Genomic DNA, 57,671 nt, shown 5'->3' with positions numbered 1-57,671 from the left:
GAATCGGCCTGGAAGAGCTTCTCCACCTTCCCGTTGGGGGTGTCCGGGGCCAGGGCGGGCACCTCGACCATGAGCCGGGCCGCCGTGGAGCGCCCGTCCCGGATCCAGCCGGAGCCGTCGGGGTCCCGGCGCCGGAACAGGCCCGGGGCCGCGGCGGCCTGGGGCAGGGGCGCGGGGCGGCCCAGGAGGTAGCCCTGGCCGAAGTGCAGGCCCAGGTCCCGCACCACGGCGAGGTCCGCCTCCAGCTCGATGCCCTCGCCCACGACCTTGGCGCCCGTCTTGGAGGCGATGTCGCACAGGGACTTCAGGAACTGGAGCTTGACCGGGTCCCGGCTCACGCCCTGGATGAAGTGCATGTCGACCTTCACGAACTCCGGGCGCAGCTCCGACCACAGGCGCAGGCTGGAGAAGCCCTCCCCCAGGTCGTCCAGGGCGATGGCGAAGCCCAGCTTCCGGAACAGGGCGATGGCCTTCACCAGGATGCCGAGGTCGTGGATGGGCAGGGCCTCGGTGAGCTCGATGACGATCCGGCCCGGGGGCACCCCCAGCTCCTCCAGCCCCTGGATGGGCAGGAGGGAGCTCTGGGCCGCCGTGGCCAGGCTGCCGGGGCTCATGTTCAGGAACAGCTTCTGGGCGGCCCCGCTGGCCGCATAGGCCCGCACCAGGGTCCTGCAGCAGGCGCACTCCAGGTCGTAGAGCTGGTTCGTGAGGCCGGCCACCTTGAACAGGCTGGCCGGAGCGTGGAGGAGCGTGTCCGAGGGACCCCGGATCAGCCCCTCGAAGGCCAGCACCGCCCCGGTCTCCAGGTCCACGATGGGCTGGAAGTGGGGCTTGAGGCGGTCTTCCGCGAGGATGGCCCTGAGCTGGTCGCCCAGACCGATCATCCCGTCCGCGGTGCCGGCCGGATGGTTGCGGGCGCCCGCATGGAGGGCCAGTCGGGCCCTGCTGGTGGCCAGGGAGAGGGAGGCGAGGGGGACCATGCCTCCAGTTTCACGCCCCGCCGTCCCGGGCGTGGGGCGGCGGTGGAACTTGGGTGTTAATACGGCGGGCATGGGGCTACCGGACCCGGGAGATCTTCAGGAGGGCGTCCGACAGGGTGACGCCGGAGGCCTGGACGTTCTTGAGGCTGACGAGGATGACGGGCCTGCCCTTCTCGAGGACGATGGCGATCCCCGCCCCATCCTTGAGCATGGCGGCGTCGCCGGCCACCACCAGCTTGCCGTCGGCCAGGTAGTCCTTGAGCTGCTCGCCGTTGGCCGCCCAGGCCACCGGGGCCTTGGCGTCCGGAGACACGCCCCCCTTCTTGAGCTGCATGGACAGGTCCATGTCGCGGCAGGCGATGCGCCCGGGCGCACCGGCGCTGGCCGTGACGACCTTGAGGAACGGCATGAGCTCGGCGGGGGCCACCTGGGGCGGTGCGGCCAGGGCCACGGTGACGAAGAGCAGGGCGGCGGGAAAAAGGGTCATGGCTCCATCCTTGGAACCAGTGTTCCCGACCCGTGTCTCCGCTTTAGATTGGAACCGTTAATTCCCTGTGATTTCTACCTTACGAACAGGGGGTGGATCAGCCGCAGGGTCCCGTAGGCGATGCCGAAGCTGCAGGGGATCGTCAGCACCCAGGCCACGAAGATGTTCCCGGCCACGCCCCAGCGCACCACATTGGCGTTCATGGTGGCCCCGACGCCCATGATGGCCCCGGTGATGGAGTGGGTGGTGGAGACGGGGATCCCGAAGTGGGCGGTGGTGAACAGCACCATGGCCGCGGCGGTCTCGGCGGCGAACCCGTGGATGGGCCGCAGCTTGACGATGCGGCTGCCCATGGTCTTGATGATGCGAAGGCCGCCGCTGGCGGTGCCCGCGGCCATCATGCCCGCGCACCCCAGCTTGACCCACATGGGCACGGCCACCTGGTGCCCGGGGAGGACGGTCATCTTCCCGTAGATGATGAGGGCGAGGCAGATGACGCCCATGGCCTTCTGGGCGTCGTTCTGGCCATGGGTGAAGGCCATGGCGCTGGCCGAGACCAGCTGCAGCTTCCGGAAGGCGTTGTTGATCTTCCTGCCCGAGGTGTGCCTGCAGATCCATTGGATGAGCAGGATCAGGATGGCCCCCATGAGGAAGCCCAGCATCGGGGACACGAAGATGAAGAGGGTGATCTCCTCCAGCTTGGTCATGTGGAGCGCCCGGAAGCCCGCGTGGGCCACCACGGCCCCGGCCAGGCCGCCCATGAGGGTGTGGCTGGTGCTGGAGGGGATGCCGAAGTACCAGGTGCCGAGGTCCCACAGGATCGCGGCCGTGAGGGCCGCGATGAGCACTTCGGGCACCACGAACTGGGAGTCCGCGATCCCCTTGGCGATGGTGGTGGCCACGTGGGTGCCCAGCAGGGCCCCGCCGAAATTGAGGCAGGCCGCCATGACGATGGCGTTGCGGGCGGACATGACCCCCGTGGAGACCACGGTGGCGATGGCGTTGGCGGTGTCGTGGAAGCCGTTGATGTAGTCGATGGCCCAGGCCATCACGACGATGAGGATGAGCGTCGGGATCATGGCGCGCTCAGGCGTTGCGCATGACGGTTGAGCTCACGACCTTCGAGACGAGCTCGATGCGGTCGGTGGCGTCCTCCAGGAGGCTGAGGATCTCCTTCCACTTGATGAGCTCGATGGGATCCTTGGGGTTCTCGAAGATCTCGGCCAGGGCGGCGTGGTAGACGGCGTCGGCCTGGTTCTCCAGCTCGTTGCAGTACTGGATGCGCTTGTTGATGTCTTTGCCGTTGGACATGTTCCGGAGGTGGCCGATGAGGGGCTTGATCTCCTCGGCGCCGGCGACGATGAGCCGCCCCAGCTCGACGGCCGTGGGCATCACGGCGGTGATCTTGTAGAGCACCAGCCGCTCGCAGACCCCGTCCAGGCAGTCCACGACGTCGTCGAGGCAGTGGGCCAGATGGAGGATGTCCTCGCGTTCGATGGGGGTCATGAAGGTTCGGTTCAGGCGGTCCACGATCTCGTGGGTGATCTCGTCGCCCACGTGCTCGAGGTCCTTCATCTTGCGGCGCATCCCGGCCCACTCGCCGGGGGTCTGGCGGGACTTGAACTCGGCCTCGAAATGCTTGGCGGAATCCACGAGGTTGGAGGCGGAGGCTTCGAGCAGGTCGAAAAACACCATTTCGTGGGGTTTCAACCAGCTGATGAGTGAGTTCAAGGACATCGGGACTCCTGAAAGACCAATGTCTCCATTGTGCCTTGGGAAGCCCCGGTACCCTAGCCGGAATGGCCGGCAGTGGGGCGCATTGCCGGTTTTTCCACACGGCAGGCCAGATTCCTGATCTGTTTCCCCCAGCGCCTCAGCGAAACCTCCGCGCCTCTGCGTTTGATTTCCTTCTGTGCGATTCCGGACGATCGGGGCCCACCCAAGCAGTCAGTGATTCATGGAGAAGAACTAAACGCTGGGGCGCAGAGGGTTCACAGAGGCGCTGGGGAAAAATGCGGCAGGAGATCAGGCGTCCACGCTTCCCAGCCGGTAGCCCACGCCGACCACCGTCTCGATGAGGCCCGCAGCCTCCCCCAGCTTCGACCGCACCCGCCGCACGTGCGCGTCGATCGTCCGGCTCTCACCCAAGTATTCCAAACTCCATACTTGCTGCAAAATCTTTTCCCGGCTCAGGACCCGCCGCGGGTTCTGGAGGAAATACGCCAGCAGCTCGAACTCCCGGCGGGTCAGTTCCATGGCCTCCCCGTTCACCCGGGCGATGTGCATGTCCAGGTCCACGCTGATCGGGCCGAAGGTCATCTGCTGGACCTTGCTGGGGGCGTCGATGAAGGCGGCCCGGCGGAGGATGGCCCGGATGCGGGCGACCAGCTCCCGGCTGGAGAAGGGCTTGGAGATGTAGTCGTCGGCCCCCAGCTCCAGGCCGAGCACCCGGTCGATCTCCTCGTTGCGGGCGGTGACCAGCACCACCGGCAGGGCGCGGTAGCTGGCGTCGGCGCGGATGGCCCGCAGGACGTCCAGGCCGTCCACGTCGGGCAGGGTCAGGTCCAGCAGGGCCACGTCCAGGCGGGAGGCCTGGCCGGAGGAGGACTGGGCGATGAACCGGAGGGCCTCGCGGCCGGTGCCGAAGGCGCTCAGGGAGAAGCCCTCCCGCTTGAGATGCTGTTCCAGCCCCAGCCGGATGTCGGCATCGTCTTCGAGGAGGAGGAGGTGGGGCATCGGGACTCCGGTCAGCCTTCGGGGGGGGTCTGCAGGTAGGGGTGCTTCACGCTGACGCCGCCGATGATGAAGAGGACCTCCTCGGCGATGTTGGTGGCCTGGTCGGCGATGCGCTCCCAGTTCTTGATGACGATGATGAGGTGGCTGGCCCGCTCGATGGTCAGGGGATCGGCCAGCATGAGGCGCAGCAGCTCCCGGTTGATCTGCACGTAGAGCGCGTCCACGGAATCGTCCGAGGCGATGACGGCCCTGGCCAGCTCCGCGTCGCCGTTCACGAAGGCGTCCACGGCCCGGCGGACCATGGAGAGGGTCTCCTCCCCGAGCCGGCGCAACGAGTCGCCCAGGTCCAGGGGGAGCAGGGGGTTCAGGATGAGGGCCCGCCTGGCGATGTTGGTGCAGTGGTCGCCGATGCGCTCCAGCTCCGGCACGATCTTGAGCGTGGAGGCGATGAGCCGCAGGTCCGAGGCGAAGGGCGCCCTCAGGGCCAGCAGGTCGATGCAGGCCTGGTCCAGGCGCAGCTCCAGCTCGTCGACGCCCTTGTCCAGGTCGTTGACCCGGCGGGCGTCGCCGTCGTTGCGCTCCATGAGGGAATTATGAGTGAGGAGGATCATCTCCTCCACCTGCCCGGCCATGGCCAGGAGGCTGAACTTGAGATCCCTGAGCTCGTTGTCGAAGTGGCGCGCCATTAACCGAATCTCCCGCTGATGTAATCCTCGGTCATCCGCACCCTCGGATTGGTGAACAGCATTTCCGTAAGCCCGGTCTCGATGAGCTTACCCATCCAGAAGAACGCCGTAAAGTCGCTTACGCGGGCGGCCTGCTGCATGTTGTGGGTCACGATGACGATGGTGTAGTCCCGCTTGAGCTCGAAGATCAGTTCCTCGATGCGGCTGGTGGCCAGGGGATCGAGCGCCGAGCAGGGTTCGTCCATGAGGAGCACCTCGGGCTGGACGGCCATGGCCCGGGCGATGCACAGGCGCTGCTGCTGGCCGCCGGAAAGCCCCAGGCCGCTCTCCTTGAGCCGGTCCTTCACTTCGTCCCAGAGCCCGGAGGCGATGAGGCTGCGCTCCACCGCCTCGTCCAGGACGGTCCGGTCCTTGACCCCCTGGATGCGCAGCCCGTAGGCCACGTTTTCGTAGATGCTCTTGGGGAAGGGGTTGGACTTCTGGAACACCATGCCCATGCGCTTTCGCAGGCTGATGACGTCCACGCCCGGGGCGTAGATGTCGTCCTCGCCCACCTTGACGCTGCCCTGGATGCGCACGTTGCCGATGAGGTCGTTCATGCGGTTGATGCACCGCAGGAGGGTGCTCTTGCCGCAGCCCGAAGGCCCGATGAGGCTCATGACCGAGTGCTCGCGCACCTCCAGGTCGATGTTGAACAGGGCCTGCTTGGGGCCGTAGAAGAGGCTCACGTCCTCGATGTGAAGCAGGGCCTTGGCGTCCAGGACCGCTGAGTCCGTGAGGGGGACGTCGGTCTTGCGGGCCGTGACCGGGGGAGCCGGCGGCTGGGTTTCCGGGCGGGCGGGCACGGGCTCCGGCACGGCTGGGTGGGAATCGAATTCCGTCATGGCTTCTCCGGCGGGCATCAGAAGGCTCCTCCGCCCATTCTCGCCCGCAGTCGGCTGCGCAGGCGAAGGGCGAACAGGTTGAGTACCACCACCACCAGGAGCAGCAGCAGTGCGGTCATGAACACCATGGGCTTGGCGGCCTCGCTGTTGGGGCTCTGGAAGCCCACATCGTAGATGTGGAAGCCCAGGTGCATGAACTTGCGGTCCAGGTGCAGGAAGGGGAAGGTGCCGTCCAGGGGCATGGAGGGGGCCAGCTTCACCACGCCCGTGAGCATGAGCGGCGCCACTTCGCCTGCGCCCCGCGCCATGGCCAGGATGAGGCCCGTGAGGATCCCCGGCATGGCCCCCGGGATGACCACGTTCCAGAGGGTCTGCCAGCGCGTCGCCCCCAGGGCGAGGCTCGCCTCCCGCTGGCTGCGGGGGACGGCCGCCAGGGCCTCCTCCGTGGCCACGATCACCACCGGCACCGTCAGGAGGGCCAGGGTGAGGGCGGCCCAGAGGATGCCGCCGGTGCCGAAGGTGGGGGTGGGCAGCTTCTCGGCGAAGAAGAGCCGGTCGATGCCGCCGCCCACGAAGTAGACGAAGAACCCCAGCCCGAACACGCCGAAGACGATGGAGGGCACGCCGGCCAGGTTGTTCACGGCGATGCGCAGGGTCCGCAGGATCCAGCCCTGCGATGCGTACTCCCGCATGTAGAGGGCCGCCATCACGCCCAGGGGGACCACGAGGATGGACATGAGGAGCACCATCATCACGGTGCCGAAGATGGCCGGGAAGATGCCCCCCTCGGTGTTGGACTCCCGGGGATCGTCGGCCACGAACTCCCAGAGGCGGGACAGGTAGGCGCCGGTCTTGCCCAGCACGCCCAGGGCGTTGGACGGCACGACCCGCACCACGGAGGCCAGGGGGAGGGTCTTGGTCTGGCCGTCCACGGCCTCCAGGGTCACGGTGACGGCGGCGGCCTGGGCGCGCAGGAGGTCGAGGCGGGCCTCGGCGGCGTCGTACTGGGCCTGGAGGGCCTGCATGCGGGCCTCCAGGCCCGGCTTGCGCTTCATCTCCAGGCGCAGGTCCTCCATCCGGCGGTTGAGGCCGCCGATCTCGGACTTGTCCAGGCTCCGGATGTGCCGGCTCAGGGCCAGGGCCGCGGGCCGGAGGCGGTCGAGGTTCTGCATGGGGTCGCCGGGAAGGGCCTGCCCGTCCTTCTCGAGGCTCCTGACCCGGCCGTAGAAGGGGCCGTATTCCAGCCGCTCCACCACCACGGCGTCGGCGGGGGCCGTCAAGGGGCCCAGCTCGGCGCGGGGCACCCAGCGGTAGTCCTGGCCGAACAGGTCCCGGTTGCCCACGTGGAACTGGACCTTGTCGGGCTCCTGGCCGGTGATCTCGCCCAGGATCGGGCCCTGGGCGGTCGCCGCCGCCACGATGGGCCCGGGCCAGAAGAACCCCAGGCCCTTGGCCCCGATGTAGCCCACCAGCCCGAAGATCATCAGCAGGGAGAAGGCCAGGGTGGCCCCGGAGAACCAGATCAGGGCGCTGCCCCGGCGCCACCATTCGCGAAGGTTCGTCATCAGAAGGACTCGTAGCGCTTGCGCAGATGCTGGCGGACCAGCTCGGCGGCGGTGTTGAGGAGGAAGGTCAGGCAGAACAGGAGGGCGGCGGTGAAGAAGAGGAGCCGGTAGAGGCTGCCGTGCACCGGGGCCTCGGGCGTCTCCACCGCGATGTTGGCCGCCAGGGTGCGCATGCCGTTGAAGGGGCTCCACTCCATCACCGGGGTGTTGCCCGTGGCCATGAGCACGATCATGGTCTCGCCGATGGCCCGGCCCAGGCCCACCATGACCGCGGAGAAGATCCCGGGGCTGGCGGTGGGCAGGACCACGCGCCACGCGGTCTGCCAGGGGCTGGCGCCGCAGGCGAGGCTTGCCGAGGTGAGGGACTTGGGCACGGCGCTGAGCGCGTCCTCGCTGATGGTGAAGATGATGGGGATCACGGCGAACCCCATGGCGAAGCCCACCACGAGGCTGTTGCGCACGTCGTAGGTGACGCCGTGGGCCGCCAGCAGCCAGTTGCGGTAGTCGCCCCCCATGAAGATCCGCTCGAAGCGCGGCCCCAGCCAGGTGGCCAGGGCGAGGCCCGTCAGCAGGAGGGGGATGACCCAGAGCACTTCCCACCCCGTGCCCCAGCCCAGGCGGATGCGCCGGGGCAGGCGGCTCCAGGCCGGGAAGACGGCCAGGGCCAGCAGCAGCGTGACCCCCGGCAGGATCAGGACCATGACCGCCGAGCGCTCGAAGAGGGGCGCCAGCACCAGCCCGGCCAGGAAGCCCAGCACCACGGAGGGCAGGGCGGCCATGATCTCGATGAGGGGCTTGATGGTGTCCCTGAGCCTGGGCGAGGCGAACTGGCTGGTGTAGAGGGCCCCCAGGATGGCCAGGGGCAGGGCGAAGATCATGGCGTAGAGCGTGCCCTTGAGGGTGCCGAAGAGCAGCGGCATCAGGCTGAGCTTGGGTTCGGAGTCGTCGGACCCGCCGCTGCTCTGCCAGACGTACTCGGCCTTCGGGTAGCTCTCGTAGTGCACCTTGCCCCAGAGGGTGCGCATGCTGATCTCCGGGTGCGGGGCATCCAGGGTCCAGGAGCGCAGGCCCCCGGACGCGTCCGCGGCGAGGATCAGGTCGCCCCGGGCCGTGAGGGCGCCGGACCGGATTTCGCCGCCCCGGGCCTCGAAGAGCCTGTTCTCCGTGGTGAGGTGGTCCACGGCCACCATGCCCGCGGACCACGCCAGGAACCGCTTGTCCCGCTGCCCCGCCATGAACCCCTTCACGGCCCCCGCCATGGGCTTGAACCGGTGGAATTCCTGAAGGGTGGTGGAACCGTCCCGGTTGAGCACCTGGAACGCGGCCAGGGAGCCCTTCTCCCCGCCCACCAGCAGGGCGGCCCGCCCCAGGTCGAAGCCCAGGGCCGTGACCGGCTCCCCGAGGGAGCCCGAGGCCGCCAGGGCCGTCTCGTCCCCGACGCTGAAAGCGAGAACCCCGCCCTGCGGGGTTCCGGCGAAGAGCATGGCGCCGTCGGCGCTCCACTTCGCGCAGGTCGCCGGGCCCTCCAGGGGCACCGGCTTCCAGGCGGCCGGCGCGGCCGCGTCCCCGGAAACCTCGGCCCACACGAGCCGGCCCTGGCCGTCACGGGCCGCGATGCGCCAGGTGGCCGCAGGCGCGATTCCCGAGGCCGGCATCTCGCGGGTGTGCAGCAGGGCCGTGATGCCGCGGGCGGGCTGGAGCCCCTTCCACTCCACGGCCGGGCTCCAGCTGGCGGGGTCCCTGTCCTCGGCGGGCTTGACCCAGCCGAGCGCGCCGAAGGCGATGCGGCCGTCGGAACCCAGGGCGGCCAGGGCCCCCTGGGCGTTGATGGGGGTGTGGGAAAGCCAGGGCAGGGCGGGGCCCCCGGAGGGGACCGGCACTTCCCGTCCCTTGGCGAAGGCGCGGATCCCGGCGGCGGGATCCGCGGTCAGGATCCCCTCGCCGCTTTCGTCCGCGAACAGGGACGCGGACGCGGGCAGGCGCCCCGGGGCATGTTCCTGGACCCGGGGCGCGCGGAAGATGGGGTAGGCCTCCTTGCCGATGAAGACGAGGATGCCCAGCACGGCGGCGATGATGGTCATCCCCCCCAGGGTGATGACCCAGTCCATGACCCGGTCCAGGCGCTTGGCCCTGTTCAGGATGGAGGAAGCGCTGCGCATGCTGGGCTGTTCCCTTCGGCTACTTGAGGTTCTTGAGCTGCTCGTCGACCATCTTCTTGGGGAGGGGGTAGTAGCCGTCCTTGATGACCACGCCCTGGCCTTCCTTGCTGAGAATGAAGGTGATGAACTGCTTGACCAGCGGATCCAGGCCCTTCCTGGGATCCATGTTCACATAGATGTAGAGGGCGCGGGCCAGGGGGTAGTTGCCGTTGAGCGCGTTCTCGTAGGTGGCCTCGAAGGCCTTGCCGCCGTTCTTGGCGGGGTTGGAAAGGGGCACGGCGCGCACCTCGGAGGTCTTGTAGCCGATGCCCGAGTAGCCGATGGCGAACTTGTCGGTGCCCACGCTCTGCACCACGGAGCTGGAGCCGGGCTGCTCCTTGACGGTGTCCTTGTAGTCGCCGTTGCCCAGCACGTGCTCCTTGAAGAAGCCGTAGGTGCCCGAGGCGCTGTTGCGGCCGTAGATGGAGATGGGCTTGGAGGCCCACTCGCCCTTCAGTCCGAGCTTGGACCAGGCGGAGATGTCCTCCACGCCGGACTTGCGGGTCTTGGAGAAGATGCCGTCCAGCTCCTTGACGGACAGGGACTTGATCTTGTTGTCCTTGTGGACGAAGACCCCGAGGGTGTCCAGGGCCACGGAGATGCGGGTGGGCTTGTAGCCGAACTTCTTTTCGAACTGGTCGATCTCGCCGGCCTTCATCTCCCGGCTCATGGGGCCGATCTGGGAGGTGCCGGAGATGAGGGCCGGAGGGGCGGTGCCCGAGCCCTTGCCTTCCACCTGGATCTTCACGCCGGGGTAGCTGCCCTTGAAGGCCTCGACCCAGTAGGTCATGCAGTTGTTCAGGCTGTCGCTGCCGACCGAGTTGAGGGTGCCGGTCACGCCCGCGACCTTCTTGTAGGCCTGCAGCTTGGGGTCCACCTTCACGACCGCCTGGGCGGAAAGGGTCCCCCCCATCGCGAGGACGACGGCCAGACTCAGGATGTTCTTCATGGGATGCTCCTTGGGCAACGTCATTCAGCATCCTCCACGGGTTCAACCATGTTGAGACACGCATGTTACTTCCGTGTAACCGGCCACAATTTTTAACTTCGGCCTCCAAAGCGAATATTTTGGGGAATTTACCTGATGTCCTCTTGCCCTTGGGCCCCGGCGATGGGACAATGCCCCTAGCCAAAGCGGGCCGGAGCCAGCGCGTCACTTTGGTAAATCCCTATCCGGGACGGTCTTAAGGAATCGAGACCCCCCAATCCCATCCCAATCGAACCATTCTCAGAACCCCATCCACAACCCAATCGTGAAGACCTCCTGCCCCTGAACGGCCGAGGGTCTATTCCAAGGAGATCGTTTTGCCCAGAAAAACAATGCTTATCAATGCCACGGACTCGGAGGAGATCCGTGTGGCCACCCTCGTGGACGGCGTGCTGTCGGACTTCGACATCGAGTTCGTCCACAACGAGAAGATCAAGGGAAACATCTACAAGGCCAAGGTCGTGCGCGTGGACCAGAGCCTCCAGGCCGCCTTCATCCACTACGGCGGCCAGAAGAACGGCTTCCTGCCCATCGGCGAGCTGCCCAAGGACCTGGTGAGCCCCGACGGCCGCCGGGGCCGCATCCAGGACCTGCTGAACCGGGACCAGGAGATCATGGTCCAGGCCGTGCGCGAGGAACTGGGCTCCAAGGGCGCCATGATGACCGCCCAGATCTCCCTGCCGGGCCGCTACCTGGTCCTCACCCCGGGCAACCCCACCAACGGCATCAGCCGCAAGATCGAGAGCCGGGAGGAGCGCGAGCACTTCAAGAAGCTCATCGACGAGCTGGAGATCCCCCGCAGCTTCGGCGTCATCGTGCGCACCGCCAGCCTCGGGGTCACCAAGGAGGACTTCCAGCGCGACCTGGACTACCTCCTGGACACCTACAAGGAGGTCCAGAACCGCTACAAGCACCGCCAGGGCGCGGGGCTCGTGTGGCAGGAGGACGACGTCGTCACCCGCACCCTGCGCGACGCGTTCACCAAGGACATCGAGGAAGTGCACATCGACGACCTGGAGACCTTCCACGCCGCCCAGGGCTTCTTCAAGCGCACCATGCCCCAGCACCTGGGGGTCCTGAAGCACTACATCGGCAAGAAGCCCCTGTTCAGCAAGTTCTCCACGGAAGAGCAGATCGACCGCGTCTATGGGCGCAAGGTGCCCCTGCCTTCCGGCGGCGCGCTGGCCATCGACCAGACCGAGGCCCTCGTGGCCATCGACGTGAACTCCGGCAAGACCACCGGCGACAACGTCGAGGACATGGCCTTCAAGACCAACATGGAGGCCGCCGAGGAGGCCGCCCGCCAGCTCCGCCTGCGCGACCTCGCCGGCCTGGTGGTGATCGACTTCATCGACATGAAGCGCGAGGGCAACAACCGGGCCGTCATGGAACGCCTGGTCGAATGCCTGGAAGAGGACAAGGCCCGCATGGAAGTGGGCAAGATCAACCGCTTCGGCGTGCTGGTCATGACCCGCCAGCGCCTGCGCCCCTCCCTGCAGCACGTCACCCACGAGGCCTGCCCCACCTGCCAGGGCACCGGCAAGGTCAAGAGCATCGAGGCCCTGGTCCTGTCGGTGGTGCGCCGCATCAAGGCGATCCTCAGCCGGGACGCCATCGCCGAGATCCGCGTCAAGCTCATGCCCTCCATCGCGCTGGCCGTGCTGAACCAGAAGCGCAAGGACCTCTCCGCGCTGGAGGACATGCACGACTCCAAGATCATCATCGTGGCCGACCCCGAGATCCCCTTCGGGGAGATGGCCGCGGAGATCGAGCGCGCCGAAGAGGAGCCCGCCGAGAAGGTGGCCGCCCGCAACGAGCGCCCCCGCGACCTGGACGAGGAGACCGTCGTCCTGGGCGGCGACAGCCCCATTTCCTTCGACAAGGCGCTGGGTGGCGACGACGCCCCCAAGAAGCCCGCCCGCGCCCCCCGCAACGAGCCCCGCCGCGAGCCCGAGGCCGCGCCCGCCCCGGTGGCCGCCGCCACCCACGCGGAGATCAAGTACGACCGCCGCGACGCGCAGCGGGCCGCCCTGGAGGAGCGCGAGCGCCTGCGCGCCCTCTTCGAGGCCGCCAAGCCCCTGGACGAGGAGGATGGTGCCCCCGCCGCCGAACCCGTGGAGGAGGAGAAGGCCCCCGCCGGCCGCCGCCGCTCCCGCGGAGGCCGCAAGCCCGCCGCCGCCGCGCCCGAGGCCGCCGTGGAAGCCCCGCAGACCGCCGTGGCCGTCGAGGAGCCCGTGGCCGTGCCCGAACCCGAGCCCGCCCCCCTGCTCCTGACCGCCGACCTGCTGGCCGACCTCCTCACCCCGGCCCCCCGGATGAAGTTCAAGTCCAAGCCGGAACCCGAGCCCGAGGCTCCCGCTCCCGCCAAGAAGGGCCGTCCCGCCAAGGCCAAGGCCCCCAAGGCCGAGCCCAAGGCCGAGGAACCCGCCGTCGCCATCAAGGCGGACACCAAGCCCGCCAAGCGCGCTCCCAAGCCCAAGCCCGCCCCCGAGCCCGAGGCCCCCGTCGCTCCCAAGCCCCGTGCCCGCAAGAAATGATCGTGAGGTAACGCCCTGACGCCCTTCGACCATCTCTACTGGCTGGCCCCGATCGCCGCCCTGGCCACCCTCCTCGGAGGGTGGCTGGTGGTGCGTTTCCTCCAGGGCCGGGCCAGCCTCATGCGCCACATGTCCGGCGTGGCGGCCGGCTACCTCATGTCCGTCACCCTGGTGCGGGTCATGCCCGAGGCCGTCGAGCAGGGCGGCGAAGCCATGGCCCTGTGGGCCGTGGCGGGCTTCTTCCTGATCCACCTGCTCGAGCACGGCATCAGTCCCCACTTCCACTACGGCGAGGAATCCCATACGCACTCCGGCTCGGCCATGACGGGCGTCATCGCCCTGGTGGGCCTGAGCCTGCACAGCTTCATGGACGGCATGTCCATCACCGCCGCCATGCGCACCCACAGCGGCCTGGGCCTGATGGTGTTCACGGGCGTGCTCCTCCACCGCATCCCCGAAGGGGCCACGATCTCCTCCATCTTCCTGGTGAGGGGCTTCGGCAACCGGAAGTCCATCATCGCCGCGGGCATCCTGGCCATGGCGGCCCTGGTGGGTTCCATGAGCCAGGAGTTCCTGCACATCAAGCTGGGACCGGTGCTGGGTCTGACCGGGGGCCTCGGCCTCTACGTGGCCTGCTCGGACCTTCTGCCCGAAGCCCAGAAGGAGAAGGGCTGGAAGAGCACCGCGAGCCTCCTGGTGGGGATCCTCATCTTTCTGGTAGTGCTGGGTCTGGCGCCGCATCACCACCATGGCGCGTGAGCGGCGGATCCGCATAGGCCTTGTGGCGGCCCTGGGGCTGGGTCCCCTGGCCGCCCAACTGCCGCCCCTTCCGCCCCTGGGGCCCGACTGGCAGGCCCCCACCCCCGGCGAGCTCCTCCCCCTGCGTCCCCAGGAGTCCGTGGAATCCAGGGAAGGGGCCGTGCCCCTGCGCTACTGGGGCAAGGACGTGAAGGAGACCCCCGGCGGCTGGGAGATGGACGACGGCGCCGTGGCCAGCCCCGACCTGCTCCTGCTGGCCGACCACATCAAGTACAGCACCCTCACCGGGGAGATCGAGGCCGAGGGGCGCATCCGCCTGGAAGGGCCCGGGCTGCGCCTGCGCTGCGCCCGGCTCCGCATGGACTGGAAGCACCAGGTGGGCGAGGCCTGGGCCCTGGACATGGAGCTCCCCCCCAGCTGGTACCTGAAGTCGGACAAGGTGGCCTTCACCACCCTCAAGCACTGGGACTTCGAGAAGGTCGAACTCAGCCCCTGCCCCCAGGAGAAGCCCGGCTGGAAGGCCCTGGTGTCCCGGCTCACCGTGGACCTGGACAAGTACGCCACCATCCGCAACCTCTGGATCTGGGTGGGCAACGTCCCGACCTTCTACTACCTGCCCTGGGCCATCTACCCCGCCAAGGCCGAGCGCACCTCGGGCCTGCTGCCCATCTCCCTCTCCTTCTCGGGCCCCATGGGCGCCTCGACCCAGGTGCCCTACTACCAGGTGCTGGGTGACTCGGCGGACGTGACGGTGTCCCCGGAGTACTTCACCCGGCAGGGCACCCTGTGGGGTGGCGAGGCCCGCTGGAACCCCGAACCTACCCACCAGGGCTCCTTTGCCGGGCAGTTCATCAAGCAGAAGACCGACGACATCCACCGGTACCGGTTCTCCCTGAAGGAGATCTGGCAACGGGAAGATGGCTGGCAGCTCGCAGCCGACGTCAACCGGGCCTCCGACGCCCTCCTGGAGACCGACTACGGCCAGGGCATGGCCCGCCTGGGCGGCACTCCCTTCGACAGCGCCCTGTACCTGGGCCGGAACTTCCCCTGGGCCAGCTTCTCCTTCAACGCCTCCGAGCAGCTGACCTACTTCACGTCCGACTCCTCCTCGCCCCTCTATAACCCCAACTTCCCCAACTCCCTCCGCCGCCAGGTGCTGCCCAGCGTCCAGGGCTCCCTGTACCCCGTGCCCCTGGGTTCCTTCTACCTGGACGCCGGCGTGCGGCTGGGACGCATGACCTACAAGCTGGACATCCTCCCCACCGGCACCGGCGCCGTCCCCAACGACACCTACGCCTGGCGCAGGGACGACGGCTTCCTGCGCCTCCAGGGCCGGGTGGGGCAGTGGGGGCCCCTGCGGGCGGACCTCGAGACCCTTGGGCGCTACTCCCGCTACTCGCAGTCCCTGGGGCGGTCCCTGTTCGACACCGCCAACGTCGCCAACGGGAACCTGGCCATCACCACCAGCCCCTTCCAGGTGGACGCCCCCGCCGTGGACCGGGTCCTGGGCTCCGCCCGGCTTCAGCTCTCCGGCCCTCCCATCGGACGATCCTTCACGGACGTGCGCCTGTTCGGGTACAAGGGCGAGATCAAGCACGTCATGAATCCCTATTTCGCCTTCCTCACCACCAGCAAGGCGTCGGCCGAGGGCCGCATCCCCCACTTCGACGACGTGGACTCCCAGCCCGGGGTGGGCAACAGCGCGGCCGGGGAGCGGAGCCTGGAACTGGGCGTGAAGCAGCACTTCCTGGGCCGCCCCGGCATCAACGTGCCGTTCCTGGACCTGGTGCGCTGGCGCATCTCCTCCAGGTTCCACATGGCCCCGATCCTCCTCAACGACGGCCGGGTGAAGAAGGGCTGGGCCACCCTGGACAACGAGCTGGACGTGGAGCCCGACGAGACCCTGCGCATCAGCTTCCGCCGCAGCAGCGACGTGTCCGACAGCGACGCGGACCAGTCCCTTTCGGCGGACTACAAGGCCGGCGACGGGACGCGTTTCAACCTGGCCTACTACTCCACCGGGATCAACCGCCTCCTGGTCCGCCAGAAGGGCATCCAGCTGGGCGGCCTGAAGCGCCTGTGGAACGACGACGTGCGCCTGGAGTTCCAGGCCAACTACGACTTCAAGCGCCGCGCCTTCGCCGGCAGCCAGGTGGCCCTGGCCTACGTGACGCCCTGCGTGGCCTACTCGCTCCGCTTCTCCCACATCGGCATCACCGTGCCGGGTTCGCTGACGAAGGAGGACCGGCTGGACGTGGTGGTCACGCTGCGCAGCCTGGGGGATCTGGGCAAGTACACGTTCTAGTGTAGGCCGCCAGAAATACCTGTAACGCCAATACAGCTCGTCGCATCCAAGCGGCAGGTGAGAACTTTGGCGCAAGTGGGGCGAGTTGATCTAACTGTGGAGCAATTCAGACGCCTTGAGGAAATGGCGCGGAGCCGGACCTTGCCTGCGCGCAGCGTCCTGCGGGCCAAGATCGTTCTTCATCGAGCTTCTGGCGAGTCCTTTCGTGACATCGGCCAGGCTTTGGGCTGTGATCATCGGACTGCTTGGCAATGCCTCAAGCGATGGGAGGAAGCGGGCTTCGATGGCCTCGAGAGGGAACGCCCAGGTCGAGGCCGGAAGTCTTGGGTGATTGCTTTGAAGGGGCAAGAGGTGCTCCATAAGACGACGCAGGAACAGCCCGTCAATGCCACGCACTGGAGCCGGGCCTCCATGGCGCAGGCCACCGGGGTGAGCGAGAGCACGGTGGGACGCATTTGGCGTCAGAATGGCCTCAAGCCGCACCGCACCGTTGGTTTCAAGTTAAGCAACGATCCTCATTTCGAAGAGAAGTTGGTGGACATCGTGGCCCTGTATCTGGACCCTCCGGAGCATGCCATCGTGCTGAGCGTAGATGAGAAGAGCCAGATTCAGGCCCTGGACCGGACTCAGCCTGGCCTACCGATGAAGAAGGGTCGCTGCGGCACCATGACGCACGACTACAAGCGCAATGGAACGACCACCCTCTTTGCGGCCATGAACACGCTGGATGGTACGGTGATCTCGGCCACGATGCCACGTCATCGCCATGAGGAGTGGCTGAAGTTCCTCAAGCGGCTTGAGCGGGGTACGTCGAAGCGACTCGCTCTGCACATCATTTGCGACAACTACGCCACCCACAAACATCCGGCGGTCAAAAGCTGGTTGAAAGGCCATTCGAGGGTCCACGTTCACTTCACCCCCACCAGTTCATCGTGGTTGAACATGGTGGAGCGATTTTTCCGGGACATCACGGAGAACCGCATCCGAAGGGGTATTTTCAGATCCGTCCCGGAACTCGAAGCAGCGATCCACACCTATATCGCGAGACACAATGCCGCTCCGAAACCATTTGTTTGGACCGCGTCCGCGAACGATATCCTCGCCAAGGTGACACGAGCACGGCAGGCCCTCGCGGCCATTCGGACGGCCTCTGCCAAGGGTTGACGGCGAACCTGCCTTTTTCTTTTCCTCGGTATCCTCGGCCTCCTCGGCGCCTCGGCGATGGTTTTCTCAAGTATCAGTCGGCGCAAAGATTACATGCGCCGAAGCACCCGTCGAAAAGCCCATCGCCGAGGCGCCGAGGAGGCCGAGGATACCGAGGAAAGAATTCTGGCCTGAACGTCCCGGCGTGATTGAGCGCACTCCTGACCCGAAGGAGGAAGTCATGGGTCGGCATTGGGGCGAAGATTGGGGCGACAACTATCCCCATCGAGATATCACCGAAGCCATCATCCTCGCTGCCATCAGGGTGCAGATAGTTCTGGGGCCTGGACTCCTGGAAAATGCCTACAAGGCTTGCCTCGCCCATGAACTCAGGTTGGCCGGACACGAGGCCCTACGCGAGGTTCACCTCGACATCACCTACAAGGAATTGTGCGTCGAGAATGCCTACATCATGGATATCGTGGTGGACCACAAGGTGGTCGTCGAGGCGAAGGCCATTGCGAAGTTTTCGGAGGCCGACTTCGCCCAACTGAATAGCTGCCTCCACTTTGCAAATTTCGAAGTGGGCCTGCTGATCAATTTTCATAACTGGCCCCTCGAGGACGGGGGCATCAAGCGACTCGTCAATACCAAGCCCTGAACTGGACCCGAGGCGAAGGGGGGGGGACAAGGTGTTACCTGTTCTTCTGGCGGCCTACACTAGAGGATCCCGCTCCCGCTCCTTCCTCGGCCACCTCGGCGATGCATCCTGTTTCAAGCCCCTGCGGCGCAGAGGATCTTCGCGCCGAAGTCGTCATGAAAAGAAAGGTATCGCCGAGGCGGCCGAGGGGCCGAGGTTCGCCGGGGAAAGATCAGGGTTTATAGATTCCGCAGCACACCATCACATCCTCGTACACCTCGAAGTAGGTGCTCTTCTGCTCGATCTTCCCGCTGACGGGGTTGGCGAACTTGTAGTCCACCCAGCCCGAGTTCTTCGTCTTTGCCAGTTCCACCAGGTCCCTCATGTAGAACTTCCCGTCCACGTCCTTCACCACCAGCCGGTTGGTGCCGACGATTTCAGCCTTGAAGCCGTTGGCCCGGGCGATCCCCTTCCTGTCGATGATCAGCAGGTACAGATCGCTTCCCGATCCCACATGGAATACGCCGTTGGACTGGTTCGTCTGCTGGATCAGCTTGTCCATGCCGTTCTTCTGGGCGTAGACGATGGCTCGCCTGACGACGTTCTCCGCCTGGGCGGCCGTGTGGCCTTGGGCGTTGGCGATCAGGCAGGGCAGGCCGGCCAGGACCATCAAGGTTCGGTTCCGCATGGGGCCTCCTCGTTTGGGGAACCCAACATAGACCCGATGAGGCGGAAGTGCACCTGATATTCCTGCCTACTGATTGCTCATGACTTCGACCCGGTTTCGGCCCTTGTGTTTGGCCAGATACAGCGCTTCGTCCACCCGAAGGAAAAGGCGACCGGAATCCTCGCCGTCCGGCGCGCCTACGCCGAAGCTCATGGTCGGGAACACCGTCTGGCCGGATTCCACCTTCAGGGGCGCGGCCTCGATGCGCTCGCGGATCTTTTCCGCCACCTCGGTGCCGGCGCGCAGGCTCGTCTCCATGAGCAGGATGGCGAACTCCTCGCCCCCGATGCGGAAGGCCAGGTCGCTGCGGCGCAGGCTGGAGCGGATGCGCTGGCCCACGGCCTTGAGGACCGCGTCTCCCACCAGGTGCCCGAAGCGGTCGTTGGTGAGCTTGAAGTAGTCCAGGTCCCCCAGGATGAGGACGAAGGGCCGGCGGTTGCGCTCCCACTGGCTCACGGCGTGCTCCAGGTGCTGGCTGAAGGCGCGCCGGTTCAGGAGCTCGGTGAGGGGATCGGTGAGGACCTCGCTGCGCAGGGTGCAGGCCTCCCGCTCCAGGGCGCCGCGGCGCTCGGCCATGTCCTGGAGCTGGTGCTGGTATTCCAGCTTGAGGCGCTTGAGGTGGGTCCATTCCAGCGCGCAACGGCAGCCGTGGAGCAGGAGGGGCACGGACAGGGGCAGGGGGACCCAGTCGCGCGCCCCGGCGTCGAGCAGCTTGCACTGGGTGGCTTCGGGCACCTTGCCGCCCACCAGGATGACGCTGGGGGCCTGCGCGGCGCCGTCCAGGGTCCGGAGGACCTCCAGGGCCTGCTCCCCCGAGGCATCCACCCCCAGGAACAGGATGGGGGGCCGGAGCGCGGCGAGGGCGGGCTCGAGGTCCTGGCGCGCGCAGGTGCGCAGGTCGAGGCCGATGGCGGCCACCGCTTCCCGCATCCTGCCGGCGGTTTCCGGGCGGATCCCCATGGCCAGGGCGGGGACGGGGTCGCCCCCGTCGCGGGCGGCGGTCCCGTCCAGGAGCGGGCCGAGGGTCTTCTGGAGCCGGTGCACGCCGCTGTCCACTTCCACGAAGCCGTCGCCGTCCACCGCCGCCAGCGCATCGCGTTCGGCCTGGGTGGGCAGGTGGTCCACCACCAGCAGGACCGGCAGGTGCCGGAACAGCATCCGGGACTCCCCCCGCAGGAGGCTGCAGAGCCGGTACCCGTCCATGGGATCCGCCTCGGCATCCACCAGGACCAGACGGGCCCGGTTCCAGGCCTCCAGGGCCAGGGCCTCCAGCGGATCCTCGACCCGCTCCACCGAATGCCCGGTCCCGCCGAAGGCCGTACGCAGCGCTTCGACCAGTCCGTGGTGTCGTGTGATGGCTAGGAGGTCCATGGGGTTGGGTGTTCGATGCCTTTCACTCGGCCAGGCCGTTCTCCGACAGCCAGCGCTCCGCGTCGATGGCGGCCATGCAGCCCGAGCCCGCGGCCGTGACGGCCTGGCGGTACTGGTGGTCCTGGACGTCGCCGCAGGCGAAGACGCCCGCGACGGAGGTGCGGGTGGAACCGGCCTCCACGTCCAGGTAGCCCGCCTCGTTCATGGGCAGCTGCCCGGCGAAGAGGCTGGTGTTGGGCTGGTGCCCGATGGCCACGAAGAGGCCCTCCACGGGCAGGTCCTCCAGGGCCCCGGTCACGGTGTCCTTGAGCTTGAGGACGGCGATCTTGGGGATCAGCTCGCCGGTGGGCAGGGCCTGGTCCTTCGTGACGATGTCCTCCACGACCGCGTTCCACTTGAAGGCGATCTTCTCGTTGCGCATGGCCCGCTCCTGCATGGCCTTGGAGGCCCGCAGCTTGTCCCGGCGGTGGATGAGCGTGACCTTGGAGGCGAACTTCGTGAGGAAGGTGGCCTCCTCGAGGGCGGTGTCGCCGCCGCCCACCACGGCGATCTCCTTGCCGCGGAAGAAGAAGCCGTCGCAGGTGGCGCACGCGGAAACCCCGCCGCCGGTGCGGCTGAGCTCCTCGTCCTTGCGGATGCCCATCCACTTGGCGGAGGCGCCCGTGGCGATGACCAGGGCGTCGCAGGTGTACGCCCCCTGGTCCGTGGTGAGCTTTTTCGGGCTCGCGGAAAGGTCGGCCTTGAGCACCGTCTCGGCCTTGATCACCGTGCCGAACCGCTCGGCCTGCCCGCGCATCTCGTCCATGAGCGCCGGGCCCATGACGCCTTCGCGAAAGCCCGGGTAGTTCTCCACCTCCGTGGTGATCGTGAGCTGGCCGCCGGGCTGGGCCCCCTCGAAGACCAGGGGGGCCAGGTTGGCCCGGGACGCATAGATGGCCGCCGTGTAGCCGGCGGGGCCCGTACCGATGATGATGATCTTGTGATGGGACACGCGCAGCTCCGCAAAGGGTCGTGAAGGTACCAGTCTATCAGGCCCTGTCGCGCTTCTGGAGGAAGTCCGGAAACAGCTCGGAGGCGCATTCGGGGCAGATGCCGTGCGAGAAGCCGACCTCCGCGTGGCTGGAAAGATACTGCTCCAGCTGGTTCCAGTAGCCCCGGTCGTCGCGGATCTTCTTGCAGTGGGCGCAGATGGGGAGGAGGCCGGACAGCTGCTTGACATTGCCCAGGGCCTCGCTCAGCTCGACGTTGCGCTGCCTCAGTTCCCGGGTGCGCATGGCCACCAGGTCCTCCAGCGCAGCGCTGCGGCGGCGCAGGGCGGCGCCACGCACGCGGCCCACGCCCGCCAGGGCCAGCGTCCCCGTGAGCAGAGCCAGGCCGTAGGCCCAGCCCGTCCTCCACCAGGGCGGCGTCACCCGGAAATCCACGCCCGCCGGGGGGCCGAAGGGCCCCTGGGCCAGGGCGGCCCTCACCTCGAACCGGTAGCGCCCCCCGCGCAGGGCGGGAAAGTGCACCCGCCGCCCCTCCAGGTCCCGCCAGGCGTCCTCCAGCCCCAGGAGCCGCGCCTGGAACCGCACGTCCAGCTCGTTGAGGTACCAGGGCGCGGCAACCTGGAAATCCACCGTCGCCTTGTCGTAGGGCAGGGGATCCACCTGGCCGAAAGGGGGCTCCAGGACGCGGTTGCCGTAGGCCAGCTGCATCACGAAGGCCCGGGGCGCCTCCATGGGGGCCGAGGCCCCGGTGCTGTCGAAGCGCATGAGGCCGCCCGACGTGCCCACCCACACGACGCCCTTTTCCACCAGGAGCGCGCTGATCGAACAGTCCTCATTGACCATCCCGTCCCGTCGGCCCACGTGCAGGGCCGGTTCCACCCGGTCCAGGCCCTTGTCGGTGGACACCCAGATCCGCCCGCGCTCGTCCCGGCGCACCCCGTAGACCATGTTGCTGGGCAGGCCCCAACCCTTCGTGCGCCGCTCCAGCACCTGGATGGCGCCGTCCGCGGGACGCACGCGGGCGATTCCCATGGGCTCCTCGTAGTGGATCCATGCGGTGCCGTCGGGAAGCAGGGCCATGCCCCGCACCCGGGAGCCGGCGTTGCCGGCATGGAAGGTCCAGGCGCCGCCGTTCGGCCTTTGCAGCAGCCCCCCGTCGCAGCCGGCCCAGAGCCCGCCCCGGTCGTCCTCATGGATCTCGTAGACCCCCAGCTGATCGCTCCCCGTGAAGGTCCGGGGCACGTCCTCCACGAGCCTGCCGGCCCTGGCGTCGTAGCGGAGCAGGCCCTGGCGCACCCCGCCGACCCACACGACGCCGCGGCTGTCCTCGAAGACGCTGTTGGCGCCGATGCCCAGGTCGCCCAGGGGCGCCACTTCGGCACGGGTCCGCCCGGACCGCAGCCAGAGCGTGGGTCCCCGGGTGTTGACCATCCAGAGCGTGCCGGCGCGGTCGATCGCCATGCCTTTGATGCGCGTGCCCTCCGTGCCGGGGATCGCGGCCGGGCCGGAGGCCTCCATGCGCACCGCCCCGTTGTCGGTGGCGGCGATCATGCGCCCCTGGCTGTCCCGCACGAGGAACCACACCACTTCGCCCGAATCCCCCCGCGTGAGGGGATGGTTCAGGACCCGCCCCCGGCCCAGCATGTGGGCCAGGCCCGGCCCCATCACCCAGAGGGCCCCCTCCCGGTCCCGGAACAGGCCCCTGACCCAGCGGAAGGGCAGGCCCCGCGCGGTGTCCAGGAGCTCGCCGTCGAGCTGCTGGGCCCCGTTCTGGGTGGGGATCCACACCGAGCCGTCCCGGTCGAGGAAGGGTTGCCCGTTGGGGGAGATGCTCGCCTTCAGGCGGCTGGACTCGTCATGGAACCGCGGGTCCTCCGGCCCTTTCATCATCAGCGACGCGCCGCCGCCGGCCCAGACCCGCCCCTTGCCGTCCTCGGCCACCAGCAGGGGCCCCTTGGGCGGCAGCCCTTGGGCGGGGCCCCAGTTCGCCATGGAGCCGTCCTCCCCGAACACCTGGATGCCGTGCTGGCCCGCCACGTAGACCGCTCCCGAGCGCGGGCCCGCCATCAGCCCATAGACGTTGTCCGGCGTCGCCCAGGGCACGGTCTCGAAGGCCAGCCCCTCCTTCTGCCGGATCAGGCCCTTGAAGGTGTAGGCCCAGAGGCGCCCCCGGCGGTCCAGGGCCAGTTCCGCGACGGAGTGGGCGTAGGGCTGGCCATCGAGGGTGATCTTCTCGAAGCGCCCGTTCCTGAAGCGCACCAGTCCACGGAGGGTGCCCACCCAGATGCCGCCGCCGGGGCACGCCAGGAGCTTGCCCACCGAGGCCGAGGGCAGCCCGTCCTCGGCGCTCCACTGGCGGCTCTGCCCGCCGTCGTAGCGGAGCAGCCCGTTCTCCGAGCCCATCCACAGGAACCCGTCCTGGTCCTGGGCCATGCACACGACGGCACCCGAGGACAGGCCCTGGTCCGTCCCCAGCATGACGAAGGGACGCCGCCCGGGCTCCATGGGACCAGCGGATGCCGTCACGGTGCCGGCCCAAGCCAGAAGAACGACCCCTGCCCGAAGAATGCCCGCCATGAAGGGCATTATCACATGGCTTGCGGCTCGATCCAGCCTCCACCCGCCACTTCGTCCGCCACATAGAAGACCGCCGCCTGCCCCGGGGCGATGGCGCGCTGGGGCTCAAGGAACCGGACCCGGGCCCGCCCGCCCCCCAGGGGATGGACCACCGCCTCGGCCTCTTTTCCCCGGGACCGGATGCGCACCCGGCAGGCCAGGGATCCGGCCGGGGCCTCGCCGCACCAGGACACCTCCCTGACCGTGAACCCGGTCTCCAGGAGCCGGTCCTCCTCCCCCACCCACACCGTGTCGGTGGCGGGATCCACCCGGACCACGAACAGCGGCGCGGCGAAGGCGACCCCGATCCCCTTGCGCTGGCCCACCGTGAACCGCCAGGTGCCTCCGTGGGTGCCCAGGACCCGCCCGTCCAGGTGCCGGATGGGGCCGTCCCCCGAACGTGCCGGAGCAAGCCCCTCCTCCTCGATGTAGCGGTCGTAGCGCTCGGGAATGAAACAGATCTCCTGGCTCTCGGCCTTTTCCGCCAGGTGGAGGTCCAGGTCCCGGGCCAGCTGGCGCACCTCGACCTTGGCGAAGCCCGCCAGGGGGAACAGGGTGCGCGCCAGGGTGGCCTGGTCGTGGGTGAACAGGAAGTAGCTCTGGTCCTTGAGCGGGTCCGAGGCCTTCAGGAGGTGGTAGCCCGAGCCGTCCCGGGTGATCCGCGCGTAGTGCCCCGTGGCCACGAAGGCGCAGTCCAGGTCCGAGGCCGCGTCCAGCAGCGCACGGAACTTGAGGTGCTGATTGCACCGGATGCAAGGGCTGGGGGTTTCACCCGCCAGATAGCCCTGCACGAAAGGGTCGATGACGGTCGCCTTGAAGGGCCCTTCCAGGTCCAGCACGTAGTGGGGAAACCCCGTCTGGAAGGCCACCCGCCTGGCGTCCTGAAAATCATCGAGGGTGCAGCACTTGCCCTCCGTCTCGGGCCGGGTGCCGCCCCGGGTCTTGTCGAAGAGCTGCATGGACACGCCCACCACGTCGAAGCCCGCCCGGTGGAGCAGGGCCGCCATCACGGAACTGTCGATGCCGCCCGACATGGCAGCCAGCACCCGGTCGCCCTCCTTCAGGCCCGGATGGGCCCGGATGCAGGCAAGAGCATGGTCCAGCAGAAGGGAAGACTCGCCACCCACGGGGAAGACCCCCTTTCGAACCCCATTGTAGTTGAATTCCAGGGTCAGGTTTCCGCCCGCCGCGGACGGGAACCCCTTCCCTCGGCGGCGGCCGTCGCGGAGAATAGGGGAATCCTTTAGGATTTGGAAACTTCAAGTGCCGTCCACCCTCACCCGCTATCTCCTCCGCCGCTGGCTCGCCCCCTTCCTGGGGGCGCTTCTTTTTTATGGCCTGTTGCTCATTTCCTGGGAGACGGTCGCGCTCTCCAGGGAGATCTTCGCCCAGGGCGCCGCCCTGCGATGGATGGTCCCCCTCCTGCTCCTGTCCCTGCCCGAGACCTTGGGCATGGTGCTCCCCATGGCGGCGGTGCTGGGCGGGCTCCTGGGCACCCAGCAGCTGATGGAGGGTTCCGAGTTGGTGGCGGCCCAGGGGCTCGGGGCGGGGTGCCGCACCTGGCTCGTGCCGTGGGCCATCCTGGGCGCCGGCCTCCTGACGCTGGCCTCCCTGAACGCCCACCTCCTGGTGCCCGGGGCCGCCGGGCTGCAGCGGACCCTCCGCCACCGGATGGCCGAGGAGGCCCTCGCGAAATTCCTGCGGCCGGGCAGCCCCCCGTGGCATCCTCCCGGGTCCCCGGACTCCGCCTTCTGGTTGTCCGGTACCGGCCAGTTCCACCTCATGGAAGTCACGGCCGCCGGCGTCCGGCACCTGACCGCCTCCCGGGTGGCCTACACCCTGGGGAACACGCCCGCCGGCCAGGTGGAGGTCCAATTGCACCTGGAGGACCTGCGGGGTGCCAGCTATCCCGGTTCCGGCGGCGGCCCGGTCCACCTGAAGGAAGCGCAGCACCTCCAGCGGCTCGTGGTGCCCTCCGGTCCACGCATGCTGGCCCCCCTGGCCATGCGCTACGCGCCGTCCGGGGCCCTGGTGCGGGTCTGGCGGGACCCCCGGGCGCCCACCTCCCAGCGCCGGGAATCGGCCGTCGAGCTCACCAGGCGCCTGACCCTTCCCCTGGCGGGGATCGCCCTGCTGCTTCTGGGCATCGGCCTGGGCTTCGGCCATGCGCGCTTCTACCGCGGAGGCGCCCTCGTCAAGAGCCTGGGCGTGATCCTGGTCTACTACCTCCTGATGAAATCCCTGGAGAACCTGGTGCTGGACGGCAAGCTTCCCGCCCTGGGCCCCACGCTCCTCCTGCCCTTCCTCTTCCTGGGGGCCGGCTGGTTCTTCCTCAACCGGCGGCTGTCCCCCCACCGGACCCGCCGGGGTCCCGGCGTCCTCCTCGACCGGCTGGGGAAACGCCTGCGCCTGGCCCCGCTCCAGGCCCGGCTGGCCAAGGCCCGGACGGCCCTGGCCCAGTGGGTCCACCGCCAGGGCAACCGCCGGGGCGTCCTCCGCCACTGGGCCACCCTGGCCTGGTGGCGCAGCTGGGGCATGACCATGGGCAGCCTCCTGGTGCTGGACCTGCTGGTGGAGTTCTCCAGCCTCGCGGGCGATCTCACCCGGAACCACATCCGCCTGGCGGACTTCCTCCTCTACTGGGTGTGGGACCTGCCCCCCTTCCTCGAGGTGGCGCTCCCCGTGTCCTTTCTGCTGGGCACCCTGCTGGTGCTGTCGGAGGGCGGCCTCACCCGCGAATGGCTGGCCATCCGGGCCGGCGGCGTAAGCCTGGTCCAGTGGCTCTGGGCAAGCCGCTACGCCTGGGGTGCCGTGGCCCTGGCCACCTTCCTGCTGCAGGCCGGCCTGGCTCCCCCGGCGCGCACCCGGGCACGGAGCCTGTACCACCAGATCCTCCGGCGCCCGCCGCCCCAGGGCGACACCTCCCCCTGGATGTACCTGGGATCCACGGGCGTCCTGTGGCACCTCTCCCCGGAAGCCCGGTGGGGCTTCCCCCTGAAGCCCCCCTTCGAAGCGCCCGTCCTGCTCCGCTGGAAGCCCGGGCAGGAGCGGGTGGACGCCCTCCCCTGGGGCGGGATGGCCCTGGTGCCCGGCCCCCCCGCCCTCACCCTGTTCCCGGACCGGGCGCTGCTGAAGGCTCCCTCCGCCTCCGAAGCGGCCACCCGGGACCTGGTCGAGTGGCAGCGGTGGGCGCCCGATCCCGAGCGGGCCTACCTCCTGTGGAACCGCCTTCTGGGTTGGGTTTCGGGCCCCCTGCTGGTGATGGCCATGCTCTCCTACGCCCTTCCGGGACCCCGCCAGGGGCGCGGCCAGGCCATCGGTGCCGGCCTGGTGGGCGGGTTGCTGTTCCTGGGGCTCCAGACCCTCTTCGGCGGCGCCGCCCGGGCCTCCGAACTTCCTGCGGCCTGGGGCTTCCTGGCGCCCTGCCTCCTTCTCGCGGGGTTCGGGCTGATGCGGCTCTCCCGGCTCCGGACCTGAACACCCTCCACCCCAACAGACTGGCCTTTTCTGGACATCATGATGCACTCCGCCCCCTCCGCACCGCCCACCCTCCTCCAGACCGCGGGCTCCCGCCTCCGCCCCGCGCTGCTCCTGGCCGGGCTCTACCTGGGCCTGGGCCTGGCGTCCCGGCTGGCCCTGTGGGCCTGCTTCGGCCGCGAGGCCGGCGTGGGGCTGTCCGCCCTGCTATGGATCCTGCCCGCCGGAGGCGCGGCCGACGCGGTGCAGACGCTCTACTTCCTGCTCCCCCTGGTCCTGTACCTCGGGCTGAAGCCCGGCCCCGCCTCCGGGCGGAACGGGCTGCCGCACCTGGCGACCTTCCTGTGCGTCCTGGGCTGGCTCGTGCTCGCGGGGTGCGAGTACTTCTTCTTCGAGGAATTCAACGCCCGCTTCAACCTGGTGTCGGTGAACTACCTCATGTACCCCACGGAGGTGGCCGGGGACATCTGGACGGAATACCCGGTGGTCAAGCTCATCCTGGCCGCCGCCCTGATCGGGGGGTTGGCGGCCTGGTGGTTCCGCGCCGCCTGGGCTTCGGCCCTGGCCGCGCCCGTGGACTTCCGGGCCCGGAGCCGGGTCCTGGCGGTCTACGCCCTCCTCCTGGCCGCCGCCATCCTCTGGGTACCCGCAAACCTCCTGGGCAGGTCCCACAACCGCGTCGCCAATGAACTGGCGGCCAACGGACCCTCCAGCTTCTTCCGTGCCCTGCGCACCAGCGAGATCGACTACCACGCCTACTACGCCACCCGGCCCCCGGCCGAGAACCTCGCGCAGCTCAAGGCGCAGCTGGCCCCCGGAGGCGGCACCTTCACCCGCCTCGCCGAGGGCCGCCTGGACCGCCAGTTCCCGGCCCGCCCCGGAGGCCTGGGCAGGCTGAACGTCGTCCTCATCTCCAGCGAGTCCTTCGGGGCGGAGTTCAGCCGCCTCTACGGCTCGGACCGGGACTGGACGCCCCAGTTCGACCAGTTCGCCAGGAAGGGCCTCTGGTTCCGCCACGTGTACGCCACGGGCACCCGCACCGTCCGGGGCCTGGAAGCCATCACCAACTCCCTGCCGCCCGTGCCAACGGAGGCCATCCTCCGGCGGCCCGGCCACGGGTCCATGGCCACCCTGGGTTCCGTGCTGCGGGGCCTCGGCTACCGGTCGACCTTCATGTATGGAGGCTACGGCTACTTCGACAACATGAACGACTTCTTCTCCAGCAACGGCTACGAGGTGCTGGACCGCACCAACCTGAAGACCACGCCCCGCTTCGAGAACATCTGGGGCGTATCCGACGAGGACCTCTTCGACATGGCCCTGGCCCATGCGGACACGTTGGCGACCGCGAAGGCCCCCTTCTTCCTCCACATCATGAACACCTCGAACCACAAGCCCTTCACCTTCCGGCCCGGGCTCGAAGCCATCGGCGTGAAGGCCCGCAAGGGCGGCCGGGAATCCGGGGTGCGGTACGCGGACTACGCCCAGGGCCAGTTCCTGCGGCAAGCGGAGCGCCATGCCTGGTTCCGGGACACCCTGTTCATCGTCATCGCCGACCACGGGGCGCGGGTGTACGGCCGCCAGGAGATCCCCCTGCGCACCTACGAGATCCCCCTGATGCTCTACTCCCCCGCCCACCTGGCCCCGGGGCGCTCGGACGGGCTCATGTCCCAGATGGATCTTGCGCCGACCCTCATGGGCCTCCTGGGCCTTCCCTACACGGCCCCATGGTTCGGGCAGGACGTCCTCCATACTCCGGAGGCGGGCCGGGTGATGCTCTTCAACCACAACGATCAGGTGGCCCTGATGAAGGACGGGGTGGTGACGACCCTGGGGCTGCACGGAGGGAAGGTTTCGAAAAGCTACGATCCCGCCTCGGACGCCTACCGGCCCCTGCCGGCGGGGGTCAACCTGGATGCGCTGGCGATCGCGTACTACCAGACGGCGTACGAACTCTTCACCGCACGCAAGCTGGACTAGGCCATTCAGACAAACCCAAGGCTCGGGCCAGGCCTTATCCTGCCTTTTCGCGTCAATCCATTTCTTCCCTGTTTCAGCAGGGCCAGCCAGGAATGAACAGGCGCGCAAGCTACCGGCTTTCGCCGACCCATTCCTGTGCTCGCCCTGCTGAAACAGGGATGTGAATCGGATTAATGGGATGGATGGGGATCTTCTTGCCTTGAACTCCCCTTCATCCTTTGTCCAGGAAGCCTCGTGCTGGCCGACACCTAGCCCAGCACCGCCTCCAGCTGGTCCACGGCCCAGTCGATCTGGTCCTTCGTGATCACCAGGGGCGGCGCCAGGCGGATGGTGTCCACGTGGGTGTCCTTGCAGAGCATGCCGCGGTCCTTGAGCAGGTAGCAGTATTTGCGGGCCCCGCCGGCCTCGGGCTTGAGCTGCACGCCGGCCCAGAGGCCGATGACGCGCACCTCGGCGAGCTTGTCCGTGCGCATCGTCTCCAGGCGATGGCGCAGGTGGGCGCCCAGTTCCGCGGCGTTCTCCACCAGCCTCTCGTCCACCAGGACGTCCAGGGCGGCGCTGGCCACGGCGCAGGCCAGGGGGTTGCCGCCGTAGGTGGAGCCGTGGATGCCGGGGGTGAAGACCTCCATCACCTCCCCGGTGGCCAGGAAGGCGCTCACGGGATAGAAGCCGCCGCTGAGCGCCTTGCCGATGGTCACGCCGTCGGGGCGGATGCCCTCGTGCTCGAACGCGAAGAGCTTGCCCGTGCGCCCCAGTCCGGACTGGATCTCGTCCAGCACCAGCAGGCAGCGGTTCCGGTCGGCCAGCTCGCGCAGGCCCCGCAGGAACCCCGCCGGGGGGATGATGACGCCGCCCTCGCCCTGGATGGGCTCCATGAAGATGGCGCAGGTGTTGGGCGTGATGGCCTCGCGCACGGCCTGGAGGTCGCCGTAGGGGACGATGCGGAACCCGGGGGTGAAGGGCCCGAAGCGGCTGGTGGAATCGGGGTCGGTGGAAAAGCCGACGATGGTGGTGGTGCGGCCGTGGAAGTTGCCGTCGGCCACGATGATCTCCGCCTTGGGATACTCGATGCCCTTGCGGTCGTAGCCCCACTTGCGCATGGCCTTGAGCGCGGTCTCCACCGCCTCGGCGCCGCTGTTCATGAGGAGGGCCTTGTCGAAGCCCGTGAGCCGGCACAGCTTCTCCAGCAGGGGCGGGAACTGGTCGTTGCGGAAGGCGCGGCTGGTCAGGGAGAGGCGGCGCACCTGGCGGATCATGGCCTCGGCGATGCGGGGGTGGTTGTGGCCCTGGTTCACGGCGCTGTACGCGGCCAGGAAATCCATGTAGTCCTTGCCGTCCACGTCGGTGAGGAAGACCCCGCGGCCCTGGGTGCAGACCACGTCCAGGGGATGGTAGTTGTGGGCGCCGAAGCGGTTCTCCTGGTCGATGAAGGCAGCCGCTGCTGGGGTGACATCCAGGGTCATGGAAACCTCCTCCGGAAAAGGACTGCGGACACTATCGCACACCGGCGCAAAAAACCGGCATGCGGGAACGGGACGCCGGGTCCATGTTGGCGTTTTCATCAACCATGAGAACCATTCTCAACGACCGGGAAGTGAATTATCCTGTCCGCGAGACAGCCCGACATGAATCTTCCGCAAGGCACCCAACTCGGTCCCTATGAGGTTCTCAACCCGCTCGGGAGGGGCGGGCAGGTCTATCGTGCCCGGGACGCGCGCCAGGGCCGTCTGGTGGTGGTCCGGATCCTGCCTGAGCACCTGGCCGGGGACCCCCGCGCCCGGGTCCGGTTCGAGCAGGAGGCCCAGGCCATCGCGGCGCTCGGCCACCCGAACCTCCCGGGTTTCCAGGAACGCGATACCCGGGGGGACCCGCCCTACGGGGTGATGGAGCTGCTGGACGGGGAAGCCCTCCAGGCCCGCCTGGAGCAGGGGGCGCTGGCCCCGCGCCTGGCCGTGGAACTGGCCATCCAGCTGGCCCAGGGCCTCGCCGCCGCCCACGAGCGGGGCGTCATCCACCGCGGCCTCGCCCCGGCCAGGCTTTGGCTCGGAAGGGACGGCCGGCTCAGGATCCTGGACTTCGGACTGGCCCGCCGGACGCCGCCGGACGAGGCTCCAGCCCTCCTCGAGCCGGACGCGGACCTCGCCTACCTGAGCCCGGAGCAGGCGCGGGGCGGCAAGGTGGACGCCCGCACCGACATCTTCAGCTTCGGCGCGGTGTTCTACGAGATGCTCACGGGCCGCAAGGCCTTCGCGCGGGCCTCCGCCGCCGCGACCCTGGCCGCGGTCCTCCAGGAGGAACCCGGGGAACCGGAGCGCCCCATCCCGCCCGCCCTGCGCCGGATCCTCGACCACTGCCTGGAGAAGGAGCCCGCCCGGCGGTTCCGTGACGCCCAGGACCTGGCCTTCGCCCTGGGAAACCTCTCCCTGGGCCCTTCCACCCTCGCCGCGCCGCTTGCCCCGGGGAACCGGCGCAGGACCGTCCTCTGGGCCGCCGCCGGGCTCCTGCTGGCGCTGGGGGCCCTCGGCCTGGGCCTGGGGAACCGGCGCCCCAGGGCGCCGGTCTTCCACCGCCTCACCTTCGCGGCGGGCACGGTGGAGACGGCGCGGTTCGGGGCCGACGGTCGGACCGTGTACTTCAGCATGCGCGTGGCCGGAGGACCGCCAGAGATCTTCGTGCTGGACCCCCGCAGCACCGAGCCCAAGGCCCTGGGCCTTTCCGATGCCCTGCTCCTGGACGTCTCGCCGGCGGATGAGCTCGCCCTGATCCAGGAACCCCGGTTCGCCGGCGGAACCCGGCAGCGGGGCACCCTCATCCGGGTTCCCGGGGGCGGCGGGGCGCCCCGGGTGGTGCGGGAGAACGTGGCCGAGGCCCGGTGGGACGGGGCAGGGCTCGCCACCGTGGCCCCGGCCGGCGCCCAGGACCGTCTCGAATTCCCCGAGGGCCGGGTGGCGGAGACCTGAGATGGAGCCACCCGGACCCTCGGCGCGATCGCCTTGTCCCGGGACCGCAACCTGCTGGCCTGCCTGGACTCGGATGCCAGCCGGGCCACCACCGAGGTCGCGGTGCACGATCGGCAGGGCGGCCGCAAGGTCCTCTTCACCAAGGTCCGGGAGACGGACGGCAGCAGCCTGACCGGCCTGGCCTGGGGACCGGGCGGGGACCTGTGGGTTTCCGACCGGGAAGCGGACCAGACGGTGCTCTGGGCCCTGTCACCCGGGGGCGGACGGCGGGTGCTCATGCGCAGCCAGGGCAACCTCCAACTGCTGGACGTCGCCTCGGACGGCAGGGCCCTCCTGGCCCAGCAGACCGTGCGCCAGGGCGTCCTGGCGCTGCGGCCCGGCGACGACCGGGCGCGGGACCTCCCCCTCCGGGCCCGGACCCGGCTGCGGGGGATCGGCCCCGACGGGAGCCCGCTGCTCCTGGACGGGGACCCGGGGCGGGGCCCGGACCTGGGCATGGGGCAGGGCGCCCTCCCCGGCCTGCGCTCCGGGGAGGGGGTGGTGGGCTGGAGCGAGGATGGCGGTTCGGCCTTCGTGCGTTCGGATCCGACCCGCCTGCCCGTGACCGTCACGCGCCTGAAGCCGGCCACCGCGCAGCGGAAGGTCCTCGCCTCCCTCTCCCCCCAGGATCCGGCCGGGTTCCTGGAATGCCGGGAGGTCTTCGTGGCGGAGGGCGGCCGGGCCCTTGCGCTCGCCTACCGGAAGGAGCTCAGCGACCTCTACCGGGTGGAGGGCCTTGCCCCGTGAGGGACCCATGGATCTGACCCGCGGCGCCCGACTGGGCCCCTACGAAATCATCAGCCCCCTGGGCGCCGGGGGCATGGGCGAAGTCTTCAAGGCCCGGGACACCCGCCTGGACCGCTACGTGGCCATCAAGGTCCTGCCGGAGCACCTGGCCGGCGACGCCCGGGCCCTGGCGCGGTTCGAGCGCGAGGCCAAGGCCGTGGCGGCGCTCAACCATCCCAACATCCTGGGCATCTACGACTTCGCCAACGAGGGGGAGCTCCGCTTCGTGGTGATGGAACTCCTGGAAGGGGAATCCCTCCACGCGCGCCTGGCCAAGGGTCCGCTTTCCGCGCGCCTGGCCACGGACCTGGCCATCCAGCTGGCCCAGGGCCTCGCCGCAGCCCACGAGAAGGGGGTCATCCACCGGGACCTCACCCCCGCCAACCTCTGGGTCACCCGGGACGGCCGCCTGAAGATCCTGGACTTCGGCCTGGCCCGCCAGACCCGCCGGGACGAGGGCCCCTCCATCACCCACCAGGGCGCGGTCCTGGGTACACCGGGCTACATGAGCCCCGAGCAGGTGCGGGGCGAGGAGGTGGATGCCCGCACGGACATCTTCAGCTTCGGCGCGGTGTTCTTCGAGATGCTCACGGGACGGCGGGCCTTCGTGCGATCCACCTCCGCCGACACCCTGGCCGCCATCCTCCAGGAGGAGCCCGAACCCGGGGACCGCCCCCTCTCGCCCGCCCTGCGCCGCATCCTGGACCACTGCCTGGAGAAGGTGCCCGCCCGCCGGTTCCACGACGCCCAGAACCTCGCCTTCGCCCTGGAGAACCTGTCCGTGGCCTCCACGGAACCCATGGCGGCCGCCCGCCGCCCCTTTCCCTGGCGCCCGGCCGCCCTGGCCCTGGGCCTCCTCCTGGCCGGCGCCGCCGGCCTCTGGGGCCTGCGCGGCAGGTCCCAGACCCCCCCCTCCTTCCAGCGCCTCACCTTCGAAGCGGGCACCCTCGAAGCGGCCCGTTTCGGTTCGGACGGGAAGACCGTCTACTTCTCCATGCGGGTCGGGGGCGCGCCGCCCGAGCTCTACGTGTGCGACCCGCGCAGCACCGAACCCAAGGCCCTGGGCATTCCCGACGCCATGCTCCTGGGGGTCTCGCCCACGGACGAACTGGCCGTCCTGAAGCACCCCCGCCAGCTCCTGGAGGGCATGTTCCTCGGCACCCTGACCCAGGTTCCGGGGGGCGGCGGCGCGCAGCGCGCCCTGCGGGAGGGGATCGTGGAGGCCGTGTGGGACGGGGCGGGCCTGGCCACCCTGTCCACGGTCGAGGGCCTGCTGCAGTTCCAGCTGGAATTCCCCGTGGGGAGGCACCTGGCCACCTTCAACGATCCCCCCCGGTCCATCCGCCACCTCGCCCTTTCCCGGGACGGCAACCTGCTGGCTTGCGTGGACGGGGACTTCGCCCGGTCCGTTTCGGACATCTGCGTGTTCGACCGGAAGGGGGCGCGCCGGGTCCTCTACACGAAGGCCGAGGACAACCAGGGCATCACCATCACCGGCCTGGCCTGGGGCCCCGGCCGCGAGCTCTGGGGTTCCGAGCTCCAGGGGGACCAGACGCTGCTCTGGGCGCTCCCCCCGGGGGGAACCCGGCGCATCCTGTGGCGCAGCCAGGGCAACCTCCAGCTCCTGGACGTCTCCCCGGAAGGCCGCGCCCTCCTGGCCGTCCAGACCGTTCGCCGGGGGGCCTTCGCCCTGAAGCCGGGCGCGGCCGGCGCCCCGCGGGAGCTCTCCCTCCAGGGGCGCACCCAGGTGCGGGGCATCAGCGCCGACGGCCGGCAGGTGCTCCTGTCGGAGTCCCCCATCATGGACGGCGGCACGGTGGATGACCGGACCTACCTCCGCTCCCCGGAAGGGGGCCCGCCCCTGGCCCTGGGCATCGGCTTCGGGGACTCCCTCTCCCGGGACGGGCGCTGGGTGAACATGGTGCTGGGGCCGCAGCCGGCCCGGAAGCTGGATCCGGCCTGGGCCCGGGCCCTGGAGGAGGCGGGCCTCGCCCGCGGGGACCTGGAGGACCCCCGGGCGCGTTCGCGCTACCTCCTCTTCGTGCCCACGGGGCTCGGCCGACCTTTCGCCATTCCCATCCCCAGGGCCTACGACCCCATCGGCGGCAGCGCCTACCTCCTGCCGGACGGCCAACGGGCGGTGGCCCACCTCCAGCACGGCGAACGGGCCGGGTGGGTCCTCCTGGACCGGCGGGGCGCGCCGCCGGTCCCCCTGGCGCCCGAGGGCAACTGGGCCAATTTCGCCACCCTGTATCCCCTTTCCTCCGACGGTACCCGGTTCATCCTTTCCCAGGACGGGAACGCCTGGTTCATCGCGAATCTGGCGGGAGGCCCCCTCGTGCCCATCCGGGGCGTGCTCCCCGGCGAGCGGGTGGCGGCCTGGAGCGCGGAGGGCAACGCCGTCTTCGTGCGCACCGGCTTCGCCCAGACGCCCGTGAACGTCAGCCGCCTGGACCTGGCCACCGCCGCCCGCAGGCCGGTGCTGAGCTTCAACATTCCGGATCCCGCGGGCTACATGGGCTGTCCGGAAGTCGTCCTGTCGCCCGATGCCCGTTCCTTCGCCCTGTCGTACCGCAAGGCGCTCACCGAGCTCTACCTGGTCGACGGCCTGGCCTCGCCCTGATGTTCCTCGCCCCCGGCACCCGCCTCGGCCCCTACGAGATCCTCACCCCCCTGGGTTCGGGGGGCATGGGGGAGGTCTACAAGGCCCGGGATCCCCGCCTGGGCCGCTTCGTGGCCATCAAGCTCCTCCTGGACCCGCGGGAGCGCAGCCCCGAGGCCCTGGCGCGCTTCGAGCGGGAGGCCCGGGCCGCCGCCGCGCTCAACCACCCGAACATCCTGCGCATCTACGAGTTCGACACCCGGGGCGAGTTCGCCTATCTCGTCACGGAGCTCCTGGAAGGCGAATCCCTGCTCCATCGCCTGGAAGCCGGCCCCGTCCCCCTGCGCCGGGCGGTGGAGCTGGGGGCGCAGATGGCCCGCGGGCTCGCCGCGGCCCACGAGAAGGGCCTGGTGCACCGGGACCTCAAGCCGAGCAACCTGTGGATCACCACCGAAGGCGTCCTCAAGATCCTGGACTTCGGCCTGGCCCGGCAGGTGCCCCGCCGGAGCGCGAGCCCGCTCCAGGGCCTGTTCTCCTCCATGTCCCGCTCCGGCACCCCGCCCCCGCCCATCACGCGGGAAGGCACGGTCCTGGGCACCCTCGGCTACATGAGCCCCGAGCAGGTGCGGGGAGAGAAGGTGGACCCCCGCAGCGACATCTTCAGCCTGGGGGCCGTGCTGTTCGAGGTGTTCACCGGCCGCCGGGCCTTCGCCCGGACCACCCCCGCCGAGACCCTGGCGGCGATCCTGAGGGAGCGGACCACCGAGGTCTCCCCGGGCCTGGAGCAACTGCCCCCGGCGCTCCGGCGGATCCTGGCCCACTGCCTGGAAAAGGCGCCCTCCCGGCGCTTCCGCAGCGCCGAGGACATCGCCTTCGCCCTGGAGGACGCCTCCTTCGCCGCGGAGGAGCCGCTCTTCCCGGGCCCGGAGGCCCGGCATCGGCTTCGCCGCCTGGCCGGGCCCGGGGCAGGGGCCCTCCTGGGCCTGGGCCTCATCGCCTGGGCCCTCGGCGGACGGCCCGCCCCTGCGCCCGTGTTCAGGCAGCTCGATCTGCCGCCCGGCGCCATCGAAGCGGCCCGGTTCGGGGCCGATGGGCGCACGATCTTCTACTCCCAGCGGATGGCCGGTGGCCGGCCGGAGATCTTCGCGCTGGATCCGGGGAGCGCCGCGCCTCGTCCCCTGGGACTCCAGGACGCCCTCCTGGCCGGCGTCTCGCCACGGGACGAGCTGGCCTGCATCCAGGGCCCCCTGTCCACGAGGGGCCCGGCCTTCACGGGCACCCTGGTCGTGCGCTCCGCAGCCGGCGGCATCCCCCGGGACGTGCGCCACGAGGTCGCCGAAGCCGCGTGGGACGGCCGGGAGCTGGCGACCCTCGGCCTGACCCCCGGCGGCACCCTCCGCCTGGACTTCCCCGAAGGCCGGTCCCTCGTCGCGTGCGACAGCAACGCCCGGACCCTGGCCCACCTCGCCCTGGACCGGGACGGCGGACACCTGGCCCTGGTGGATGGGGACCCCGCGCGGGGCCGGGCCGAGGTGGCCGTCTTCGACCGGGAGGGCCGCCGCAGGACCCTGCTGGCCAAGGGCGGGGACGGCGCGGGGGGCGGCATCACCGGCCTGGCCTGGGGGGACGGGGTGCTCTGGGGATCCGAACGGGACGGGGACCAGACGGAGGTGTGGACCCTCGGCCTCCAGGGCCGCAAGCGCACCGTGTGGCGCGGGCCGGGGGAGCTGCGCCTCCTGGACGTGGGTCCCGGCGGACGGCTTCTCCTGGCCCAGGAGCACGCGCGGCGCTCCGTGCATGCCCTGGACCTGGACGGCGGCCCCCCCCGGGACCTGTCCATCCAGGGGAACACCCAGGTCCAGGGGTTCGGCGGCCGGAACCTGCTCCTGCTGGAATCCCCGGGGCTGGGCGGCGGCACCCGCCAGGACCGGCTCTACCTGCGGGGCGCCGGCGGAGGCCCGGCCCTGGCCCTGGGCCCCGGCCGGGCCTCCGCCCTGTCCGCGGACGGCGGCTGGGTGCAGGTGGACACCCGCGCCCTGGGGCCCGGCACCCTCGACCCCGCCTGGACCGAGGCCTACACGTCGGCGGGCCTTCCCGCCAAGGACCAGGGGGATCCCGAGGCCCGCGCGACGTGCCTCCTGTTCGTGCCCACCGGCCTAGGCCGTCCCTTCGCCATCCCGGTCCCCGAGGGTTTCGCCTCCACCGGCCAGGGCGCCCTGCTGCTCCCGGACGGCCGGCGGATCCTGGCCCATCTGGCCTGGGGGGACCCTTCGGGCTGGGTCCTGTTGGACCGCGGCGGGGGCCCGCCCACCATCCTGACCCCCGCGGGCCTGGGCGGCGCCTTCCCCGGCGGACCCCAGGTCTCCCCGGACGGCACCCGCTTCCTGGTATCAGGCAACGGCCTGGACTGGTTCATCCTGCCCCTGGCGGGGGGCGAACCCCGGCCCATCCCGGGCCTTGCGCGGGGCGAGCGGCCCGTGGCCTGGGCCGCCGACGGCCGGTCCCTGATCGCCCGCGGAGGCGACCCGGCTCCGGGGGTGCCCGTCTTCCGCCTGGACCTGACGCGCGGGCGGCGCACCCCCCTGGCGACCTTCACCCCGCCCGGCCCCGCGGGCCATCTCCAGTGCCGGGCCCTCCTGGCCGAACCCGGGGGCAGGACCTTGGCCATCGGCTGCGAGAGCCGGCTCACCGACCTCTACGTGGTGGAGAACCTCAGGGCGCCAGGATGGCGCTGACCCCCTTCCGGCGGATCCGGTGGAACCCGCGAGCCTGCTTTCCATCTGGAAGGCAGGCGCCGAGGAAGAGAAGGGAACTACGGCTTGCAGACCTTGCAGGCCTTGTAGCCCGCCTTTTCCGCGTCGGCCTTGGTGGCCAGCATGACCTTGTTGTCGGCCTTGATCTTCGCGCCCACGGCGCAGTCGGCCTTGTGATAGACCTTGGAGGCCTTGTTCGCCACGAAGCCGGTGGCGGCGGGCTTGGCTTCGGCCTTGGGCGCGGGCTTGGCTTCGACCTTGGGGGCCGGGGCAGGGGCGGGCTTCTTGGCGGCGGGGGCCTGGGCGAAGGCCGAGGCGGTCACAAGCAGGAGGGCGGCTGCGAAGAGCTTCATGGGTGATCTCCTGAAAGGTGGGGTGAGGCGCTCATGATGCCCCCCTTTGGCGGTAAAATCCATGCAAAGGATTAGCCCATGAAATACCGCACATTCCCGCGCATCCCAGGGGCGGAGGTCTCCGTTCTGGGGTTCGGCTGCATGCGGCTGCCCGTGGTGGGCGGCGACATGAAGCACATCGACGAGGAGGCCGCCCGGGCCCTGGTGCGCCGGGCCATCGACGGCGGGGTGAACTACGTGGACACCGCCTACGGCTATCACGGCGGCCAGAGCGAACCCTTCGTGGGCCGCGCCCTGAGGGACGGCTACCGGGAGCGGGTGCACCTGGCCACCAAGCTGCCCATCTGGCTCGTCGGCGGGGAAGGGGACGTGGAGCGCCTCCTGGACGAGCAGCTCCGGAAACTGGACACCGGGACGATCGACTTCTACCTGGTGCACGCCCTCAACGCCGAGCGCTGGGAGACCGTGGTCCGCCACCACGTCCTGCGCGCCCTGGAGCGGGCCCAGAAGGACGGCCGCATCCGCCACCTGGGCTTTTCCATGCACGACTCCCTGGATGTCTTCAAGACCATCATCGACGGCCACGCCTGGGACTTCTGCCAGATCCAGTACAACTTCCTCGACGAGGGCTACCAGGCCGGCACCCGCGGCCTGCGCTACGCGGCCGAGCGGGGCATCGGGACCATCGCCATGGAGCCCCTGCGCGGCGGCACCCTGGCCGTAGCGCAGCCCGCGGACGTCCTGGCGGTCTGGGCCCGGTCCCCGGAGCCCCGGACCCCCGCCGAGTGGGCCCTGCGGTGGGTGTGGAACCACCCCGAGGTGGTCACGCTCCTGTCCGGCATGAACACGATGGAGCAGGTGGAGGAGAACCTCGCCGTCAGCGACTCGGCCGCCGCGGGCGCCATGGGCCCCGGGGAGCTGGAGCTGGTGGAGGCCGTCCGCAGGATCTACGCCGCCCGGGTGAAGGTTCCCTGCACCACCTGCGGGTACTGCGCCCCGTGCCCCAGCGGCGTGGCCATCCCCGACGTCTTCTCCAGCTGGAACACCGGAGGCATGTTCGGCAACTGGGCTACCGCCAAGGGCGTCTACGACATGTTCATCGCCGGCGCCGGCCATGGCGGGGACCGGTGCGAGGCCTGCGGTGCGTGCGAACCCAAGTGCCCTCAGCAGATCCCCATCATGGAAAAGCTCCGGGAGGCCCACGCGGCGCTGTCCTAGGCCGGACGCCTACGTCGCGACGGAGCGGCGCCGTTCGCTTTCCTCGATCATGGGCTTCAGGTCCTGCGCAGGCCGGATCTCCCAGCGGCCCATCCGGATGCCGGGGTGGTTCGAAATGAGCTGGATGGCGTGATTCAGGTCCTTGGCTTCCAGAATCAGAAGGCCGCCCAGCAATTCCTTGGTCTCCGCATAGGGGCCGTCCGAAACGGACACCTTGCCGTTCTGGAAGCTGAGGGTGGTGGCGCCCTGGAGGCCTTCCCCGCTCACCCAGCTGCCGTTCTTCCTCAGCACCTCGTCATACGCGAAGCACTGGTCGATCATGGCATTTTGTTCGCTGGGCGATTTCCTCTCCCAGCTGTCCACGTCCAGGTAGCCGAAGCAGATGTATTTCATGGCGGTTCTCCCTGAAGGTCGTGCCTTCACCTTCTAGTCGATCGGGGATGGCCCGGATCGACAGGGCGCGTGCCGAATTCCGGAAATCAGCCCAATTCGCTCAGCCGGCGCTCCAGGAACCGCCGCTCGGGGTCCTGGCGGGCCAGGGCGAGGGCGGTGCGGTAGGAGGCCCGGGCTTCCTCCGCCAGCCCCAGCTGCCGGCAGAGATCCGCGCGGGCGGAATGGGCCAGATGGTAGGCGGCCAGATCGCCTCCCTCCAGGATGGCGTCGACGAGCGCCAGGCCCGCTGAAGGACCGTCCCGCATGGCCACGGCGACCGCGCGGTTGAGGCTGATGACGGGCGAAGGAGCGATCCTGGCCAGGAGGTCGTAGTACCCGACGATCCGGCGCCAGTCCGTGGCGGCGGTGCTGGGCGCCTGGGCGTGGGCCGCGGCGATGGCGGCCTGCAAGGTGTAGGGGCCGATCCGGCGGGAGGCCATGGCCTGGGCCACGAGCGCCGAGCCTTCCGCGATGAGGGCCCGATTCCATCGCCCCCGGTCCTGGTCGGCCAGGAGGACCAGGTCCCCGCAGGGGGACGTCCGCGCAGCACGTCGCGATTCCTGCAAAAGCATGAGCGCGAGAAGTCCCAGGACCTCCGGTTCCGGTTGAAGTCCTTTCAGGAGCCGTCCGAGGCGGATGGCTTCCCCGGAGAGGTCTGGGCGCATCAGCGATTCGCCGGAGGACGCCGAATAGCCTTCGTTGTAGACGAGATAGATCACCTGGAGGACGGTATCGAGGCGATCCGGCAGTTCGGCGGGCGACGGAACTTCATAGGGAATGCGCGCGTCGCGGATTTTCGCTTTGGCACGCACGATGCGCTGGGCGATGGTGGAGGGGGAGGCAAGGAACGCCCGGGCGATCTCCTCGGTGGTCAGACCACAGACCTCCCGAAGCGTGAGCGCTGAACGGGCTTCGGCGCCCAGAGCGGGATGGCAGCAGGTGAAGATGAGTCGAAGCCGGTCGTCCGGGATGGGCTCTTCCGCGTCTCCCGGCTCGTCAGGCGTGGCCGGGAGCTGGGCCTCGGTCAGCGTGTCCAGCGGGAATTCGAATTTCGCGCGCCGGCGGAGGGCATCGATGGCCTTGAAGCGGCCCGTGGAGATGATCCACGCCCGGGGCCTGGCCGGCACGCCTTCCGCCGGCCATTGCTCCAGCGCCGCCCGGAACGCCTCGTGCATGGCTTCTTCCGCGAGATCGAAATCGCCGAGCAGGCGGATCAAGGTGGCCAGGGCGTGCCGGGATTCGGTGCGGTAGAGGGCGTCGATGGTTTCGGGAAGGGTCTTTTCGGACGACATCGCGCGATTATCCCAGAAGGGCAGGCGACCTGGCTACGGACCCTAGCCCGCCAGTTCCAGGTCCCGCTTCAGCTTCTCCCACCCTTTCCCCGGCAGGGTCGGACGCACCAGGTCCAGCACCTTCCTGAACATCGGCTCCGGGGCCCCGGCCCGGATACCCGCCAGCTTTGCGGCACGCTGACGGGGGCTGAGGGCCGGGATCATCCACGCCAGCGCCATGCTCAGCTCCTCAGGCTTCAGGGACGCCACCAGGGCCCGCTCGATGCCGATCAGCTCGGCGTCCGTGTAGTTGGCCCAGAGCACGGCGTTGTTCTCGACCTCCTCCCGGTCCATGTGCTCCAGGTTCTCCGCCACGAAGACCGCCAGGCCACGGTAGAGCCGGGCCACCGCCTGCTCGCCGCCGGTGGCCACCGCGTCGAGGTCCAGCCACAGGTTCCGCAGGGACCGCTCGTGCCCCTCGTGGTCCTCGGCGAAGGCCTGGGTGGAACCGGGCGCGCGAGCCTCCATGGCGGTGTGGATGAAATCGTTCTCATGCTCCAGGTGCGTCCGGCACAGGCGGAGCAGGTCGCCGACCTGGCCGGTGACGGCGGCCGTCTCGGCCGGGTCCTCGGGATCCAGGCTCCCCACCTTGGCGAGGGTGTCGCCCATGAAAGCCCGTAGGGCCTTGTGGATATCCGCGTAGCCGTCAAACCGGCCGTTCGGGTTGTTGCTCATGATTGCCTCCTATGGGTCAGGTATGTCCCACAGCAAGGCTAGGGCGTGATGCGACTTGGAAAAACAGAAGAATAGGTTAAGGTCTTCTTAAAAATTTCTTACCCCCTGAACCTGGCCGCGACAAGGAACTCCCGGCCCTGCCGCCGGGGATGGCTCCGGGTCGCATGGTCCAGGTGGAGCACCTCGAACCGGGGTTCCACCAGCCTGCGGACCTCGTCCAGGGTCATGGCGTAGGGCGGACCCGGCGGCGTCGTGACCGCGTGGAAACAACCGGCCAGCCATAGCCCGCCCGGCCGCAACCGGCGGGCGCAGGCATCCAGGTAGGCCCCGCGCCGGTCCGGTTCCATGGCCGCGAAGCAGGTGTAGTCGAAGATGCCGTCGTACACGTCGACGGACGGTGCGAACCAGTCCTCCTGGACCCACCGGACGAGATCCCCGTAGCGTTCCCGCGCGCCCTGGACCGCCGCCAGGGCGAAATCCACCCCGGTCACCCGGAACCCGCGGCGGGCCAGCTCGGCGGCGTCATGACCGAAGCCGCAGCCCGGCACCACCCAGGCGGGGCCGGACTCCCGGCACGCCGGCAGGTCCAGCAGCTCGGCCAGGACGGGCGTTGCGCGGCCCATGTCCCAGCCGGGCCGGGGGGTATCCCGGTAGATGTCCTCCCAGAAAGTGCGGTCCTGTGCGCTCATCCCTCCATTGAACCAGCCTGGCGCGGAAAAGGGCTATCCTGTGTCATCAGAAGAGAACTCCCGTGACCCAGACCCCAGCCAGCACCACCCGGGAAGGCCGGAGCCGCTTCGGCACCGCGCAGCTGGCCCTGGGCCTGGGGGCCCTGCTCATCCTGCTGGTGGTGGCCGCCACCTCCACCTCCATCTATCTGCTCAGGCGGCGGGAAGTGGACCTCTGGCGCACCCAGATGGCGAGCCATTCCCTCGTCCTGGCCGAGCACGTCTTCCAGAACATGGCCACCGCCCACCTGGCCCTGGACGGCCTCACGGAACAGGTTGACGCCGCCGGCATCCGGGACCCGCAGGACCTGCGCCGGCGCATGGGGACCCCGAAGGTCTACGCGATGCTCCGGGACCGCACCGCCGGGATGCCCCAGGTGGACGTTGCCACCATCGTGGCCTCCAACGGCGACGTCATCAACTTCTCCCGCAGCTACCCGCCGCCTCCCATCAACCTGGGGGACCGGGACTACTTCCGCGCCCGCCTGGAGAACCCGGCCCTGGGCGAGTACATCAGCGTCCCGGTGCACAACAAGGGCAACGGGAAGTGGGTCTTCTACATCAGCCGGAGGCTCGCGAACGCCCGGGGCGACTTCCTGGGCCTGGTGCTGGTGGGCTTCTCAGTGGACGTGCTGACGGACTTCTACCAGCGCTTCGGTTCGGGCCTGGGAAGCGGGGCCTCCATCACCCTCTACCGGGACGACTTCACCATGCTCACGCGCTGGCCGAGGGTGGACGCGGAGATCGGGAAGCGCAACCTCACCGGCACGACGTACCACATCATCCACACCCAGGGCCTGCAGGCCGGAACGGCCTACACCGTGGACTACCGCATGGCCGACCACAAGCCCGTGGCCCGCCTGGGCGCGGCGCGGGTGGTGGCACCCTATCCCCTCATCGTGAACCTCACCCTCACCGAGGATTTCTTCCTGGCCAACTGGCGGCACCTCGCCCGGCTCATCGCCGCCGTGGCCGCGGCCAGCCTCCTGGCGATCCTGGCGGCCCTCCGCGTGCTGGTGCGCAACATCCGCCGGCGCGAAGCCGATCTGGCCGAGACCCTGGAACTCAAGCGGCAGGCCGAGGCCGCCAACGCCGCCAAGTCGAGCTTCCTCGCCACCATGAGCCACGAGATCCGCACCCCCATGAACGGCGTGCTGGGCATGTCGGAGCTGCTGCTCCACACGCGCCTGGACCCCGAACAGAGCGAGTACGTGCAGACCGTCCTGGCCTCCGGCCGCCAACTGCTGGGCATCATCGACGAGGTGCTCGACTTCTCCAAGATCGAAGCCTCCCGGATGGAACTGGAGAGCGTGCCCTTCGAACCGGCGGCCCTGGTGTCGGACCTGGCGGCCCTTTATTCCGAGAACTGCCGGACCCGGGGTCTGGTCCTGCGCACCGAGGTGGACCCCGGCGCGCCCGCCTGGGTCCTGGGGGATCCCGTGCGCCTGCGGCAGGTGGTCTCCAACTTCATGAGCAACGCCATCAAGTTCACGGAGGCCGGCACCGTCACCTTGGCCGTGGCCGCCGGCCCGGACCAGCGCCTGCGCTTTTCCGTGCGGGACACCGGCATCGGAATCCTCCCCGGGGACCGGGACCGGCTCTTCACGCCCTTCACCCAGGCGGACGGGACCATCACGCGCCGCTACGGCGGCACCGGCCTGGGCCTGGCCATCAGCAAGGGCCTGGTGGACCTCATGGGCGGGCGCATCGGCGTGGTGAGCCACCCCGGGGAGGGCTCGGAGTTCTTCATGGATGCGGTCTTCCCCGTGGCCAGCCCCGTCCCCGCCGCCCCCTTGACCGCCGCCGAGGCCGTGGGCACGGAGGCCCGCCCCATCCACGTCCTGCTGGCCGAGGACAACCCCGTGAACCAGAAGCTGGCGGGGACCCTGCTCGCCAAACTGGGCTGCACCTTCGAACTGGCCGCCAACGGCCAGGAAGCCCTCGACGCCGTGGACCGAACCCCTTTCGACCTGGTGCTCATGGACTGCCAGATGCCCGTGATGGACGGCTACGAGGCCGCCCGGCGGATCCGCGCGCAGGAAGGGGAGGGCAGGCGCCTGCCCATCATCGCCCTCACCGCCAACGCCACCCGGGAGGACGTCGAGCGCTGCACCCGCTCGGGCATGGACGACTTCCTCAGCAAGCCATACTCCACGCGGAGCCTGCGGGAGCTGATCGCGAAGTGGTCCTAGCCGCCACGGGGACCGGTCCGGCGCCGCCGGTGCATGAAAAGGATTGAATTCCGGCACGGGTTGGGATGATTATTACCCCGCTTCCTGGAGCCCCAGTCCGCCAATGAATCCTCGTGTCCTGTTCCTGCTGTGCACTGCCGGAGGCTCCATCCTGGCCGAAGAACCGGCCCGGATCCAGGTCTTCATGGCCATGCCGGCGGTCGTGCGGCGGGGCAGCCCCGTGACCCTCGCGTGGTCCGCCACCGGCACGGACCGGGTGAAACTGGAACCCCTGGGCGTGCAGCTCCCCTCCAAGGGCACCCTCAACCACGCCCTCATCGGCCGCACGACCTTCTGGCTCAGCGCCGTCAACGCCTGGGGCGGCCAGACCCTTCCCGTGGTGGTGGACGTCCTCCCCGACGAACCGCCGTCCCCCCCGCCCGCCATCGCCCCGCCCACTCCGCCGCCCGTGCAACCGCCCGTTCAGCCGCCCGCAAAATCGGCCGCCAGCTCGCCCGTGCCGGCACCCGTTCCCAAGGTCGCCAAGCCGTCTGCCATGCCCGCACCCCCGGCCGAGGCCGGGGCGATCTGGATCCAGTTCGCCGCCCTGTCCGCCCCCGCCAGCATCGCCCGCCTCCAGGGCGACCTGCGGCGCGCCGCGGGCATCGAGACGGTCCTCTCCGACGTGGCCGACCCCCAGGACCCCGGCCTCACCCTCAAGCGGGTCCGCCTCGGTCCCTTCGCCACCCCCCGCGCCGCCAAGGCCCGGCTCCAGGAGCTGAAGCCCCGCCTCGCCGGGCTGGCCCTGAAGCCCTACGTGGACCGGGGCGAGGACCCGGCCCCCAAGGCCCACCCGCGCCGCAGGCGTTCCGGGAACCCACCCTGAAGCCAGGCCGAACCGGCCCTGTGCCCAGGGGCAGGCTTGGTATCCTCAACGCTTGCAAATCATAACCAGTGAAGCGTGCGGAACCGCCCGGACTGCGGGACCGGGGACCTTCCCCTGGCGCTGTTCCAGCCCTGACCGGGACGCTTGAATCGGGATGCGGCTCTGACTACCCTTGAGGGCCCTGCGAGGAGTTCTCATGGAGAAGATCACCCCGTGCCTCTGGTTCGACGGCCAGGCCGAAGAGGCCGCCCGCTTCTACGTGTCCATCTTCGAGGACGGGCGCATCCTGGCGGTCACGCACTACGGCGAGAACGCCCCCAGCCCCGCCGGCACGGTCATGACCGTCCACTTCACGGTCAACGGCCAGACCTTCATGGGCCTGAACGGGGGGCCCGCCTTCACGTTCTCCCCGGCCGTCTCCTTCATGGTGAACTGCGACACCCAGGAGGAGATCGATCGCTACTGGGCCCGGCTCTCGGAGGGGGGCAAGGAGGTGGAGTGCGGCTGGGTCACGGACCGCTTCGGCCTCTCCTGGCAGATCGTCCCCAGGTCCCTGGGCGCCATGATGGCCAGCGGGGACGCCGCCGCCGTGCAGCGCATGGTCCAGGCGGTATGGAAGATGAAGAAGCTGGACCTGGCCGTCCTGGAGAAGGCCTTCCGGGGCGAATAGTCCGCCATGCCGCGCGTCGTCTTCACCGCCAACCTCCAGCGCCATGTGCCGTGCCCGCCCTGCGCGGTGGGCGGCGCCACGGTCCGGGAGGCCCTGGACAACGCCTTCGCCCGGGAGCCCCGGTTGCGGGGCTACGTGGTGGACGAGCACGGGGAGCTGCGCCACCACATGGTGGTGTTCGTCAATGGGATCGCCTGCGCCGACCGGCGCGGGCTCTCGGACCCGGTGACCGACGGGGACGAGGTGGTGGTGATGCAGGCCCTCTCAGGAGGCTGAAATGACCGGAGCGCTCCTCGTATCCACCCGCAAGGGCCTCTTCCAGGTGCGCCGGCAGGGGCCGGGCCGCTGGGGCGTGGAGGACCTCGCCTTCCGCGGGGACAACGTCACCCTCGCCCTTGCGGACGCCCGCGACGGCCACTGGTATGCCGCCCTGGACCACGGCCACTTCGGCGTGAAGTTGCACCGCTCCCCCGACCGCGGCGCCACCTGGGAGGAGGTGGCCGCGCCCGCCTACCCCGCGCCCCCGGAGGGGCAGGGGGAGGAGGTGGATACCCTGGGCCGCGCGATCCCCTGGAAGCTCATCCGGATCTGGTCCCTGGCGGCGGGAAGCGAGGCCGGCGAATTGTGGGCCGGCACCCTGCCGGGGGGCCTTTTCCGCTCCGCGGACCGCGGCGCCACCTGGTCCCTGGTGCGCCCCCTCTGGGACCACCCCGACCGGCGCGCCTGGATGGGCGGCGGCACCGACTACCCCGGCATCCATTCCATCTGCGTGGACCCCCGGGACGGGGAAACCGTCACGGTGGCGGTCTCCTGCGGCGGCGCCTGGCGCACCCGGGACCGGGGCCGCACCTGGACCTGCTGCTCCCACGGCATGCGCGCCGACTACATGCCGGCGGACCGGGCCCTGGATCCGGTGGCCCAGGACCCCCACCGGGTGGTCCAGTCCCCGTCCCACCCCGACGTCTTCTGGTGCCAGCACCACAACGGCGTCTTCCGGTCCGTGGACGACAGCTCGTCCTGGCACGAGATCACGGGCGTCCCGCCCTCGGTGTTCGGCTTCGCGGTGGCCGTGCACCCCGCAGACCCCGAAACCGCCTGGTTCGTGCCCTCCGACAAGGACGAGCGCCGCATCCCGCTGGAGGGCAGGGTGGTGGTGGCCCGCACCCGGGACGGCGGCCGAACGTTCGAGACCCTGCGCCGGGGCCTGCCCCAGGAGCACGCCTATGACCTCGTGTTCCGCCACGCCCTGGATGTGGACGCCACCGGTTCCCGCCTGGCCTTCGGCAGCACCACCGGTTCCCTGTGGGTGTCGGAGAACGGCGGGGACGACTGGCTCACCGTCTCAGAGCACCTGCCGCCCGTGCATGCCGTGACCTTCGTCTGACGTCGCGGGGCCTTCCTTTTAGCAGACACCCTCTGAGGGCCTACCAGGAATCCCCGGACTCCTCGACCCTGGGCGTCTCCCGGGGGGCCGCGGGCCGCTCGAAGGTCAGCAGGGAAGGGCGCCCCTTGTGCCCCTGCACCGTCTCGCACACGTCCACACAGTCCCCGCAGTTGAAGCAGCCGGCGGAAAAGCCGAGCTGCAGCTCCCTGTCCCGGGGGTCCACCTCCACGAAGCAGGCCTTCAGGCAGGCTTGGCAGGATCCGCAGGCGCCGAGGTCCTCGGGTCGGTAGCGCGGGCGGAGCACCTTGGCCGGGTCCGCGGCGGAGGCGGCCATGGCCTGCCCCATGCCGTAGATGCAGACCATGCGGCAGAAGTGGAAACGAACCAGGAAACCCGCGAGCCAACTCGAGACCAGCACGAGGGCCATCCAGGCCCACAGCACCACCTGGCCGTGGTTGCGCAGGTCCAGGGGCGAACCCAGCTCCCGGAGGATACGGGCTGGGGGATACAGATAGGCCGCCAGACTCGCCCCCAGCAGCAGCGGGGCGATGGCCAGGGTCAGCAGGGCCCCTGCCCTCAGCCCCAGGCGGTGCAGGGGGGACCGCCTCATCCAGGCGGCCACCAGCCGGTTCGAGCCCCAGCCCGCCGCCGTGCGGAGCCCCTCGAAGAATTCCACCAGGCTCCCGTAGGGGCAGGCCCAGCCGCAGAACACACGTCCCTTGAGGAAGGACAGCAGCGCCAGGGCCCACACCCCCACCAGGAAAGGAATGATCATCCCCAGCACATAGGGCCATTCCAGCGGGTAGGAGGTTCCCAGGTACACCACCCGCACCCCGGGCGCGTCGATGCGGAAGAAGCCCGTCCAGGGCACGAGGGTTCCCGCGACGAGGACCAGGATCTGCACCCCCCGCCGGGCGTGGTGCCGGCGGGCGCTCATGTGCGGAGCCGGTTCAGACGCAGGAGTCCGAACCCGAACAGCAGCAGCATGGGGCACAGAACCCCCCAGGCCGAAGGCAGGTCGCCCGCCTTGGCCGCGCCGCTGAAGAGCGCCTGCAGCCCCATGAAGACCAGCCCCGCCACGAGGCTGAACCCCAGGGCGGAACCCCGGCCCCCCCGGGGGGAAGGGAAGGCGTAGGGAAGCATGGCGAAGAGGAGGCAGGGTCCCGCAAGCCAGTTCAGGATTCGGCTCCAAATCAGTGTGGCTCTTTCAGGATCCGGCGCCCAGCGCTGCCACTGGAAGAGGTCCAGGGTCGCGGCGCTGTCCGCCGAGGCCGAGTCCCGCAGGGCCCGGCTGGGGAAGAGCCGGGAAGCCGCAGGCCCCTCTTCGAAGGCCATGCCGCCCCAGGGAAGGCCCTCGGCCTGGACGTCCCCCATCCTCCACTTGAGGAGGATGGGGGCCTCGCCGGGAGCCTTGAGGGGGAAGCCCCAGCGGGCCGAGCCGTCCAGGAACCAGACCACGCCGGTGGACCCCAGGTACAGCCAGGGCTTCGTCGCGGCCGCGCGGGCCGGGCGGCCCAGGATCTGCCGGTAGATGGGGTCGGCCTGGCGGTAGGCGAAGGGCGCCAGGAAGGCCTGGAGGATGAACGTGAGCACCAGGACGCTCCCCCATGCCTTGAACCCGGCCCGGCACCACTGGGCCAGGCTGGCCCCGCCGGCCCGCAGGGCCACCCACTCCCGGGACACCGCGGCGTCCGAAAGGGCGAGGACGCCGCCCAGGAGGAAGGCCAGCGGCAGCACCACCGACAGGAAGGGCGGCAGGTTCCACAGCCAGTATTTGAGGAAGACAAGCATGGAAACGTGGTTGTGGGCCATGTCCCCGGCGAGGGTCGCGTATTCGATGAGCAGGCTCAGGGCCAGGAAGGTCCCCATGACGCCCCCCCAGTTCTTCCACCACAGGCCGTCGGTCCAGCTGGCCAGGATATCCCGCCGGGACCTGCGCTTTCGAATCGCAGCCAGGAATGAAACCAACGTTTTCAAATATTTGGAAACGAAACCCAAACAGATCTCCGACGCCTTTTGCCGAAGTTCGTCCAGGTGGATGACCGTCTTGACGGGAAGCAGCCGCAGGAGCCGGTTGGAATGGTGCGGCTGGAGTTTCCGCCGCAGGAGCACAAACCCCGCCGCCAGGAAGACCCAGGGCAGGGCGAGCAGCGCCATCCGGGGGAAGAGGAGTTGGGATTTGGCGTATATAATCTGACTTTCAAAGTACTTAAGCAGGAGATAATAGAGCAGGATCACCCCGAGGCTCTTGACGATGGCTCCGCCGCGCTGAAACCGCGGATGCCCGAGGCCCAGGGCGATGCCCAGGAGGAGCAGGGCACAGGAGGCGACGGGGAGGGTGAGCCGGCGGGTGAGCTCCACGGAGGCCTCGACGCCGGGATGACCCAGGAGCTCCCGGGTCGATTTGAACCGGGCATTGGTGGCCTGGAGCAGCTTGGGCACCTCGGGCACCTTGATGGCGTACAGGTGCTCCTTTTCCTGGATATGCACGATGCTGCCATCCGTCCGGTGATAAACGCACCCGTTAAGGTCAACCATTTTTAGATTAATGCTTGTCTTCTCATGTGCCTTATCGCCGGGCCCCCAGAGGAGGGAGCGGGCCACCAGGTGCTGGACGCCCTCCCGGTTGACCTCCATGAGGTGCACCTGGCCGTCCGGGGCCATCCACACGGCGTCGCCGGGGGCGGTGCTGGGAAACCAGGGGGGAGAACCGGGGCGGAGGAACCGGGTCCGGGCCTCCTCGACCATGCTGGCCTGGGCGATCTGCTGGGTGGTGTTGGCCCAGGGCACCACCACATGAGCATTGAAGGTGGCCACCGCCAGAAGGATGCCCGCCAGGACGAGCCAGGGTTTGACGATGGCCCGCATGCCGACGCCCAGGCCCTGGGCGGCCACCGTCTCCGAACCGTCGGAGAGGTGCTGCATGCCCATGAGACCGCCCAGCACCGCCGCCATGGGCAGCACCATGCCGAGGTTGTCCGGGACGCTGAGGAGGAGCAGGGGCACCACCCACCGGAAGGGCGCCCCCATGGAGAAGATCTCCTTGGACAGTCCCACCACCTCGTAGGCCATGAGAAGTCCGCCATAGAAAACCAGGGCCGCCAGGAAGGGCCAGGTCCAGTTTTTCAGGAGGTATCTGCCGATGGTCGACCGCACAATCTAACTTTCGATAATGTATATTATGTAACCTAAGACCCAGACCGGCGAAGCTGAGAGGCGTTCTCAGCGCTAGATGACTTTGGCGCCCAGGAGATCGTGGATGTGGAGGATGCCGGCCGCCTGGTCCCCATCCTTCACGACGAGGAAGGTGATCTTGCGGGACTCCAGGATCCTGGCGGCTTCCTGGGCCAGGGTCTTCGATTCCACGGAGACCGGGTTGGCGGTCATGATCGCCTGGGCCGAGAGACCCAGGGGGTTGAGGTTCTCGCGCTGGGCCTTTTCCAGGGCGCGGCGGATATCGCCGTCGCTGATGATCCCCAGGAGGGTTTCCCCGTCCATGACGGTGGTCATGCCCAGCTTGCCCCCGGTCATGGCGGCCAGGGCGTCCACCAGGGTGGCGTCCTTCGGGACCCTCGGGAAATCGCGGTGCATCAGCTCGCTGGTCTTCAACAGCCGGGCCCCGAGGTTTCCGGCGGGGTGCAGCTGGGCGAAGCGCTCGAGGGTGAACCCGGTGCGGGTCATGAAGTAGGCGGCGAGGAGGTCGCCCCACAGGAGCTGGAGGGTCGTCGAGGCCATGGGTGCGAAGTTGAGGGGGCAGCCTTCGCCGTCGGGCAGCTCGTAGGTGAAGCACCAGGCCGAGGCGGTCGCCAGGCGGCTTCCGCCGTTGGAGGTGATGGAGGCGATGCCCACGCCCAGGCGGAGGAGGCTCGGAAGGAGCTTGAGGACCTCCTCGGTCTCGCCGCTGTTGCTCAGGATGAGCACGGTGTCCTGGGCGGTGATCATGCCCAGGTCCCCGTGGAGGGCGTCCGTGGGATGGATGCAGAAACTGGGGCAGCCGGTGGAGGCGAGGGTCGCCGAGATCTTCTGGGCGATGAGGCCCGACTTCCCGACCCCGGTGAGCACCACCCTGCCCCGGCGCCCCACGAGGTGGTCCGTGAAGGCCTCCAGCTGCGCCGGATCCCAGTGGGCCTCGAGGGCCTCCATGGCCCTGCGGGTGGCGGTGATGACCTGGAGCGCCGCCAGGGACGGGGCCTGGGCCTCGGCCTGGAATGAACCGGAACGTTGCGTCACCCTGCCCTCCTTGCTTCCTTGTGCACCGCCCCATGGTAGCAGGGCCCGACCAGGAGGCCCACGGTGCCCGCAAACCCAGGTAGACTGGAGGTCTGAGGACGACACGCCATGCTGAACATTACCGAAGTGCGGATCACCAAAGTGGACGGGGACGACAAGCTCCGCGCCTTCGCGGGGATGGTCCTGGACGAGTGCTTCCTCGTGGGCGACCTGCGGGTCATGGAGAACGAGGAGGGCTACTACGTCACCATGCCCAGCAAGCGCAAGCGGGACGGCTCCTTCAAGGACATCGCCTACCCCCTGAACCCCGACACGAAGGAATTCATCGAGCAGAAGGTCCTCGTGGCCTACGAGGCCGCCACCGGGAACCGCGCCATCTCCCGCATCGAACAGGGTGAAGCCACCACCGTGCGCGCCGACCTGCTGGGCGTGGAGGAGTTCGGGTTCACGCCCAAAGCCAACCCCTGACTGGACCCGGGACCCGGGGACACGCTAGAATCCAGTCACTTGGGGAGTCGCCAAGTGGTAAGGCAGCAGGTTTTGATCCTGCCTATCGAGGGTTCGAATCCTTCCTCCCCAACCAAAACGGGCCCCGGAAGGGGCCTGATTTGGTTGGGGAGGAAGGATTCGAATCGGCAATGGTGCGCAGGTAGGGCAAGGCGGACGCGCCCCGCGCGGCCGCCGGTCTCCCGAAGGGAGATGCCCGTGCGCAGCCAGTGCCGCGGCCCGGAGGGGAATCTCCATGCGCAGCCACGCCCGGCCTTGTGTTCTCGCGAGGGTTCTTCCATCGCCGACCCTAACGGGATAGCCCATTCGGAGGGAATTCACGACCTTTCACTAGAAATTCGGGGAAAAGACAGGGCAAAGCGCAGATGTGCGGTCCGGGCCAGGACAATCGCCTTTGGGCCCTTGCCGAAGAAGGCCCAATCAGGCCATAATTTAGGCCCAAATAGGCAACGATTCCACTGGTGGCTTCCAGTTTCCATTCAACAAATCCACCGATTCGAATTCCATGTTTGTTAAGCAATAAGCCGAAAAGATCGGCCAGGTTGCAAAAGGTATCAAGTAAAAAACATTGGCCAATTGAGCCGGTGAAATTTCTGGCTGGAGGCCACCCTTGAAGCACGCTTCCGTTTTGCGCTGCATTGCGAATATTGCTGGCTTGACCCTTTGCTTCTTGATGCCGGCTTGCCTGGGCCGTGACGACTCATTTCGTGAAGCAGGGGTCCACCCCCCCACGGGATTGATATATACCCTCAACACGGCCGTGTACGCAAAGGGTGTCGCCATCGCCAGCAACAGCCCTTCCAGCGGGGGCGGCGCGGTGGTGTCCTACTCGGTGTCCCCGGCCCTGCCCGCGGGCTTGGTCCTGAGCACCGGCACCGGCGTCATCAGCGGCACGCCCACGGCGGTTTCGGCTCTCGCCAGCTATACGGTGACGGCAGCCAATACCGGAGGCAGCACCACCAAGGATCTGACGATCACCGTCAATGATGCTGCGCCCAGCGGCCTGGCCTACACCCTCGGCGCTGCGGTCTACGCCAAGGGATCCGCCATCGCCCCCAACAGCCCCACCAGCGGGGGCGGCGCGGTGGTGTCCTATTCGGTGTCCCCTGCCCTGCCCGCGGGGCTGAGCCTGAACACCGCCACGGGCCAGATCACGGGCACCCCCGCGGCGGTGGCGGCCCTGGCGACCTACACGGTGACGGCCACCAATACGGGCGGAAGCACCACCAAGGATCTGACGATCACCGTCAATGATGCTGCGCCCAGCGGCCTGGCCTACATCCTCAGCGCTGCGGTCTATGCCAAGGGATCCGCCATCCCCCCCAACAGCCCCACCAGCGGGGGCGGCGCGGTGGTTTCCTATTCGGTGTCTCCGGCACTGCCGGCGGGGTTGATTCTGAACACCGGCACCGGCCAGATCACGGGCACGCCCACGGCGGTGGCAGCCCTGGCGACCTACACGGTGACGGCGACCAATACGGGCGGCAGCACCACCCAGGACCTGACGATCACCGTCCATGAGGCGACCGTCATCATCGCCGGCAACGCGGGCGCTGCGGGTGTGCTCATGACCTGTTCCGGCGGCACGGCGACGGCGGATGGATCGGGCAACTACACCTTCAGCGTGGCCTACGGGTGGTCCGGGACGGTCACGCCGGCCCTGGCGGGCTACACCTTCTCGGCCCCCAGGACCTACACCGACATCGTGGCGGATCAGGCCGGCCAGGACTACACGGCGACGGCCATCACCTTCACGATCTCGGGCGCCCTGGGCGCCAGCGGTGCCGGGGCTTCCCTGGCCTACACCGACGGCTCGGCCAAGACGGCCACGGCCGATGCTTCAGGCCATTACGCCTTCACGGTGTCCTATGACTGGTCAGGCACGGTCACCCCGAGCCTTGCGGGCTTCGTCTTCACGGTCGACAGCCGGACCTACGCCCATGTCCTGGCCGACCAGACGGCCCAGGACTACACCCTGACCGCGGTGAGGGTGCCGCCCAGCTATGCGGGGTGCTTCATGGGCCTGGGTTCCGGCGATAGCGGCGGAGGGTCCATGCCCGGCTACTGGGTTGATGGGACCTGGTTCGATCTCCCGCTCCTGGAGCCCGGCCAGGATGCATGGGTCACCGCTCTCGCCGTGTCCGGGCGGGACCGGGACGTCCTTGCGGTCGGCTTCTGCACGCGCGATGCCGGGGGGAGCGTCCCAGGGTATTGGAAGAACGGGACCTGGGTTGGCCTCCCGGTGCTGAATGGAGGCGGGGACGCCCAGGCCACCGCCATCCTCGTGTCCGGGGGCGACGTCTACGTCGCAGGCCTCATTAACGGTACCTCGGGTGTGGTTGTTCCGGGCTATTGGAAAAACGAGGCCTGGATCGGCCTCACGCCCCTGGCCAGTGACCGGAACTCCCTGGTGGTCGCCCTGGCAACCTCCGGGAGCGAGGTCCTTGCCGCGGGCTACAGCAGCGACGTCAACAACGTAGGGGTTCCCGGCTACTGGCGGAACGGGGTCTGGAGACCCCTGTCCCAGTTGGATATCACCAGGGAATCGTCCGCCACCGCCGTGGTCGTGGACGGGGATGACGTCTATGCCGGCGGCTTCAGCACGGATTCCTCTGGGGTGCAGATTCCGGGCTACTGGAAGAACGGGATCTGGACGGGTCTCGATCGGCCAGACAGCAACACGGACTGGATGGTCATCAGCCTGGCCGTTTCTGGCAGTGATGTCTATGCAATGGGCTTCAGCCTGGCCAATACGATGGGTGCATCCATCGCCGGGTATTGGAAGAACGGAGCCTGGGTCGTCCTTCCCCCGTTGTCGGTCGATGGATCCTCGGTGAGTACGGTCCTCGTCGCGTCCGGGAAGGACGTCTTCGTGACGGGGGCCAGCACGACCGCGGACGTGACGGTCACAGGCTATTGGAAGAATGGGACCTGGTTCAGCCTCCCCTCCCCCGACCCTGCCAGTCCCGGGATTCCCCTTTCCTTCGTGGCCCCTTCCTACATCATTTCAGGCAACGCGGGAGTGGCGCGGGCGGTGCTGACCTACACGGACGGGACGACCAGGACCGCCGTGGCCGACGGGGACGGGAACTACTGCTTCAGCGTGTCCCCCGACTGGTCGGGGACGGTGACGCCCTCCAAGCCGGGATCCGTCTTCACGCCGGCCAGCAAGGTCTACACCCATGTCCAGGCCGACCAGACGGCCAAGAACTTCTCAGCGGTCACGAACCCCGGCTGATCAACTCCAGGACCCCCCCCTGATCCCAACGACGATTCCTGGAGACTGCTCCCATGATTTCCCGCCTTTTCCTTTCCCTCACCGTCATGCCGGCCCTGGTGGCCGGAACCTACGATCCCAGGCCTGATCTTGAGGCCGGGCGCTACCTCAAGACGCTCAGGGGCGCCGAGACCCGGATTCAGGCTGAGCCGGGGAACGCTCTGGCCTGGGCAGCGAAATCCCAAGCACTTACGGCAATGCAGCGCTTCGGGGAGGGCCTCGCGGCGGCCGAGAAGGCGCTGGTCCTCGCCCCCCGGCTCGCGGATGCGATGATGGCCCGAGGGCTGGCCAAGGCGGGGCTGGCCCTCCAGCAGCGAAACCCGGGAAGCCTCAATCGCGCCTTGGGGGCGATGAAGGATTTGGAAGCCGCTGCCAAGGCGGACCCTCGCCTGGCGACGGCCTGGATGACCCTTGGGCTTGCCTATCAGCAAATCCCTAGAATCATGGGTGGTTCCACTCAGAAGGCACTGGCTTGCGCCGGGAGCCTGCGCAGCCTCGCCCCCGCCCGTGGGGAGCTGCTTCAAGGCGTCGTGCTGGCCATGGGCAACCGCTGGGTGGAGGCCGAGCCGTGCTTCGACCGCGCCCTGGCGCAGGATCCAGCCGATCCCGAAATCGTCTACGGTTATCTGGATGCCCTCGGCAGCCGGAACGTCCGCAGGTACCTGGGCGAGACCGAGCAGAAGCATCGCCTGGCCAAGGAGGCCCGGCGGCTGCTGCCTCTGGTGAAGACCCGCGCCAGGGCGATCGAAGCCATTGCGGATGCCCTTCTCGACGCCGGACAGCCTGAAGAAGCCTGGAGCATTTCCAAGGCAGCCATCGACCAGACGGACGCCCCGAGCCTGGTGCGCCTTCAATTGGGCAAACTGGCCGCTCGCAGCGGGCTGCACCAGGAGGAGGGCCTGGCCTATCTGGAGCAGGCCCTGAAGGAGCCCATGGAGGGCGGTTCGGCGGGCCATGCCGGAGCCGGCTGGCGGAAGGGGCAGATCCTGAAGGCGCTGGGAAAGCACGAGGAGGCCCGAATGGCCGCTGAATCCGCCCTGAAGCTGGACCCGAAACACCCCGGAGCCACCCGGTTGCTGACCGTGGATTGACGTCCCGCAGGCGGGGTCCGGGTGCCGCGGCAAGCCGCGGGCTATTCGAGGTGGTCCCGCTTGAAAGCCGCGTAGAGCTTCTGCAGCCGATCGGTGATCGGCCCCTTGGAGCCGCCGGACAGGAAGGTGTCGTCCACCTGGATCACCGGCATCACTTCCGAGACCGTGCTTGAGATGAAATTCTCATCCGCACGTGCGAAGTCCTGGAGGTGGAGGCGCTGCTCCCGCACCTCCATGCCGTCCTTGCGGGCCAGTTCCATGACGAAGTGGCGCGTGGTGCCGGGCAGGATGTTGTCGAGCTCGGGGGTGAGCAGGACGCCGTCCTTGATGCAGAAGATGGACGAGCTGGGGCCTTCCGTGAGGTAGGGGCCCCCGGCGTCCTCGCGGAAGAACAGGGCCTCGAAGGCCCCCTTCTCCTTGGCGTGCTGCTTGCCCAGGACGTTGGAGAGGAGGTTGATGGTCTTGAGGTGGCAGTAGCCGCCGCGGGTGTCGGGGAAGGTGACGGTCCTG

Annotated in this window: 45 protein-coding genes and 1 tRNA gene (2 of these 46 cut by a window edge); 21 read left to right on the top strand and 25 right to left on the bottom strand. The window is 69.0% G+C overall.

The genetic code is table 11. From position 1 onward, the window contains the following. From ACZ5MC_RS11920 to ACZ5MC_RS11875, 10 genes are all read right to left on the bottom strand, one after another. Positions 1 to 980: the 5' portion of a GGDEF domain-containing protein gene (locus ACZ5MC_RS11920; protein ID WP_464515911.1), read on the bottom strand. It extends 886 nt beyond the left edge of the window; 980 of the gene's 1,866 nt are visible here — the first part of the coding sequence; the start codon lies at positions 978 to 980; its stop codon lies beyond the left edge, outside the window. Between the two features lie 76 nt (positions 981 to 1,056). After that, positions 1,057 to 1,467 carry a YfiR family protein gene (locus ACZ5MC_RS11915; protein ID WP_464515910.1) on the bottom strand — a complete coding sequence of 137 codons (411 nt, stop codon included), beginning with the start codon at positions 1,465 to 1,467 and terminating at the stop codon, positions 1,057 to 1,059. 74 nt (positions 1,468 to 1,541) lie between these two features. Next, complete coding sequence (locus tag ACZ5MC_RS11910; RefSeq protein WP_306600645.1) at positions 1,542 to 2,546, bottom strand: inorganic phosphate transporter; 1,005 nt, start codon at positions 2,544 to 2,546, stop codon at positions 1,542 to 1,544. Between the two features lie 7 nt (positions 2,547 to 2,553). Beyond that, positions 2,554 to 3,204: a DUF47 domain-containing protein gene (locus ACZ5MC_RS11905; protein ID WP_306600644.1), complete on the bottom strand. Its 651-nt coding sequence runs from the start codon at positions 3,202 to 3,204 to the stop codon at positions 2,554 to 2,556. 288 nt (positions 3,205 to 3,492) lie between these two features. Further along, on the bottom strand, positions 3,493 to 4,203 hold the full coding sequence (locus tag ACZ5MC_RS11900) for a response regulator transcription factor (protein WP_306600643.1): 711 nt from the start codon (positions 4,201 to 4,203) through the stop codon (positions 3,493 to 3,495). An 11-nt stretch (positions 4,204 to 4,214) separates the two neighbouring features. Continuing rightward, the gene (gene phoU / locus ACZ5MC_RS11895) at positions 4,215 to 4,889 is read right to left on the bottom strand and encodes a phosphate signaling complex protein PhoU (protein WP_306600642.1); all 675 of its coding nucleotides are present in this window, start codon (positions 4,887 to 4,889) and stop codon (positions 4,215 to 4,217) included. Continuing rightward, positions 4,889 to 5,791, bottom strand: a complete 903-nt coding sequence (gene pstB, locus ACZ5MC_RS11890) for a phosphate ABC transporter ATP-binding protein PstB (protein ID WP_306600641.1) — start codon at positions 5,789 to 5,791, stop codon at positions 4,889 to 4,891. Before pstB ends, phoU begins: the two co-directional genes overlap by 1 nt. Further along, positions 5,791 to 7,338 carry a phosphate ABC transporter permease PstA gene (gene pstA / locus ACZ5MC_RS11885; RefSeq protein WP_464515909.1) on the bottom strand — a complete coding sequence of 516 codons (1,548 nt, stop codon included), beginning with the start codon at positions 7,336 to 7,338 and terminating at the stop codon, positions 5,791 to 5,793. The genes pstB and pstA overlap by 1 nt, the downstream gene beginning before the upstream one ends. Further along, positions 7,338 to 9,497: an ABC transporter permease subunit gene (locus ACZ5MC_RS11880; RefSeq protein ID WP_464515908.1), complete on the bottom strand. Its 2,160-nt coding sequence runs from the start codon at positions 9,495 to 9,497 to the stop codon at positions 7,338 to 7,340. Before ACZ5MC_RS11880 ends, pstA begins: the two co-directional genes overlap by 1 nt. 19 nt (positions 9,498 to 9,516) lie before the next feature. Continuing rightward, a complete protein-coding gene (locus tag ACZ5MC_RS11875; RefSeq protein ID WP_306600638.1) occupies positions 9,517 to 10,509 on the bottom strand; it encodes a PstS family phosphate ABC transporter substrate-binding protein in 993 nt (330 codons plus the stop codon). A 383-nt stretch (positions 10,510 to 10,892) separates the two neighbouring features. On the opposite strand from ACZ5MC_RS11875, the gene ACZ5MC_RS11870 reads away from it, so the two are divergent. The 5 genes from ACZ5MC_RS11870 to ACZ5MC_RS11850 all read left to right on the top strand — a co-directional run bounded on the left by ACZ5MC_RS11870 (position 10,893) and on the right by ACZ5MC_RS11850 (position 17,929). Next, positions 10,893 to 13,061: an Rne/Rng family ribonuclease gene (locus ACZ5MC_RS11870; RefSeq protein WP_306600637.1), complete on the top strand. Its 2,169-nt coding sequence runs from the start codon at positions 10,893 to 10,895 to the stop codon at positions 13,059 to 13,061. Between the two features lie 87 nt (positions 13,062 to 13,148). Next, positions 13,149 to 13,820 (top strand): ZIP family metal transporter, encoded by a 672-nt coding sequence (locus ACZ5MC_RS11865; protein ID WP_306600636.1) that lies wholly within the window; start codon positions 13,149 to 13,151, stop codon positions 13,818 to 13,820. Then, a complete protein-coding gene (locus tag ACZ5MC_RS11860) occupies positions 13,810 to 16,125 on the top strand; it encodes an LPS-assembly protein LptD (protein WP_464515907.1) in 2,316 nt (771 codons plus the stop codon). Before ACZ5MC_RS11865 ends, ACZ5MC_RS11860 begins: the two co-directional genes overlap by 11 nt. A gap of 123 nt (positions 16,126 to 16,248) precedes the next feature. Continuing rightward, entirely contained in the window at positions 16,249 to 17,289 is a 1,041-nt protein-coding gene (locus ACZ5MC_RS11855) for an IS630 family transposase (RefSeq protein ID WP_306597910.1), read from the top strand. 220 nt (positions 17,290 to 17,509) lie between these two features. Then, on the top strand, positions 17,510 to 17,929 hold the full coding sequence (locus tag ACZ5MC_RS11850; protein ID WP_306597912.1) for a GxxExxY protein: 420 nt from the start codon (positions 17,510 to 17,512) through the stop codon (positions 17,927 to 17,929). Between the two features lie 211 nt (positions 17,930 to 18,140). Here the strand turns inward: ACZ5MC_RS11850 and ACZ5MC_RS11845 are convergent, their stop codons facing one another. From ACZ5MC_RS11845 to mnmA, 5 genes are all read right to left on the bottom strand, one after another. Continuing rightward, positions 18,141 to 18,596, bottom strand: a complete 456-nt coding sequence (locus ACZ5MC_RS11845) for a cache domain-containing protein (RefSeq protein WP_306600634.1) — start codon at positions 18,594 to 18,596, stop codon at positions 18,141 to 18,143. 66 nt (positions 18,597 to 18,662) lie between these two features. After that, positions 18,663 to 20,006 carry a sensor domain-containing diguanylate cyclase gene (locus ACZ5MC_RS11840; protein ID WP_464515906.1) on the bottom strand — a complete coding sequence of 448 codons (1,344 nt, stop codon included), beginning with the start codon at positions 20,004 to 20,006 and terminating at the stop codon, positions 18,663 to 18,665. Between the two features lie 22 nt (positions 20,007 to 20,028). After that, positions 20,029 to 21,003, bottom strand: coding sequence for a thioredoxin-disulfide reductase (trxB, locus tag ACZ5MC_RS11835; protein WP_373432561.1), 975 nt, complete (start codon positions 21,001 to 21,003; stop codon positions 20,029 to 20,031). Positions 21,004 to 21,034: 31 nt separating this feature from the next. Then, positions 21,035 to 23,521, bottom strand: a complete 2,487-nt coding sequence (locus ACZ5MC_RS11830; RefSeq protein ID WP_464515905.1) for a ligand-binding sensor domain-containing protein — start codon at positions 23,519 to 23,521, stop codon at positions 21,035 to 21,037. A gap of 62 nt (positions 23,522 to 23,583) precedes the next feature. Continuing rightward, complete coding sequence (gene mnmA, locus ACZ5MC_RS11825) at positions 23,584 to 24,675, bottom strand: tRNA 2-thiouridine(34) synthase MnmA (protein ID WP_464517784.1); 1,092 nt, start codon at positions 24,673 to 24,675, stop codon at positions 23,584 to 23,586. Between the two features lie 199 nt (positions 24,676 to 24,874). On the opposite strand from mnmA, the gene ACZ5MC_RS11820 reads away from it, so the two are divergent. Further along, positions 24,875 to 27,088: an LptF/LptG family permease gene (locus ACZ5MC_RS11820; protein WP_464515904.1), complete on the top strand. Its 2,214-nt coding sequence runs from the start codon at positions 24,875 to 24,877 to the stop codon at positions 27,086 to 27,088. 42 nt (positions 27,089 to 27,130) lie between these two features. Further along, positions 27,131 to 29,068: an LTA synthase family protein gene (locus tag ACZ5MC_RS11815; protein WP_464515903.1), complete on the top strand. Its 1,938-nt coding sequence runs from the start codon at positions 27,131 to 27,133 to the stop codon at positions 29,066 to 29,068. Positions 29,069 to 29,316: 248 nt separating this feature from the next. Here the strand turns inward: ACZ5MC_RS11815 and rocD are convergent, their stop codons facing one another. Beyond that, entirely contained in the window at positions 29,317 to 30,531 is a 1,215-nt protein-coding gene (gene rocD / locus ACZ5MC_RS11810; protein ID WP_306600626.1) for an ornithine--oxo-acid transaminase, read from the bottom strand. 162 nt (positions 30,532 to 30,693) lie between these two features. On the opposite strand from rocD, the gene ACZ5MC_RS11805 reads away from it, so the two are divergent. From ACZ5MC_RS11805 to ACZ5MC_RS11790, 4 genes are read left to right on the top strand one after another with little or no spacing between them, the layout of a single operon-like run. Then, positions 30,694 to 32,028 (top strand): protein kinase domain-containing protein, encoded by a 1,335-nt coding sequence (locus ACZ5MC_RS11805; protein ID WP_464515902.1) that lies wholly within the window; start codon positions 30,694 to 30,696, stop codon positions 32,026 to 32,028. Between the two features lie 33 nt (positions 32,029 to 32,061). Beyond that, the gene (locus ACZ5MC_RS11800) at positions 32,062 to 32,814 is read left to right on the top strand and encodes a hypothetical protein (protein ID WP_464515901.1); all 753 of its coding nucleotides are present in this window, start codon (positions 32,062 to 32,064) and stop codon (positions 32,812 to 32,814) included. 7 nt (positions 32,815 to 32,821) lie between these two features. Beyond that, complete coding sequence (locus ACZ5MC_RS11795; RefSeq protein WP_464515900.1) at positions 32,822 to 35,476, top strand: protein kinase domain-containing protein; 2,655 nt, start codon at positions 32,822 to 32,824, stop codon at positions 35,474 to 35,476. Continuing rightward, positions 35,476 to 38,190 (top strand): serine/threonine-protein kinase, encoded by a 2,715-nt coding sequence (locus ACZ5MC_RS11790; protein ID WP_306600623.1) that lies wholly within the window; start codon positions 35,476 to 35,478, stop codon positions 38,188 to 38,190. The genes ACZ5MC_RS11795 and ACZ5MC_RS11790 overlap by 1 nt, the downstream gene beginning before the upstream one ends. 77 nt (positions 38,191 to 38,267) lie before the next feature. Here the strand turns inward: ACZ5MC_RS11790 and ACZ5MC_RS11785 are convergent, their stop codons facing one another. Further along, positions 38,268 to 38,561, bottom strand: a complete 294-nt coding sequence (locus ACZ5MC_RS11785; protein ID WP_306600622.1) for an Ada metal-binding domain-containing protein — start codon at positions 38,559 to 38,561, stop codon at positions 38,268 to 38,270. A 78-nt stretch (positions 38,562 to 38,639) separates the two neighbouring features. Between ACZ5MC_RS11785 and ACZ5MC_RS11780 the strand changes: the two genes are divergently transcribed. Beyond that, positions 38,640 to 39,779 (top strand): aldo/keto reductase, encoded by a 1,140-nt coding sequence (locus ACZ5MC_RS11780; RefSeq protein ID WP_464515899.1) that lies wholly within the window; start codon positions 38,640 to 38,642, stop codon positions 39,777 to 39,779. 9 nt (positions 39,780 to 39,788) lie between these two features. On the opposite strand, the gene ACZ5MC_RS11775 is transcribed toward ACZ5MC_RS11780, so the two are convergent. The 4 genes from ACZ5MC_RS11775 to ACZ5MC_RS11760 all read right to left on the bottom strand — a co-directional run bounded on the left by ACZ5MC_RS11775 (position 39,789) and on the right by ACZ5MC_RS11760 (position 42,906). Continuing rightward, on the bottom strand, positions 39,789 to 40,172 hold the full coding sequence (locus tag ACZ5MC_RS11775) for a YciI family protein (protein ID WP_306600620.1): 384 nt from the start codon (positions 40,170 to 40,172) through the stop codon (positions 39,789 to 39,791). An 86-nt stretch (positions 40,173 to 40,258) separates the two neighbouring features. Continuing rightward, a complete protein-coding gene (locus ACZ5MC_RS11770) occupies positions 40,259 to 41,503 on the bottom strand; it encodes an RNA polymerase sigma factor (protein WP_464515898.1) in 1,245 nt (414 codons plus the stop codon). Positions 41,504 to 41,545: 42 nt separating this feature from the next. Beyond that, a complete protein-coding gene (locus tag ACZ5MC_RS11765; protein ID WP_464515897.1) occupies positions 41,546 to 42,217 on the bottom strand; it encodes a hemerythrin domain-containing protein in 672 nt (223 codons plus the stop codon). Positions 42,218 to 42,315: 98 nt separating this feature from the next. Further along, the gene (locus ACZ5MC_RS11760) at positions 42,316 to 42,906 is read right to left on the bottom strand and encodes a methyltransferase domain-containing protein (RefSeq protein ID WP_306600616.1); all 591 of its coding nucleotides are present in this window, start codon (positions 42,904 to 42,906) and stop codon (positions 42,316 to 42,318) included. A gap of 62 nt (positions 42,907 to 42,968) precedes the next feature. Here ACZ5MC_RS11760 and ACZ5MC_RS11755 point away from each other — a divergent pair, with 62 nt between their 5' ends. The 5 genes from ACZ5MC_RS11755 (at position 42,969) to ACZ5MC_RS11735 (ending at position 48,056) form a co-directional block, all read left to right on the top strand. Next, positions 42,969 to 45,137: a hybrid sensor histidine kinase/response regulator gene (locus tag ACZ5MC_RS11755; RefSeq protein WP_464515896.1), complete on the top strand. Its 2,169-nt coding sequence runs from the start codon at positions 42,969 to 42,971 to the stop codon at positions 45,135 to 45,137. 103 nt (positions 45,138 to 45,240) lie between these two features. Next, positions 45,241 to 46,002, top strand: a complete 762-nt coding sequence (locus tag ACZ5MC_RS11750) for an SPOR domain-containing protein (RefSeq protein ID WP_464515895.1) — start codon at positions 45,241 to 45,243, stop codon at positions 46,000 to 46,002. A 196-nt stretch (positions 46,003 to 46,198) separates the two neighbouring features. After that, positions 46,199 to 46,672, top strand: coding sequence for a VOC family protein (locus ACZ5MC_RS11745; protein WP_306600613.1), 474 nt, complete (start codon positions 46,199 to 46,201; stop codon positions 46,670 to 46,672). 6 nt (positions 46,673 to 46,678) lie between these two features. Beyond that, positions 46,679 to 46,948, top strand: coding sequence for a MoaD/ThiS family protein (locus tag ACZ5MC_RS11740; RefSeq protein WP_306600612.1), 270 nt, complete (start codon positions 46,679 to 46,681; stop codon positions 46,946 to 46,948). A gap of 1 nt (position 46,949) precedes the next feature. Next, the gene (locus tag ACZ5MC_RS11735; RefSeq protein ID WP_306600611.1) at positions 46,950 to 48,056 is read left to right on the top strand and encodes a WD40/YVTN/BNR-like repeat-containing protein; all 1,107 of its coding nucleotides are present in this window, start codon (positions 46,950 to 46,952) and stop codon (positions 48,054 to 48,056) included. Positions 48,057 to 48,096: 40 nt separating this feature from the next. On the opposite strand, the gene ACZ5MC_RS11730 is transcribed toward ACZ5MC_RS11735, so the two are convergent. The 3 genes from ACZ5MC_RS11730 to ACZ5MC_RS11720 all read right to left on the bottom strand — a co-directional run bounded on the left by ACZ5MC_RS11730 (position 48,097) and on the right by ACZ5MC_RS11720 (position 52,286). Next, positions 48,097 to 48,993 (bottom strand): 4Fe-4S binding protein, encoded by an 897-nt coding sequence (locus ACZ5MC_RS11730; protein ID WP_306600610.1) that lies wholly within the window; start codon positions 48,991 to 48,993, stop codon positions 48,097 to 48,099. Then, the gene (locus ACZ5MC_RS11725; RefSeq protein ID WP_464515894.1) at positions 48,990 to 51,212 is read right to left on the bottom strand and encodes an LptF/LptG family permease; all 2,223 of its coding nucleotides are present in this window, start codon (positions 51,210 to 51,212) and stop codon (positions 48,990 to 48,992) included. The genes ACZ5MC_RS11730 and ACZ5MC_RS11725 overlap by 4 nt, the downstream gene beginning before the upstream one ends. 72 nt (positions 51,213 to 51,284) lie before the next feature. After that, the gene (locus ACZ5MC_RS11720) at positions 51,285 to 52,286 is read right to left on the bottom strand and encodes a KpsF/GutQ family sugar-phosphate isomerase (RefSeq protein WP_464515893.1); all 1,002 of its coding nucleotides are present in this window, start codon (positions 52,284 to 52,286) and stop codon (positions 51,285 to 51,287) included. Between the two features lie 108 nt (positions 52,287 to 52,394). Here ACZ5MC_RS11720 and ACZ5MC_RS11715 point away from each other — a divergent pair, with 108 nt between their 5' ends. The 4 genes from ACZ5MC_RS11715 (at position 52,395) to ACZ5MC_RS11700 (ending at position 57,161) form a co-directional block, all read left to right on the top strand. Next, entirely contained in the window at positions 52,395 to 52,754 is a 360-nt protein-coding gene (locus ACZ5MC_RS11715; protein ID WP_306600607.1) for a SpoVG family protein, read from the top strand. 40 nt (positions 52,755 to 52,794) lie between these two features. Then, a tRNA-Gln gene (locus tag ACZ5MC_RS11710) sits at positions 52,795 to 52,869 on the top strand. Positions 52,870 to 53,553: 684 nt separating this feature from the next. Continuing rightward, a complete protein-coding gene (locus ACZ5MC_RS11705; RefSeq protein ID WP_464515892.1) occupies positions 53,554 to 56,031 on the top strand; it encodes a putative Ig domain-containing protein in 2,478 nt (825 codons plus the stop codon). A 53-nt stretch (positions 56,032 to 56,084) separates the two neighbouring features. Then, complete coding sequence (locus tag ACZ5MC_RS11700) at positions 56,085 to 57,161, top strand: tetratricopeptide repeat protein (protein ID WP_464515891.1); 1,077 nt, start codon at positions 56,085 to 56,087, stop codon at positions 57,159 to 57,161. A gap of 41 nt (positions 57,162 to 57,202) precedes the next feature. Here the strand turns inward: ACZ5MC_RS11700 and ACZ5MC_RS11695 are convergent, their stop codons facing one another. After that, a protein-coding gene (locus ACZ5MC_RS11695) for an aminotransferase class IV (RefSeq protein WP_464515890.1) crosses the window boundary here: on the bottom strand, positions 57,203 to 57,671 show its 3' portion. It continues 392 nt past the right edge of the window; only the last 469 of its 861 coding nucleotides appear in the window; its start codon lies beyond the right edge, outside the window; it ends in the stop codon at positions 57,203 to 57,205.

It is taken from the genome of Mesoterricola sp. JemC181 (assembly GCF_055384585.1).
Note: the sequence above shows the minus strand (reverse complement) of the source record. Positions and strands in the feature narration are given on the sequence as shown.

Coding starts and splice junctions, on each gene's coding strand:
- ACZ5MC_RS11795 (WP_464515900.1), top strand. CDS start 32,822: ATGGATCTGACCCGCGGCGCCCGACTGGGCCCCTACGAAATCATCAGC.
- ACZ5MC_RS11880 (WP_464515908.1), bottom strand. CDS start 9,497: ATGCGCAGCGCTTCCTCCATCCTGAACAGGGCCAAGCGCCTGGACCGG.
- ACZ5MC_RS11735 (WP_306600611.1), top strand. CDS start 46,950: ATGACCGGAGCGCTCCTCGTATCCACCCGCAAGGGCCTCTTCCAGGTG.
- ACZ5MC_RS11760 (WP_306600616.1), bottom strand. CDS start 42,906: ATGAGCGCACAGGACCGCACTTTCTGGGAGGACATCTACCGGGATACC.
- ACZ5MC_RS11850 (WP_306597912.1), top strand. CDS start 17,510: ATGGGTCGGCATTGGGGCGAAGATTGGGGCGACAACTATCCCCATCGA.
- ACZ5MC_RS11785 (WP_306600622.1), bottom strand. CDS start 38,561: ATGAAGCTCTTCGCAGCCGCCCTCCTGCTTGTGACCGCCTCGGCCTTC.
- ACZ5MC_RS11790 (WP_306600623.1), top strand. CDS start 35,476: ATGTTCCTCGCCCCCGGCACCCGCCTCGGCCCCTACGAGATCCTCACC.
- ACZ5MC_RS11815 (WP_464515903.1), top strand. CDS start 27,131: ATGCACTCCGCCCCCTCCGCACCGCCCACCCTCCTCCAGACCGCGGGC.
- ACZ5MC_RS11875 (WP_306600638.1), bottom strand. CDS start 10,509: ATGACGTTGCCCAAGGAGCATCCCATGAAGAACATCCTGAGTCTGGCC.
- ACZ5MC_RS11905 (WP_306600644.1), bottom strand. CDS start 3,204: ATGTCCTTGAACTCACTCATCAGCTGGTTGAAACCCCACGAAATGGTG.
- pstB (WP_306600641.1), bottom strand. CDS start 5,791: ATGCCCGCCGGAGAAGCCATGACGGAATTCGATTCCCACCCAGCCGTG.
- ACZ5MC_RS11740 (WP_306600612.1), top strand. CDS start 46,679: ATGCCGCGCGTCGTCTTCACCGCCAACCTCCAGCGCCATGTGCCGTGC.
- ACZ5MC_RS11900 (WP_306600643.1), bottom strand. CDS start 4,203: ATGCCCCACCTCCTCCTCCTCGAAGACGATGCCGACATCCGGCTGGGG.
- ACZ5MC_RS11730 (WP_306600610.1), bottom strand. CDS start 48,993: ATGAGCGCCCGCCGGCACCACGCCCGGCGGGGGGTGCAGATCCTGGTC.
- ACZ5MC_RS11745 (WP_306600613.1), top strand. CDS start 46,199: ATGGAGAAGATCACCCCGTGCCTCTGGTTCGACGGCCAGGCCGAAGAG.
- ACZ5MC_RS11910 (WP_306600645.1), bottom strand. CDS start 2,546: ATGATCCCGACGCTCATCCTCATCGTCGTGATGGCCTGGGCCATCGAC.
- ACZ5MC_RS11855 (WP_306597910.1), top strand. CDS start 16,249: ATGGCGCGGAGCCGGACCTTGCCTGCGCGCAGCGTCCTGCGGGCCAAG.
- ACZ5MC_RS11860 (WP_464515907.1), top strand. CDS start 13,810: ATGGCGCGTGAGCGGCGGATCCGCATAGGCCTTGTGGCGGCCCTGGGG.
- ACZ5MC_RS11915 (WP_464515910.1), bottom strand. CDS start 1,467: ATGACCCTTTTTCCCGCCGCCCTGCTCTTCGTCACCGTGGCCCTGGCC.
- ACZ5MC_RS11840 (WP_464515906.1), bottom strand. CDS start 20,006: ATGGACCTCCTAGCCATCACACGACACCACGGACTGGTCGAAGCGCTG.
- pstA (WP_464515909.1), bottom strand. CDS start 7,338: ATGACGAACCTTCGCGAATGGTGGCGCCGGGGCAGCGCCCTGATCTGG.
- ACZ5MC_RS11770 (WP_464515898.1), bottom strand. CDS start 41,503: ATGTCGTCCGAAAAGACCCTTCCCGAAACCATCGACGCCCTCTACCGC.
- ACZ5MC_RS11700 (WP_464515891.1), top strand. CDS start 56,085: ATGATTTCCCGCCTTTTCCTTTCCCTCACCGTCATGCCGGCCCTGGTG.
- ACZ5MC_RS11715 (WP_306600607.1), top strand. CDS start 52,395: ATGCTGAACATTACCGAAGTGCGGATCACCAAAGTGGACGGGGACGAC.
- ACZ5MC_RS11775 (WP_306600620.1), bottom strand. CDS start 40,172: ATGAAATACATCTGCTTCGGCTACCTGGACGTGGACAGCTGGGAGAGG.
- rocD (WP_306600626.1), bottom strand. CDS start 30,531: ATGACCCTGGATGTCACCCCAGCAGCGGCTGCCTTCATCGACCAGGAG.
- phoU (WP_306600642.1), bottom strand. CDS start 4,889: ATGGCGCGCCACTTCGACAACGAGCTCAGGGATCTCAAGTTCAGCCTC.
- ACZ5MC_RS11780 (WP_464515899.1), top strand. CDS start 38,640: ATGAAATACCGCACATTCCCGCGCATCCCAGGGGCGGAGGTCTCCGTT.
- ACZ5MC_RS11765 (WP_464515897.1), bottom strand. CDS start 42,217: ATGAGCAACAACCCGAACGGCCGGTTTGACGGCTACGCGGATATCCAC.
- ACZ5MC_RS11805 (WP_464515902.1), top strand. CDS start 30,694: ATGAATCTTCCGCAAGGCACCCAACTCGGTCCCTATGAGGTTCTCAAC.
- ACZ5MC_RS11750 (WP_464515895.1), top strand. CDS start 45,241: ATGAATCCTCGTGTCCTGTTCCTGCTGTGCACTGCCGGAGGCTCCATC.
- ACZ5MC_RS11845 (WP_306600634.1), bottom strand. CDS start 18,596: ATGCGGAACCGAACCTTGATGGTCCTGGCCGGCCTGCCCTGCCTGATC.